The sequence below is a fragment of the Streptomyces sp. NPDC043896 genome (assembly GCF_056435605.1).
On sequence record NZ_JBWKEE010000023.1, the window covers coordinates 55662 to 113332 of the forward strand.

The 57671-nt window shown below is 71.6% G+C and carries 52 protein-coding genes (2 of these 52 cut by a window edge); 19 read left to right on the plus strand and 33 right to left on the minus strand.

Annotated features, from left to right (window positions below; translation table 11 throughout):
* The 3 genes from eat to AC069X_RS28710 all read left to right on the plus strand — a co-directional run.
* Positions 1-562 carry the end of an ethanolamine permease gene (gene eat / locus AC069X_RS28700; protein WP_478732918.1) on the plus strand. It extends 905 nt beyond the left edge of the window, so only the last 562 of its 1467 coding nucleotides appear in the window; the start codon falls outside the window, past its left edge; it ends in the stop codon at positions 560-562.
* Between the two features lie 46 nt (positions 563-608).
* A complete protein-coding gene (locus AC069X_RS28705; RefSeq protein WP_478732920.1) occupies positions 609-1322 on the plus strand; it encodes a gamma-glutamyl-gamma-aminobutyrate hydrolase family protein in 714 nt (237 codons plus the stop codon).
* A gap of 90 nt (positions 1323-1412) precedes the next feature.
* Positions 1413-2192: a hypothetical protein gene (locus AC069X_RS28710; RefSeq protein ID WP_478732922.1), complete on the plus strand. Its 780-nt coding sequence runs from the start codon at positions 1413-1415 to the stop codon at positions 2190-2192.
* 52 nt (positions 2193-2244) lie between these two features.
* Here the strand turns inward: AC069X_RS28710 and AC069X_RS28715 are convergent, their stop codons facing one another.
* Positions 2245-2595 carry a hypothetical protein gene (locus AC069X_RS28715; protein WP_478732924.1) on the minus strand — a complete coding sequence of 117 codons (351 nt, stop codon included), beginning with the start codon at positions 2593-2595 and terminating at the stop codon, positions 2245-2247.
* A gap of 109 nt (positions 2596-2704) precedes the next feature.
* A complete protein-coding gene (locus AC069X_RS28720) occupies positions 2705-3628 on the minus strand; it encodes a LysR family transcriptional regulator (protein WP_478732926.1) in 924 nt (307 codons plus the stop codon).
* A 70-nt stretch (positions 3629-3698) separates the two neighbouring features.
* On the opposite strand from AC069X_RS28720, the gene AC069X_RS28725 reads away from it, so the two are divergent.
* Positions 3699-4823 carry a TDT family transporter gene (locus AC069X_RS28725; protein WP_478732928.1) on the plus strand — a complete coding sequence of 375 codons (1125 nt, stop codon included), beginning with the start codon at positions 3699-3701 and terminating at the stop codon, positions 4821-4823.
* Here AC069X_RS28725 and AC069X_RS28730 read toward each other — a convergent pair.
* From AC069X_RS28730 to AC069X_RS28745, 4 genes are all read right to left on the minus strand, one after another.
* Entirely contained in the window at positions 4792-5523 is a 732-nt protein-coding gene (locus AC069X_RS28730; protein WP_478732930.1) for a helical backbone metal receptor, read from the minus strand. The two genes, AC069X_RS28725 and AC069X_RS28730, sit on opposite strands and share 32 nt — an antisense overlap.
* 4 nt (positions 5524-5527) lie before the next feature.
* Positions 5528-6076: a helix-turn-helix domain-containing protein gene (locus AC069X_RS28735; protein ID WP_478733060.1), complete on the minus strand. Its 549-nt coding sequence runs from the start codon at positions 6074-6076 to the stop codon at positions 5528-5530.
* Positions 6077-6325: 249 nt separating this feature from the next.
* Positions 6326-8308: a Dyp-type peroxidase gene (locus tag AC069X_RS28740; RefSeq protein WP_478732932.1), complete on the minus strand. Its 1983-nt coding sequence runs from the start codon at positions 8306-8308 to the stop codon at positions 6326-6328.
* Between the two features lie 171 nt (positions 8309-8479).
* On the minus strand, positions 8480-9892 hold the full coding sequence (locus AC069X_RS28745) for a galactose oxidase-like domain-containing protein (protein WP_478732934.1): 1413 nt from the start codon (positions 9890-9892) through the stop codon (positions 8480-8482).
* Between the two features lie 194 nt (positions 9893-10086).
* On the opposite strand from AC069X_RS28745, the gene AC069X_RS28750 reads away from it, so the two are divergent.
* The 6 genes from AC069X_RS28750 to AC069X_RS28775 all read left to right on the plus strand — a co-directional run bounded on the left by AC069X_RS28750 (position 10087) and on the right by AC069X_RS28775 (position 16710).
* On the plus strand, positions 10087-10992 hold the full coding sequence (locus tag AC069X_RS28750; protein ID WP_478733062.1) for a 5'-3' exonuclease: 906 nt from the start codon (positions 10087-10089) through the stop codon (positions 10990-10992).
* Positions 10993-11043: 51 nt separating this feature from the next.
* Positions 11044-11889 (plus strand): siderophore-interacting protein, encoded by an 846-nt coding sequence (locus AC069X_RS28755; RefSeq protein WP_478732936.1) that lies wholly within the window; start codon positions 11044-11046, stop codon positions 11887-11889.
* A gap of 292 nt (positions 11890-12181) precedes the next feature.
* On the plus strand, positions 12182-13747 hold the full coding sequence (locus tag AC069X_RS28760) for a serine hydrolase (RefSeq protein WP_478732937.1): 1566 nt from the start codon (positions 12182-12184) through the stop codon (positions 13745-13747).
* A gap of 95 nt (positions 13748-13842) precedes the next feature.
* Positions 13843-14175 carry a recombinase family protein gene (locus AC069X_RS28765; RefSeq protein ID WP_478732938.1) on the plus strand — a complete coding sequence of 111 codons (333 nt, stop codon included), beginning with the start codon at positions 13843-13845 and terminating at the stop codon, positions 14173-14175.
* The gene (locus AC069X_RS28770; protein ID WP_478732939.1) at positions 14165-15655 is read left to right on the plus strand and encodes a S1 RNA-binding domain-containing protein; all 1491 of its coding nucleotides are present in this window, start codon (positions 14165-14167) and stop codon (positions 15653-15655) included. The genes AC069X_RS28765 and AC069X_RS28770 overlap by 11 nt, the downstream gene beginning before the upstream one ends.
* Before the next feature lie 86 nt (positions 15656-15741).
* A complete protein-coding gene (locus AC069X_RS28775; protein WP_478732941.1) occupies positions 15742-16710 on the plus strand; it encodes a pseudouridine synthase in 969 nt (322 codons plus the stop codon).
* Here AC069X_RS28775 and AC069X_RS28780 read toward each other — a convergent pair.
* From AC069X_RS28780 to AC069X_RS28840, 13 genes are all read right to left on the minus strand, one after another.
* A complete protein-coding gene (locus AC069X_RS28780; RefSeq protein ID WP_478732943.1) occupies positions 16655-17368 on the minus strand; it encodes a TetR/AcrR family transcriptional regulator in 714 nt (237 codons plus the stop codon). The two genes, AC069X_RS28775 and AC069X_RS28780, sit on opposite strands and share 56 nt — an antisense overlap.
* Before the next feature lie 89 nt (positions 17369-17457).
* On the minus strand, positions 17458-20310 hold the full coding sequence (locus AC069X_RS28785; protein ID WP_478732945.1) for a DEAD/DEAH box helicase: 2853 nt from the start codon (positions 20308-20310) through the stop codon (positions 17458-17460).
* A gap of 46 nt (positions 20311-20356) precedes the next feature.
* Positions 20357-21244, minus strand: a complete 888-nt coding sequence (locus AC069X_RS28790; RefSeq protein ID WP_478732947.1) for a diacylglycerol kinase — start codon at positions 21242-21244, stop codon at positions 20357-20359.
* A 76-nt stretch (positions 21245-21320) separates the two neighbouring features.
* A complete protein-coding gene (tatC, locus tag AC069X_RS28795; RefSeq protein ID WP_478732949.1) occupies positions 21321-22286 on the minus strand; it encodes a twin-arginine translocase subunit TatC in 966 nt (321 codons plus the stop codon).
* Between the two features lie 53 nt (positions 22287-22339).
* Complete coding sequence (gene tatA, locus AC069X_RS28800; RefSeq protein ID WP_478732951.1) at positions 22340-22636, minus strand: Sec-independent protein translocase subunit TatA; 297 nt, start codon at positions 22634-22636, stop codon at positions 22340-22342.
* Between the two features lie 208 nt (positions 22637-22844).
* Positions 22845-23045: a hypothetical protein gene (locus tag AC069X_RS28805; protein ID WP_478732953.1), complete on the minus strand. Its 201-nt coding sequence runs from the start codon at positions 23043-23045 to the stop codon at positions 22845-22847.
* Positions 23046-23067: 22 nt separating this feature from the next.
* Positions 23068-23301 (minus strand): hypothetical protein, encoded by a 234-nt coding sequence (locus AC069X_RS28810; protein ID WP_478732955.1) that lies wholly within the window; start codon positions 23299-23301, stop codon positions 23068-23070.
* A gap of 15 nt (positions 23302-23316) precedes the next feature.
* Complete coding sequence (locus AC069X_RS28815) at positions 23317-24285, minus strand: helix-turn-helix transcriptional regulator (RefSeq protein ID WP_478732957.1); 969 nt, start codon at positions 24283-24285, stop codon at positions 23317-23319.
* Between the two features lie 218 nt (positions 24286-24503).
* Entirely contained in the window at positions 24504-25460 is a 957-nt protein-coding gene (locus AC069X_RS28820; RefSeq protein WP_478732959.1) for a helix-turn-helix transcriptional regulator, read from the minus strand.
* Positions 25461-25585: 125 nt separating this feature from the next.
* Positions 25586-25960, minus strand: a complete 375-nt coding sequence (locus AC069X_RS28825) for an FKBP-type peptidyl-prolyl cis-trans isomerase (protein ID WP_478732961.1) — start codon at positions 25958-25960, stop codon at positions 25586-25588.
* 46 nt (positions 25961-26006) lie between these two features.
* Positions 26007-27011 carry an FKBP-type peptidyl-prolyl cis-trans isomerase gene (locus tag AC069X_RS28830; protein ID WP_478732963.1) on the minus strand — a complete coding sequence of 335 codons (1005 nt, stop codon included), beginning with the start codon at positions 27009-27011 and terminating at the stop codon, positions 26007-26009.
* A 129-nt stretch (positions 27012-27140) separates the two neighbouring features.
* Positions 27141-28502: a Pup--protein ligase gene (pafA, locus tag AC069X_RS28835; RefSeq protein ID WP_478732964.1), complete on the minus strand. Its 1362-nt coding sequence runs from the start codon at positions 28500-28502 to the stop codon at positions 27141-27143.
* A gap of 58 nt (positions 28503-28560) precedes the next feature.
* Positions 28561-29823 (minus strand): MFS transporter, encoded by a 1263-nt coding sequence (locus tag AC069X_RS28840; RefSeq protein ID WP_478732966.1) that lies wholly within the window; start codon positions 29821-29823, stop codon positions 28561-28563.
* 135 nt (positions 29824-29958) lie between these two features.
* On the opposite strand from AC069X_RS28840, the gene AC069X_RS28845 reads away from it, so the two are divergent.
* Positions 29959-30957 carry a LacI family DNA-binding transcriptional regulator gene (locus tag AC069X_RS28845; protein WP_478732968.1) on the plus strand — a complete coding sequence of 333 codons (999 nt, stop codon included), beginning with the start codon at positions 29959-29961 and terminating at the stop codon, positions 30955-30957.
* 64 nt (positions 30958-31021) lie between these two features.
* Here the strand turns inward: AC069X_RS28845 and prcA are convergent, their stop codons facing one another.
* The 6 genes from prcA to arc form a co-directional block, all read right to left on the minus strand.
* Positions 31022-31786: a proteasome subunit alpha gene (prcA, locus tag AC069X_RS28850; protein ID WP_478732970.1), complete on the minus strand. Its 765-nt coding sequence runs from the start codon at positions 31784-31786 to the stop codon at positions 31022-31024.
* Between the two features lie 43 nt (positions 31787-31829).
* Positions 31830-32669 (minus strand): proteasome subunit beta, encoded by an 840-nt coding sequence (prcB, locus tag AC069X_RS28855; protein WP_478732972.1) that lies wholly within the window; start codon positions 32667-32669, stop codon positions 31830-31832.
* Positions 32621-33196 carry an endonuclease VII domain-containing protein gene (locus AC069X_RS28860; protein WP_478733064.1) on the minus strand — a complete coding sequence of 192 codons (576 nt, stop codon included), beginning with the start codon at positions 33194-33196 and terminating at the stop codon, positions 32621-32623. Before AC069X_RS28860 ends, prcB begins: the two co-directional genes overlap by 49 nt.
* A 72-nt stretch (positions 33197-33268) precedes the next feature.
* Positions 33269-33481, minus strand: a complete 213-nt coding sequence (locus AC069X_RS28865) for a ubiquitin-like protein Pup (RefSeq protein ID WP_042803062.1) — start codon at positions 33479-33481, stop codon at positions 33269-33271.
* Positions 33482-33655: 174 nt separating this feature from the next.
* Positions 33656-35167: a depupylase/deamidase Dop gene (gene dop, locus AC069X_RS28870; RefSeq protein WP_478732974.1), complete on the minus strand. Its 1512-nt coding sequence runs from the start codon at positions 35165-35167 to the stop codon at positions 33656-33658.
* Between the two features lie 284 nt (positions 35168-35451).
* On the minus strand, positions 35452-37218 hold the full coding sequence (gene arc / locus AC069X_RS28875) for a proteasome ATPase (protein ID WP_478732976.1): 1767 nt from the start codon (positions 37216-37218) through the stop codon (positions 35452-35454).
* A 264-nt stretch (positions 37219-37482) separates the two neighbouring features.
* Between arc and AC069X_RS28880 the strand changes: the two genes are divergently transcribed.
* Positions 37483-37803 (plus strand): ferredoxin, encoded by a 321-nt coding sequence (locus tag AC069X_RS28880; protein ID WP_478732978.1) that lies wholly within the window; start codon positions 37483-37485, stop codon positions 37801-37803.
* 4 nt (positions 37804-37807) lie between these two features.
* Here AC069X_RS28880 and AC069X_RS28885 read toward each other — a convergent pair whose 3' ends face one another.
* The 3 genes from AC069X_RS28885 to AC069X_RS28895 all read right to left on the minus strand — a co-directional run bounded on the left by AC069X_RS28885 (position 37808) and on the right by AC069X_RS28895 (position 40770).
* Positions 37808-38383: a hypothetical protein gene (locus tag AC069X_RS28885; protein WP_478732980.1), complete on the minus strand. Its 576-nt coding sequence runs from the start codon at positions 38381-38383 to the stop codon at positions 37808-37810.
* A 182-nt stretch (positions 38384-38565) separates the two neighbouring features.
* On the minus strand, positions 38566-39462 hold the full coding sequence (locus AC069X_RS28890; RefSeq protein WP_007263187.1) for a tRNA (adenine-N1)-methyltransferase: 897 nt from the start codon (positions 39460-39462) through the stop codon (positions 38566-38568).
* Positions 39463-39480: 18 nt separating this feature from the next.
* Complete coding sequence (locus tag AC069X_RS28895) at positions 39481-40770, minus strand: site-2 protease family protein (RefSeq protein WP_478732982.1); 1290 nt, start codon at positions 40768-40770, stop codon at positions 39481-39483.
* A 67-nt stretch (positions 40771-40837) separates the two neighbouring features.
* Between AC069X_RS28895 and AC069X_RS28900 the strand changes: the two genes are divergently transcribed.
* Both AC069X_RS28900 and AC069X_RS28905 read left to right on the plus strand, forming a co-directional pair.
* Positions 40838-41722 (plus strand): RecB family exonuclease, encoded by an 885-nt coding sequence (locus tag AC069X_RS28900; RefSeq protein WP_478732984.1) that lies wholly within the window; start codon positions 40838-40840, stop codon positions 41720-41722.
* 63 nt (positions 41723-41785) lie between these two features.
* The gene (locus AC069X_RS28905; RefSeq protein ID WP_478732986.1) at positions 41786-42457 is read left to right on the plus strand and encodes a response regulator; all 672 of its coding nucleotides are present in this window, start codon (positions 41786-41788) and stop codon (positions 42455-42457) included.
* 73 nt (positions 42458-42530) lie between these two features.
* Here AC069X_RS28905 and AC069X_RS28910 read toward each other — a convergent pair whose 3' ends face one another.
* The 4 genes from AC069X_RS28910 to metH form a co-directional block, all read right to left on the minus strand.
* Complete coding sequence (locus tag AC069X_RS28910; protein WP_478732988.1) at positions 42531-44114, minus strand: ABC transporter substrate-binding protein; 1584 nt, start codon at positions 44112-44114, stop codon at positions 42531-42533.
* A gap of 70 nt (positions 44115-44184) precedes the next feature.
* Complete coding sequence (locus AC069X_RS28915) at positions 44185-45789, minus strand: ABC transporter substrate-binding protein (RefSeq protein WP_478732990.1); 1605 nt, start codon at positions 45787-45789, stop codon at positions 44185-44187.
* Positions 45790-46270: 481 nt separating this feature from the next.
* Positions 46271-46972, minus strand: a complete 702-nt coding sequence (locus AC069X_RS28920; RefSeq protein ID WP_478732992.1) for an HAD family hydrolase — start codon at positions 46970-46972, stop codon at positions 46271-46273.
* Positions 46973-47084: 112 nt separating this feature from the next.
* Positions 47085-50597, minus strand: coding sequence for a methionine synthase (gene metH / locus AC069X_RS28925; protein WP_478732994.1), 3513 nt, complete (start codon positions 50595-50597; stop codon positions 47085-47087).
* 249 nt (positions 50598-50846) lie between these two features.
* On the opposite strand from metH, the gene AC069X_RS28930 reads away from it, so the two are divergent.
* The 5 genes from AC069X_RS28930 to AC069X_RS28950 all read left to right on the plus strand — a co-directional run bounded on the left by AC069X_RS28930 (position 50847) and on the right by AC069X_RS28950 (position 57094).
* Positions 50847-51614 carry an IclR family transcriptional regulator gene (locus AC069X_RS28930; RefSeq protein WP_478732996.1) on the plus strand — a complete coding sequence of 256 codons (768 nt, stop codon included), beginning with the start codon at positions 50847-50849 and terminating at the stop codon, positions 51612-51614.
* A gap of 325 nt (positions 51615-51939) precedes the next feature.
* Positions 51940-52722, plus strand: coding sequence for an MIP/aquaporin family protein (locus AC069X_RS28935; RefSeq protein WP_478732998.1), 783 nt, complete (start codon positions 51940-51942; stop codon positions 52720-52722).
* A gap of 79 nt (positions 52723-52801) precedes the next feature.
* Positions 52802-54328, plus strand: coding sequence for a glycerol kinase GlpK (gene glpK, locus AC069X_RS28940; protein WP_478733000.1), 1527 nt, complete (start codon positions 52802-52804; stop codon positions 54326-54328).
* Between the two features lie 39 nt (positions 54329-54367).
* Complete coding sequence (locus tag AC069X_RS28945) at positions 54368-55975, plus strand: glycerol-3-phosphate dehydrogenase/oxidase (protein WP_478733002.1); 1608 nt, start codon at positions 54368-54370, stop codon at positions 55973-55975.
* Between the two features lie 126 nt (positions 55976-56101).
* On the plus strand, positions 56102-57094 hold the full coding sequence (locus tag AC069X_RS28950; RefSeq protein ID WP_478733004.1) for a PAC2 family protein: 993 nt from the start codon (positions 56102-56104) through the stop codon (positions 57092-57094).
* Positions 57095-57362: 268 nt separating this feature from the next.
* Here AC069X_RS28950 and mshC read toward each other — a convergent pair whose 3' ends face one another.
* A protein-coding gene (gene mshC, locus AC069X_RS28955) for a cysteine--1-D-myo-inosityl 2-amino-2-deoxy-alpha-D-glucopyranoside ligase (RefSeq protein ID WP_478733006.1) crosses the window boundary here: on the minus strand, positions 57363-57671 show its 3' portion. 921 nt of this gene lie beyond the right edge of the window; 309 of the gene's 1230 nt are visible here — the last part of the coding sequence; its start codon lies off the right edge, out of view; its stop codon occupies positions 57363-57365.

A 57671-nucleotide genomic window follows, 5' to 3' on the forward strand; every position in this document is an offset into this window, starting at 1 on the left:
CGGACCGACCGCGCTGAGCCGCTTCGTCAACTACGCCGGACTGGCCGGGCTGGTCGCCTCCTTCTTCTCCCTCATCTACGCCGGCTCCCGCCAGCTCTTCGCCCTCTCCCGGGCCGGCTACCTGCCGCGCTTCCTGTCACTCACCTCCAAGCGCAAGGCCCCGTACCTCGGACTGGTGATTCCGGGCGCCATCGGATTCGCCCTCGCGGCGGCCACCGGCAACGGTGCTCGGATGCTGAACATCGCCGTGTTCGGCGCGACCATCTCGTACGCCCTGATGGCCCTCTCGCACATCGTGCTGCGCCGCCGCGAGCCCGCCCTGGACCGGCCCTACCGCACCCCCGGAGGGGTTCTGACCTCCTCCGTCGCCTTCGTGCTCGCCCTTTCGGCCCTCGTCGCCACCTTCCTGGTGGACAAGGACGCGGCACTCATCGCACTCGCCGTGTACGCCGTCGCCCTCGCCTACTTCGCCTTCTACAGTCGGCACCACCTCGTGGCCTCCGCACCCGAGGAAGAAGCCGCCGCGCTTGCGGAAGCCGAGGCGGAGTTGACCCGCGACTGAGACCCTTGTCCCGCCCCTTGATACGGCACCATCCTGGAGGTAATCCGTGCCCAGGCCGCTCATCGGCATCACCACCTACGTGGAGGAATCCACCCGCTACAACGTGTGGGACCTCCCCACGTCGCTCGTGCCCTCCGGGTACTACGAGCTCGTCCAGGCGGCGGGCGGCGCGGCCGTGCTGCTGCCACCGGACGAATCGGAACGGGCGGCGGAGGTGCTGGAGCGGCTGGACGGCCTGATCGTCTCCGGCGGCCCGGACGTGGACCCCCTCCACTACGGGGCCCACCGCGACCCCCGTACGGGTCCCCCCGCGCGGATCCGCGACGAATGGGAACTCGCCCTGATCGGGGCCGCCCTGGAGGCCGACCTCCCCGTGCTCGGGATCTGCCGGGGCATGCAGGCCCTGAACGTGGCCCTCGGCGGGACGCTGGTCCAGCACATCGACGGCCACGTCCACACCCCCGGCGTCACCTCCTGGCACCCCGTCACCCCCGTGGCGGGCACCCGCTACGCGGAGCTGGTGCCGGAGAAGGCGGAGGTCCCGACGTACCACCACCAGGCCGTGGACGTCGTGGGCCGGGGTCTGGTCGTCTCGGCGTACGCGGACGACGGCACGGTCGAGGCCATCGAGGACCCCGACCGCTCCCGCTACGTGCTGGGCGTCCAGTGGCACCCGGAGCGGGACAAGGACACCCGGGTGATGGCCTCGCTGATCGACGCGGCCAACGACCGCCGGGTGGTCGGGGTTCCGGTGGGCTGACCCCGCTCCGCCCCACGGGCCCGGCGCCCCTCCCCTGGCGCCGGGCCCCACGCAGGTGCGCTCCGGGCGGCCGGCGCGCACGCTGGAGACATGCGGACCGAGGCGCACGACACGGCCTCCGGCCCGGTCGCCGGGTTCCTGGAGAACCCGGTCGTCGGGATGGCGCCGTGGATCATCTTCTCCCTGCTGGTCGGCCCGGGCCGGTTCGAGATCGCGGTCGGGCTCGCCCTGGCGTCGGCCGTCGTCCTGGCCGTACTGGGCCGGCTCGTACACCGCGGCAGCTCCTGGAAGCTGCTGGAAGTCGCCGACGTGGTGTTCTTCGCGGCGCTGGCCGTCATCGGGGTCCTGGCGAGCGACGGGACGCTGCGCTGGCTGGAGACGTACGCGGGAGAGGTCGCGAGCCTCACCCTGACGGCGATCGCCTTCGGCTCGATGGCGCTGGGGATGCCCTTCACCCTCCAGTACGCCCGCGAGCAGACCGACCCCTCGGTGTGGAACACGCCCGCCTTCCTCCGCACCAACTACGCGATCACCGGGGTGTGGGGGCTCGCCTTCCTGGTCACGGCACTGGCGGGCGGCTTCGGGGACCTGGTGCTGCGCGCCCCCGACAACCTCTGGACGACCTGGATCATCCCGGTCCTGGCGATCGTCGCCGCGCTGCGGTTCACCGCCTGGTACCCGGACGTGGTCCGCGCCCGCGCCGCCGGGGGCCCCGAGCCCGGGCGGGCCTCGCTGCTGCTCCCGCTGGCGGGCCTGCTGGTGCCGATCGGCATCGCGGTACTGGTCTTCACGGACCACGCGTGGTGGGTGGGCGCGGCCCTGATCGTGGCCGGCGCCCTGCTGACGAAGTCGCTCCGGCCGCGGGACTGAGCCGGGGAGCCGGGGCACCTCGCGCCCCGGCATCCCTTCCTCCTGGCGCGGGTCAGCGGCTGAAGACGACCGACCGCAGCTTCAGCCGCGACGAGCCGTAGCCGGTGAGCGGCCGCAGGGTGAAGAAGTCGCCCTCGCATTCCGGTTCGGTGAAGACCGTCGCCGTCGCGGTGGTCCGGTTGCGCGGGGAGTGGGCCGGCTCGCCGGCGGCGGGGTCGGCCACCTCCGGGAGGGTGATGCACTCCTGGCCCTCCGGGTCCTGCAGCACCGCCCTCCGCGGCTGGCCGTCCAGGCCGACGTAGGTGTACTGGAACTGGCCGATGGCGGCCGAGGCCGACGTCGGGAGGGTCAGGACGAGGCTCAGCGCGCCGAAGGCGGCGACGGCGGCTCGGCGGATACGCATGGGGGTTCCCTTCACAACGGCAACAAGGTGCGGGAGCCACCTTCCTGGCGGGCCGGGTCCCGGTCACGACCCCACCACCGGCGAAACGATCCGCCCTCGCCCGGACGGCCTACGCCCGCCGCCGCGTCAGCGACAGCAGGTCCCGCGCCGGGCCCGCCGGCCGGGCGCCCGTGGGCCAGACCGCGCGCAGGGCCCGGGACAGGGCCGCGTCCGGGACCGGGACCTCGACCAGGCGGCGGGCCGCCAGTTCGTCGCCCAGGGCCAGCTCCGACAGGACGCACGGCCCCGCACCGCTGAGCGCGGCGGCCTTGACGGCGGTGGTCGACGCCAGCTCCAGCAGCGGCGCCGCCAGGCCGCCCGACGCGGCCAGCGCGGCGTCCAGGACCTGCCGGGTGCCCGAGCCGCGCTCGCGCAGGATGAGCGGCGTCGACGCCAGCTCCCCGGCGTCCACCCCCTTCGAGCGCCGCGCCCACGGGTGCTGCGGCGCCACCGCCACCACCAGGCGGTCCTGCGCGATGACGGCGGAGTCCAGCCCGTCGGGGACACTGAGCCCCTCCACGAAGCCGAGGTCCGCCTCGTGGGCCAGGACCCGCTGGGCGACGTCCGCCGAGTTCCCGGCGTGCAGGGACACCGCCGTGTCGGGGCGCTCCCCGCGCAGGGCGATCAGCCAGCCGGGCAGCAGGTACTCGGCGATGGTCATGCTGGCCGCCACCCGCAGCCGCGAGTCCCGCCGCCCGCGCAGCGCCTGCGCGCCCGCGTCGAAGGCCTCGGCGGCCTCCACCACCCGCCGGGCCCAGTCCGTGACGAGCGCCCCCTCGGCCGTGAGCGTCGAGCCGCGCGGGGAGCGGTCCACCAGGGCGACGCCGAGCCGGGTCTCCATCGCCCGGATGCGGCTGCTCGCCGCCGGCTGCGTGATGCCCAGGTGGCGTGCGGCGCCGCTCAGGCTGCCGACCCGGGCCACCGTGAGCAGCAGCTCCAGCGCGCCCAGGTCCGGCACGCGGTGTGCGAGCGGAACCGTCTCCTCGTTACCCATAACATCAGTTTATGGCCTTATAGACGTGCGGCCTCTGCCGTACGGCCCGGCACGACGGGACGCTGGACCCATGGCCACCACCACCGTGCGACCCCGCATCCTCACAGAACGCGCGCCCCGGACCCACAAGGCCCCCGCGCTGCGCCACCTCGGCCCCAACTGGTACGCCTCCGTCATGGGCACGGCCATCATCGCGAACGCGGGAGCCACCCTCCCGTACCAGCTCCCGGGCCAGCGCGTGGCCTGCCAGCTCGTCTGGGCGCTGTCCGCCGTGGCCCTCGCCGTACTGCTGACCGCCCGTGCCGGGCACTGGCTGCACCACCGCGACCAGGCCCGCGCCCACCTCCTCGACCCGGCCGTGGCCCCCTTCTACGGGTGCCTGGCGATGGCCCTGCTGGCCGTCGGCGGCGGCACCCTGATCGTCGGCAAGGACCTGATCGGGACCTCCGCCGCCGTGGCCGTGGACACCGTGCTCTTCACCGCCGGCACCGTGCTCGGCCTGGTCACGGCCGTCGTCGTGCCCTACCTGATGGTGGTCCGGCACAAGGTCGAGGCCTCGCAGGCCTCCCCCGTCTGGCTGCTGCCCGTGGTCTCCCCCATGGTCTCCGCCGCCGTCGGGCCCCTGCTGGTCCCCCATCTGCCCGCCGGGCAGCCCCGCGAGGCCCTGCTGCTGGCCTGCTACGCGATGTTCGGCGTGAGCCTCATGGCCACCCTGCTGCTGCTCCCCCTGGTCTTCGGCCGGCTGATCGTGAGCGGTCCCCTGCCCCTGGCCCTGACGCCCGCGCTCTTCCTGGTGCTCGGCCCCCTCGGGCAGTCCGCCACCGCCGTGAACCAGCTCGCCGACGTGGCGCCCGGCGCCATCGACGCCTCCTACGCCCACGCCCTCGGCGCCTTCGCCGTGGTCTACGGGGTGCCCGTGCTGGGCTTCGCCCTGCTGTGGCTGGCCCTGGCCGCTTCGATGCTCGTGCGGGCCGCACGGAACGGCATGGGCTTCGCGATGACCTGGTGGGCGCTGACCTTCCCCGTCGGCACCTGCGTCACCGGCGCCGCCGGGCTGGCCCGCCACACCGGGCTGGACGCCTTCGCCTGGCTGGCCACCGCCCTGTTCCTCGGCCTGGTCACCGCCTGGGCGCTCGCCGCCGGACACACCCTGCGCGGGCTGGTCAGCGGCCGGCTGCTGCCGAAGACCGCCTGATCGCCGCCCCCAGCACCGCCGGGGCCTCGGCCAGCGAGGGCCCGTACCAGGTCAGGTGGCGTCCGCTGACGAGGGCGGCCCGGAGGTCCGGAAAGGCCTCCGGGCCGTCGTCGGCCGTGAAGGCGTACGGCTCGTCCGGGAGCACCACCAGATCGCAGCCGCCCGCCGCCAGCTCGGCGAGCGGCACCTTCGGGTACCGCTCCGCATGCCCGGCGTGGACGTTGCGCACCCCGAGGCGGGCCAGGAGGTCGCCCGCGAAGGTGTCGCGGCCCAGCACCATCCAGGGCCGCCGCCAGATCGGCACGAAGGCGGCGAGGTCCCCGACGGGCTCCACCGCCGCCCAGGCCTCCTCCGCCCGGTTCAGCCACGCGGGCCGCTCCAGCCCCAGGGCCCCCACCAGCACCCGGTCCAGCTCGGTGAAGGCCTGTGGCAGGTCCCGTACCTCGGTGACCAGCACCTCCAGCCCGGCGGCGCGCAGCGCGTCCAGGTCCGGGGCCCGGTTCTCCTCCTCGTTGGCGATCACCAGGTCGGGACGGAGCCGGGCGACCGCCCGTACGTCCGGGTTCTTCGTCCCCCCGATCCGTACCGCGCCGCCCAGGTCCGCGGGATGCGTGCACCAGTCGGTGACGCCGACGAGACGTCCGGGCGCGGACACCGCCACGGCCTCGGTGAGGGACGGCACGAGCGAGACGACGCGCACCGGTTCAGTGCTCCGGCGAGGGCGGCTCGGAGGTGGCGTGGATGTGGTCGCCGACGGCCACGACGAGGAGCTTGGTGTCGTCGCCGGCGGCCCGCCAGCGGTGGCGCACCCCGCCGGACAGGAACAGCGCGTCACCGCACTCCAGCCGGTACGCCCGGCCCTCGGCCTCCACCTGGCAGGCCCCGGAGACCACGTACATCAGCTCGTCGTTGCGGTGCTGGTACTCGCGGCCGGCGTCCTGGTCGCCGGTGAACTCCAGCGCGTGCAGCTGGTGGTGGCCGCGCACGAGGGGGCGTACGCCCATCACGGGCGTGATCCCGGGCTCGTCCCCCGCCCGTACGAGGTCCACCGTGCGCGCGGTGTCGGAGGCGGCCAGCAGGTCCACGGCCGTGGTCTCCAGCGCGTCCGCGACCCGCTCCAGCGAACGCATGCTGGGGCGGGCGCGCTCGTTCTCTATCTGGCTCAGGAAGGGGACGGACAGGCCGCTGCGCGCCGAGACGGCGGCGAGGGTCAGGTGCAGCGCGCGGCGCCGTTTGCGCACGGCGACGCCCACCCGCAGCGGCTCCTTGGAGTCCTTTTCCTTGTCGTTGGCGTCGGTCGCGCCCGTGCGAGCGGGCGCGTACTCCCTGCCGTCCGTGGCGTCCGCGATGTTTCCGTCTTCCTTGCCGTTCATGTCGGGGCTGCCCTCCCCTGTCCTCGTCGCACATCGGTGTGCTGTAAGCACCTTACGCAGCAACCGCCCCCGGATTCGCGCGCAAGGGCCCACCGGGCCCCGACCCGGTGGATTCCCGTGGCCCTTCCGTCACCCTGCGTGGCCCCCGCCCTGCTGCCACAGCGCACGGTCACCGGCGAGGATCACCACGTCACCTGACGGGCGGACCAGCAGCCGGGCTCCGGGGTGGCCGTCGGTGCCGCTGCTCCACAGCTTCGCGCCGGCGGCGGTGCGTACGGTCAGCTCGCCGTCGGGGGAGAAGACGGCCTCGTTCGCGGCACCCTTCGTGCCCGCGCCCCACAGGCGGTTGCCCGCGGAACCGAGCAGGACGAGGTCCCCGTCGGCCTGGAGGCAGAGCCGTACGGTGCCCGCGTCGAGGACGTCGCCGGCGCGCAGGACGGTGCCGCCGTGGACCTCGACGGAGCGGTCGAGCCTGCCTTCGGCCAGGGCACGGAGGGTGGGCAGCGAGGGCGTGAAGGCGTAGAGCGCGCCCTCGGTGCGCACGAACCGGCCGAAGCGCAGGGTGGTGGCGCGGCTGCCGCCCGCCGACTCCGTCTCGAAGGTGACCGGGGAGTCCGGCCCGATCGCCGGGTCCGCTCCGACCCGGGGGTTGCGGCCGGGCGGGAAGTCGGCGTCGTTGACCCACCGCTTGGTGATGAACTCGTACTGCTGCACGAGGTCGGCCTGGTATCCGACGAAGACCAGCCCGCGCGGGGCCCGCTGCTCGTGGGCCGGCCGGTCGAAGTCGTACGCCGGGCCGTAGGGGATGCCGCGCCGGATGATCCGCCGCCCGTCCAGTTCGGCGGCGGCCAGCGGGGGCCTGCCGGGGACGGTGACGAGGCCGTCGCGCGGGTTGCCCTTGCGGATGTGCGCGAACAGCGGGGTGCGCCATCCGTCGAGGTCGTCCGCGTACGTCAGGGCGGCGTCCGGGTCCGTGCCGAGGGCGGCGGGCTCCTCGGCGAGCGGGCAGCCCGCGACGGGGGTGCCGCCGGGCCAGCGGCCGACGAGGCGGGCCGCGACCCAGGTCTCGGTCGCCTCCGGCGGCGCGGCCCCGGCCTTCTTCAGGTCGGCCAGCCGCTCCCGGGCCTGCGCCCACCAGCCGGGGACGTCCTGGGCGAGCCGGCGGACCACCTGGAAGGAGCCGCCGGTGGCCCAGGCGGGCAGCCCGGCGGGCCGCAGTCCGGCCTTCTCCTGTCCCACGAGGAACTCCCCGGGCGGGATCAGGCGCGTGCCGGGCTTGCCCTTCACGGTCGTCGCGTCGGCCGGGTCCGGCTCGTGGAAGCCGCGTACGCCGGGCTGGCTGATGCCGTCGGAGAAGCCGAAGTGCTCGTGCCCCTTCAGCGCCCCGGGGAGCTTGCCGCCGTTCTGCCGGAAGACGACCTCGCCGCCGGCGGGGCCGAGCTCCTTCTTGTGGCGGGCGACCGCCGCGGCGAGCCTGGCGGGGTCGTCCGCGGAGAGGCTGAGTACGGCGTGGACGGCGCGCTCGGGCTCCTCGGCGCCGAACAGCCAGGAGCCGGGTGCGCTGTCGCCGGTGTCGCCGAGCTCCTCCGCGCGCGCGGCGGGGCCCTGGGCGAAGGCCTCGGCGGTGCTGCCCGCGGGCAGGGCCGGGAAGGGGTCGCGGCCGGCGAGCAGGCGCAGTCCGGCGTGGGTCAGGGACAGGCCGGTCCACTGGGCGGACAGCCCGGCCGGGTCGGAGCCGCCCGCCTTGAGCCGGGCCGCGCTGAAGGCGGCGTTGAAGCGGGCCATCTGCTCGGTGGTGGAGATCTCCGGCACCAGCCGGCCCAGCCAGGTCCGGGCCCGCGCGGCGTCGTGGAAGTGCAGGAGCAGCAGGCAGGCGTGGTCCTTGCGGGAGCCCGCGAGGATGTCGCCCTGGGTGGTGCGGTCGGCGCGCAGCGGCAGGGCGGCGGACCGGGCGGGGAGCGTCCCGGGCCGGGCCGCCGACCCGGGGGGTGTCAGCGGCGCCGCTGCCGCCGGGCCGGCGGCGTACGGGCACGCGGCGAGCCCGGCGGCGGCCGCCGCCCCGGCCCTGATGACGGTCCTGCGGGCGGGGGTGCGGGGCTGCGCGTCGTCCATCGGGGCTCCTGGGTGGGGTGCGGAGGAGGGCGGGAGGGGCGGTGGTCGGACGGGGGCGGGGCGCGGCGGGGCGGCCGCCGGGCGGTCGCCGGCCGGGACGCGGCGGTCGGCGGTCGGCGGTCGGCGGTCGGCGGTCGGCGGTCGGCGGTCGGGGCGGTCGGGGCGGTCGGCTCAGGTCAGCCGGATCCAGCGCGCGACGCTGGGCACGCCCTTCGCGTCGAGGAGGAAGAGCATGTGGTGCCCGGGCGCCGTGGCCGCCGACGCCGGCGGGGCCTGCAGGGTGAGGAGCCCGCCCTCCCGCCGCACGACGCGCAGTTCGGCCAGCCGCCGCCCGGCCCCGCCGGCCTGCGGGGCGCCGGCCGGGGGCAGCAGCACGGCCCGCCGCACCCGGTCCGGGGTGCCGGTGCGCACCAGGAAGCGGTCCCCGGGGGCGAGGGGCGCGGCCGGCACCTCGTCGAGGGCGGGCCGGGGCCCCTGGTGGAGGTAGGCGGGCTCGTAGATCTCGACGCTGCCGTGCATGCCGTCGCGGAGGTCCGCGTCGTGGGCGGTCTGCTGGAGTTCGTCGCCGGTGATCGCGACGCGGCCGTCGGGCAGGAGCAGCGCACTGGAGTGGTGGCCGCGCGGCAGCCGCTGCACCGGGCCGAGCCGCCAGCCGCCCTTGGTGTCGCGCAGCTCCAGCTGGCGGTACCTCAGGTCGGGGGCGGGGCTGAGCAGGCCGCTCGCGTAGTCGTGGATGTCGTAGGCGCCGCTCGCGGTGAGCAGGGTCCCGTCGGGCAGCAGGACGGTGTTGTCGCCGGGGCGGCCGGCGGCGGGCGCGTACGAGGGGCCTGCGGCCGCGAGGGGGTGCCCGAGCACGGGGAAGCGCTCCACCGCCGGGGCCCTGGTCCCCCACAGCGGCCCGGTCCCGGCCGGGAAGCCGGCCCGGCGGGCGGTGGTCTCCTCCCGCTCACGGCTCCAGGTCTCGGTCCAGGGGTCGAAGACCAGCCCGGGCCCGCTCCCGGCGGCGGTGCCGAAGACACCGAGCCGGCCGCTGGGCAGGAGGGAGTGGCCGGTCCGGAGGAAGGGGGCGGCCGGCGGCGGGGCGACCTTCGTGAACGACCCGGCCCCGGTGCCCTTCGCCGGGTCCCAGAGGAAGGCGCGGCCCCCGGCGGTGTGCTCGAAGGAGAACAGGAGCACCTTGCCGGTGGGCAGCAGGGCGGTGTGCGCGCCGAAGTCGGGGGAGGCGAAGTACTCCGTGAACGCGCCGTGCACCGCCGGGCGGAAGCCCGCGTTCGCCCTGGCCTGAGACTCCGTCAGGGACTTGAGGCGGGCCGCCCTGGCGGTGTCGGGCAGGTCGGCTTCGGCACGCAGGGCGAGGCGGGTCCGGGCGTGCGCCTCGGCGTGCTCCGGGCCCAGGCCGCGCGACTCCGCCGGCGAGACCTCCCGGCGGACCCGCTCGCGCAGCTCGCCGGGGGACTGCCGGGCGGGCGCGGCGGGGCCGGCGGCCGGACCCGGCGGGCCGTCGTGGGCGGCGGCGGAGCCGGCGGGGAGCAGGGACAGCACGGTGCTCGCGACGAGGACGCGGGCGACTCCGCGACGGGGCATGCGGAACCCTCACAGGACGGGGAACGGGCACGGCCGGCCGGGCGCAGGGCCCTGCCGGTGATCCACACCCTCCGCGAGGGTGCGCGAACGCGCGCGCCGGGCGAACTGTTTGAGTGACGATCAGGTCACCCGGGGTCACCCCGGCGTGGCGTCGGCGGTGCGGCATCATCGTCTGCGTGACGACACGACGCCTGATGCTCCTGGACACCGCCTCCCTCTACTACCGCGCCTACTTCGGCGTGCCGGACTCCGTGAAGGCGCCCGACGGCACGCCCGTCAACGCCGTGCGCGGGCTGCTCGACTTCATCGGGCGGCTCGTGCAGGACCACCGCCCGGACGACCTGGTGGCCTGCATGGACGCCGACTGGCGGCCGCACTGGCGGGTGGAGCTGATCCCCTCCTACAAGGCGCACCGGGTCGCGGAGGAGACGGAGACCGGCCCGGACGTGGAGGAGACCCCGGACACCCTGCTCCCGCAGGTGCCGATCATCGAGGCGGCGCTGGACGCGTTCGGCATCGCCCGGGTGGGGGTCGCCGGGTACGAGGCGGACGACGTGATCGGCACCCTCACCGCCCGGGCCGCCGGCCCGGTGGACATCGTCACCGGTGACCGGGACCTCTACCAGCTCGTCGACGACGCCCGGCAGCGCCGCGTGCTGTACCCGCTCAAGGGCGTGGGGTCCCTCCAGGTGACCGACGAGGCCTGGCTGCGCGAGAAGTACGGGGTGGACGGCCCCGGGTACGCGGACCTCGCGCTGCTGCGCGGCGACCCGAGCGACGGCCTGCCGGGCGTGCCGGGCATCGGGGAGAAGACGGCGGCGAAGCTGCTGGACGCGTACGGGGACCTGGCCGGGATCGTCGCGGCGGTCGGCGACCCGAAGTCGAAGCTGACCCCCACCCAGCGCAAGCGGCTGGACGAGTCCCGTCCGTACCTGGAGGTGGCCCCGAAGGTCGTCCGGGTCGCTTCGGACGTGCCCCTGCCCGCCTTCGACCCGGCCCTTCCGCAGTCCCCGGCTCGACCCGAGATGGTCGACGCGCTCGCCCATCGGTGGGGTCTGGGGGGAGCGGTGTCACGTCTGAGCAGCGCGCTGCGCCCTTGAGATGCTAGGTTAGGTAATCCTAAGCTTCGTAAGGCGTAAGGGGAGACAACCGTGGCAGAAGGACGCGCCCGTACCGTCGGCACCGCAGTCGTCGTACGCACCGAACGGCTGACGCCGCACATGGTCCGCCTCGTGCTGGGCGGCGACGGGCTGGCCGGTTTCGGTGCGGGCGCGCACACGGACCATTATGTCAAACTCCTCTTCGAACCCGAGGGCGTGCGGTACGCCGAGCCCTGGGACATGGACGTGATCCGCGCGACCCACCGGCGCGATGCCTGGCCCCGCCAGCGCGCGTACACCGTCCGGGCCTGGGACCCCGCCCGCCTGGAGCTGACCCTGGACTTCGTCGTCCACGGTGACGAGGGCCTGGCCGGCCCCTGGGCGGCCCGCGTCCAGCCCGGCGAGCTCGTCCACTTCCTCGGCCCCGGCGGCAGCTACTCCCCCGCCCCCCTCGCCGACTGGCACCTCCTCGCCGGCGACGAGAGCGCCCTGCCGGCGATCGCGGCGTCGATGGAGCGGATGCCGCGGGGCGCGCGGGTGCACGCGTTCATCGAGGTCGGGGGCCCGGCGGACGAGCAGGACATCCGCACCCCGGACGGCGTCACCCCGGTGTGGCTGCACCGCGGCGACCGCCCGGTGGGCGCGGCCCTGCTGGAAGCGGTCACCACCCTCCGCTTCCCCTCCCCGGACGTCCACGCCTTCGTCCACGGCGAGGCGGGCTTCGTGAAGGAACTCCGCCGCCACCTGCGCCTGGACCGGGGCGTGGCGCGCGAGCGGCTGTCGATCTCCGGGTACTGGCGCCTGGGCGAGACGGACGAGGGCTGGCGCGCGATCAAGCGCGACTGGAACGCCACCGTCGAAGCCGAACAGGACCTCCCGACCCCGGCCGCCGCCTAGCCGCTGCCGCCCTTCTTGACCCGTACGGGCGCTGCGGGCCCGTCACCTCGAACGCCGGCGGGGCTGGATCTTCCAGCCCCGCCGGCGTTCGAGGCGTGGGGGTCTGGGGGCGGAGCCCCCGGGGAACGGTGGAAGGGCGGGCAGGGGAACTCGCCCCGCGCAGCGGCAGCCCACCCGCACCCGCCCCACCGGCCCCGGCCACCCACCCCGCACCGGCCCCGGCCCGGGCCCCGGACGGAGTCCGGACGGCTCCCGAGCGGCGCGCCGCAGGCGAAGGGCGCACAATGACCCCATGCGTAGGCTCCGCGCAGCCGGACTCCTCGGGGCCGCGGTACTGATGGTCTCCGCGGCCGCCCCGGCCGCCCCGGCCGCCCCGGCCGCCACCGCGCCGCAGCCACCCCCGCCCCCCACCCCGCGGTTCACCGACGCCGCCGTCGACGCCGCGCTCGCCCGGCTCGACGCCACCATCGCCGACGGCATGCGCCGCACCGGCGTTCCCGGCGTCTCCGTGGCCGTCGTCCACGACGACGAGGTGGTCTACCTCAAGGGCTTCGGTCTCCGCCGCACCGGCGACACCGCCAAGGTCGGCCCCGACACCGTCTTCCAGCTGGCCTCCGTCTCCAAGCCGGTCACCACGAGCGTCATCGCCGGTGCTCTGACCTCGCCCGACGCCTGGGACAAGCCCCTCGGCGACACCCTCCCCGGCTTCGCCCTCAAGGACCCCTGGGTCACCTCGCACGTCACCCCCGCCGACCTGCTCTCGCACCGCAGCGGCCTCCCCGACCACGCCGGGGACCTCCTGGAGGACCTCGGCTACGACCGGGCGTACATCCTCGGCCACCTGCGCGAGGAGCCGCTGACCCCCTTCCGCGCGAGCTACGCGTACACCAACTTCGGGTTCACCGCCGCCGCCGAGGCCGTCGCCCGCGACCACGGGGTGAGCTGGCAGAAGCTCAGCGAGGACACCCTCTTCAAGCCCGCCGGGATGACCCGCACCAGTACGGAGTTCGCCGCCTACGCCAAGGCCCCGGACCGGGCCTCCGGCCACGCGAAGAACCCCGACGGCACCTGGAGCCCCCGCTACGTCCGCGACGCCGACGCCCAGACCCCGGCCGGCGGCACCAGCTCCACCGCCCGCGACATGTCCCGCTGGCTGCGGCTGCAGCTGAACGACGGCACCCTCGACGGCAAGCGCGTCATCCCCGCCGACACCCTCGCCCGCACCCGCGTCCCCGAGATCGTCTCCCAGTCCCAGACCCCCCGCGGTACCCCGCAGTTCTACGGGCTCGGCTGGAACGTCAGCTACGACGACGCGGGCCGGCTGCGCCTGAGCCACTCCGGGGGCTTCGAGCTCGGCGCCAACACCAACGTCACGATGCTCCCTCTGGAGCGCCTCGGCATCGTCGTCCTGACCAACGGGTCCCCCGTCGGCCTGGCCGACTCCATCGCCCTCGACTTCTTCGACATCGCCGAACACGGCAAGCCGACCACCGACTGGCTGCCGCTCCTCGCCGCCACGTACAAGCAGCTCGACGACGCGGCCCGGTCCGACACCGACTACGCCCGCCCCCCGGCCGGCGCGAAGCCCGCCCGCGACGACAGCGCCTACACCGGCACGTACGAGAACCCGTACTACGGCCCCGCCACCGTCACCGCCGACCCCTCCGGCAAGGGCCTGGTCCTCTCCCTCGGACCCAAGCCGATGCGCTTCCCCCTGACCCCCTACGACGGCGACACCTTCAGCTTCGAGACGAGCGGCGAGAACGCCGTCGGCCGCACCGGGGTGTTCTTCTCCGACGGCACGCTCCGCGTCGAGTACCTCGACGCGAACCACCTCGGCACCTTCACCCAGAAGTAGCAGCCCGGGCACGGCGCCTCTCCGCCGACCAGCCCTCGGCGAACAAATGTCCGGCGATCTGCCCCCTGAGCAGGGGCTTACCGTACGCTCCAGGCATGAGCGAACCCGTCGGCTACGCAAGATGCAGTCGCCGGACCGGAACGAACCGCGACCGGCCCGGCCCGGCCCAGGCCCTCGCGGCAGTCGGAGCCGACGACATCCTCGTCGTCCCCGGGCTCGACCGCCCTGCGCGCCCGGTACCCGACGCCCGCGGCATCGGCGACTCCCTCACCGCCCGCCGGCAGAGCCACCTGGTCCAGCGGCACCAGTCCCGCGAGCACACCAGGGCCGGCCTCTCCGAGCTCTTCTCCGTCAGCAGCGCCACGGTCTCCCGCGTCCTTGAGCGCCACCAGGACGCAGCCACGCCGTCGACTCCCGGTGGGCAGTGACGTGCTGCCCTACGTCTATCAGGTCACCAAGTACGACCCCGCCGACCGCGACCAGCACGGCCGCTACACCGGCACCGAGGACACGACCAGCGACCACGGGCCGGTCGAAGCCGCCTACCTGCAGGCCGTCGCCGCCTTCGCCGAGGACAGCAGCATCGGCCGGCTGGCCATCCGCGAGCCGCAGCTCGGAGGCTTCGTCCACTTCGGCCTGGAGCCACCGGTCGACGGCTACGGCCTGGCCGGCCTCCTGCCTGCCGGCCCCGCCGGGTTCCACGACGGGGCACTGGTGCCGATCGGTGTCGGCCTGGAACTTGTCCGAGCGATGCTCCGCGACAACGGCGCCTGGTGCCGCCTGGAAGTCGAGGGAGAGTTCACGGTGCACGTCGGCTGGGACCAGTACCTCTACCTCGGCAGCAGCCGGCCCTGCGAAGCCGCACTGACCCGCACCCGAGCGCTCGGCCTGTTCCCGCAGCGCCTGGACGCATCGCCGTACGACTTCGCCCCCGACGACCCCGCCCACGTGCAGCGCCCGGCCGACGCCGACTTCTGGGCCCGCCTCGGCTGGACTGTCAGCGCCCACCGCGCCACGTTCCTGGAGGAGACCTTCGCCTTCGGCGCCTCCCGGTGGCACCGCCTGAGCCGCCACAACATCGAGACCGTGCGCTCCCAGCTCACCCCACGCGCACAGTTGGCCGTCTGGCCGGACCTGCTCACCGACGTCGACGCGGCCGTGGCCGCCCTGCCCGACGAAGGCCTGGTGGAGATCATCTGGGAGAAGGAGGACGGGCAGATCACCAGCATGGTCGCGGACGAGACCCAGTTCGAGGACGTGACCTCCCAGCTTGCCGGCGCGAGGGCTGCCGGCGTCGTATCCATGTACGCCGGTGAAGATCTCCCGCTGTTCACCGCTGTGCTGCCCGACAGCGACGGGGTACTCCGCGCACGCTGGCAGACCGAGCCGACACCCAGCGACCGGGACTGGGCCTTCCTGAAGACCCTGCGCCGCGGCCACATCGTCACCGGAACGGTGACGGCCATCGCCGACTTCGGCGTCACCTTCGTGGACATCGGCGGCTTCACCGCGATGATCAACATTCCGGAACTGTCCTGGCGTCCGGTCGACCACCCGTCCGACGTCGTCAGCGTCGGCCAGGAGATCACAGCTGAGGTTCTGGACGTCGACATGGTCCGGGAGCGAGTGCCTCTGTCGCTTCGAGCAGTGCGGGAAGACCCATGGCCGCAGGCAGCCAAGAGGATCGGCCAGGTGGTCACGGGGCCGGTCACCAGGATCGTGCCGTTCGGTGTCTTCGTCCGCGTCGAAGACCGGGAGGACGGCCTTGAGGGGCTCGTTCACACCGACGAGCTGGATCGATCGCCGCAGAACGTCATGGAGGTCGGCGACGCTCTCACCGTGAAGATCACGGACGTCGATCTCGTACGGCGCCGCATCGTCCTGTCACAGAGGCAGGCCGACCGGTGACCACTGCGGTACGCCGGATCGCTGCCGAGAGCTACCCGTCACCTCGTGGCAGCTTCGGGAGTACAGGGCCGCCTACCCTGGTCCCGATGACCCGCAGATCCCACATCCCGCCCGCGCCCCTCCCCCAGCAGGCCGGTATCGACCCGGTCCGGATGCGCCTGCCCCCCGACCACGACGGCAGGTGGCCGACGCTCGGCGCCTACCTGACCGAGCGGTACGCCGGTACGCGCGGCTCCGAGTCCATGGCCCGGCTGCTCGCCGGGGGCCGGGTACTGGGCGAGGGCGGGCGGGTGCTGCGGCACGAGGACCCGTACGAGCCCGGCGGCTGGCTCTGGTTCCACCGGGACATGCCGCCCGAGCCGCCCGTGCCCTTCCCGATCGGCGTGGTCCACCGCGACCGGCACCTCCTGGTGGTGGACAAGCCGCACTTCCTGGCGACCACCCCGCGCGGCAGCCACGTCACCGAGACCGCCCTGGCCCGGCTGCGCCGGGAGCTGGACCTGCCCGCGCTGAGCCCGGCGCACCGCCTGGACCGGATGACGGCGGGGCTGGTGATGTTCAGCATCCGGCCCGAGGACCGCGGCGCGTACCAGCTGCTGTTCCAGGAGCGGCGGGTCCGCAAGGAGTACGAGGCCCTCGCGCCCCACGACCCTTCGGTGGAGCTGCCCCGGCTGGTCCGCAGCCACATCGAGAAGACCCGCGGGGTGATGGCGGCGGTCGAGGTGCCGGGCGCCGAGCCGAACGCCGAGAGCCTGGTCGAGCTGACCGGCGTACGGGACGGGCTGGGCCGCTACCGGCTGACCCCGCACACCGGGCGCACCCATCAGCTGCGGGTGCACATGAACTCCCTGGGCCTGCCCATCCTGGGCGATCCCGTCTACCCGGTGGTGGCCGGGGCGGCGGATCCCGCGGACTACCGGCGCCCGCTCCAGCTGCTGGCGCGGACCCTGGCCTTCACCGACCCGGTCACCGGCACCCGGCACCGGCTGGAGACCGGGCTCACGCTCCAGGCGTGGGAGGACCGGGCGGGCTGGGAGGCGGGCCCGGCGGCGTGAGCCCCGCGATCCGCAGGGCGGCGTCGGCGGCGGCCGCCGCGAAGGCGGCGACCGGCCGCTCGGGAGCGGAGCGGCGGACCAGCATGACGCCCTCGATCAGGCCGAAGACCAGGTCGTTGCGCAGCGCCAGCCCGGCGCCGCCCCCGCCCCCGTCCCCGTCCGCGGCGAGTTCGGCTCCGGCGGGGGTGGCGGCCAGCAACGCCCGGTAGCCGTCGCGCAGTTCCTCCCGCATCTGCCGGAACGGCGCGAACCGCGGCCCGCGCAGCTCGGGGAGCAGGTAGAGGGCGCCCAGGTCGTACGGGCCCCCGCACAGCAGCAGCACGTCCGAGCGGCACAGCTCCCACAGCCTGAGGGCGGCGGGCCGGCCGGTGTCGGCGAGCAGCCGGCGGGAGAGCGCCAGCGAGGGCGCGACCGTGGACTCCAGGAGTTCGGCGAGGAGTTCCTCCTTGCCGCCGAAGTAGTGGTACATCGTGGCCTGGCGCATTCCGGCCCGTTCGGCCACGGCCCGGGTGGTGGTCGCCGCGTACCCCCGGACCGTGAACAGTTCGGCCGCCGCGCAGAGGAGTTCCTCGCGCGGCGGCCGTCCGCTGTCCGGTCTGCGCTGGTCGGCGCGCGGCCGGCCGACCCGTCTCGGACCTTCGCCCGTTCCCCCGCTCATGCGTCGATCGTCGCACAGGACACGAACGAACGATCATGGCAAGAGATGAGATCCGGCCATCAGGGGCTTCGGACGAAGCCCCAAAGCGCCTAGCCGACCGAGCTGTAGGCCACTACACCCCGCAGCAGGGCGTCGACGGCCTTGCGGGCGTTCCGCGCGACCGTGCTCCCGCCCGCCGAGGAGGGCGGGGCCGTGGACGCGGGCGCGGCCTGCGCGATCTGCCCGAGGACGTCGATGACCTGCTTGCACCAGCGCACGAAGTCGCCGGCCGGCATGTCCGCCTCGCGCAGCACCTCGTCCAGGCTCTTGTCGGAGGCCCACTGGTAGGCCGCCCACGCGAAGCCGAGGTCCGGCTCGCGCTGGCCCACGCCCTCCGCCTGGTTGATGCGGTGCTCCTCCTCCAGCGCGTCGAGCCGGCCCCAGATGCGGACCATCTCGCCGAGCGCCGCCTTCGCCGCGCCGCCGGGCACCTTGGGCGGGGCCGCGTCGTCGGACTGGCGCGCCTCGAAGACCAACGCCGAGACACAGGCGGCCAGTTCGGCGGGGTTCAGCCCCTCCCAGACGCCCTCGCGCAGACACTCGGAGGCCAGCAGGTCCAGCTCGCCGTAGAGCCGGGCCAGCCGCTTGCCGTGCACGGTGACCTCGTCCTCGCGCAGGTAGTCCAGCTCGGTCAGCAGCGCGTGGATCCGGTCGAAGGTGCGGGCGATGGTGTTCGTCCGGCCCTCGATGCGCCGCTCCAGCTGCTGGGTGTCCCGCTTGAGCCGGTGGTAGCGCTCCGCCCAGCGGGCGTGGTCCTCGCGCTCGTCGCAGCCGTGGCAGGGGTGCGCCCGCAGCTCTGCGCGCAGCCGGGCGATCTCGCGGTCGTCGGCCGCGGTGGCCCGGCCCGGCCGGTGCCGCTGCGGGGTGTGGTGGCCGGCCTTGTTCCGCAGCGCCGTCGCCAGGTCCCTGCGGGACTGCGGGGAGCGGGCGTTGAACGTCTTGGGGATCCGCATCCGGTCGATGGCCTCGACCGGGACGGGGAAGTCGATCGCGGCGAGCCGCTTGACCTGCCGCTCGGCGGTGAGCACCAGCGGGCGCGGGCCCTCGTGGTACTCGTACCCCCGGTGCCCGTTGGAGCGTCCGCCCGGCACGCCCGGGTCCAGGACCAGGGCGAGGCCGGCGAACTTGCCCGTCGGCACGTGGATGACGTCGCCCGGCTTGAGCCGCTCCAGCGAACTGGCGGCCTGCGCCCGGCGCTGCGCCGCGCCCTGCTTGGCGAGGTCGTTCTCGCGGTCCTTGAGGTCGCGGCGCAGCCGCGCGTACTCCTCGAAGTCGCCGAGGTGGCAGGTCATGCCCTCCCGGTAGCCCTCCAGGCCCTCCTCGTTGCGCTGGACCTGGCGGGAGATCCCGACGACCGAGCGGTCGGCCTGGAACTGCGCGAAGGAGGTCTCCAGCAGCTCGCGGGAGCGGTGCCGCCCGAACTGGGAGACCAGGTTGACGGCCATGTTGTACGAGGGCTTGAAGCTGGAGCGCAGCGGGTAGGTGCGGGTGCCGGCGAGCCCGGCGAGCTGCACCGGGTCCATGCCGCGCTGCCACAGGACCACCGCGTGGCCCTCGACGTCGATGCCGCGCCGCCCGGCCCGGCCGGTGAGCTGGGTGTACTCGCCGGGGGTGATGTCGGCGTGCTGCTCACCGTTCCACTTGACGAGCTTCTCCAGGATGACCGTGCGCGCGGGCATGTTGATGCCGAGCGCGAGGGTCTCGGTGGCGAAGACGGCCTTGACGAGGCCGCGTACGAACAGCTCCTCCACGACCTCCTTGAAGGTGGGCAGCATGCCCGCGTGGTGCGCGGCGATGCCCCGCTCCAGGCCTTCGAGCCACTCGTAGTAGCCGAGGACGTGGAGGTCCTCGGCTGGGATGGACGCGGTCCGCTCCTCGACGATCTCACGGACCTTCAGGCGCGCGCTGTCGTCGTTGAGCCGCAGGCCCGCGTACAGGCACTGCTGGACGGCGGCCTCGCAGCCGGCCCTGCTGAAGATGAAGTTGATGGCGGGCAGCAGGTTGTCGTTGTCGAGGCGGGAGATGACCTCGGGGCGGCCCGGGGTCCAGATCCGGCCGCGGGAGCGCCGCTCGCGCTCGCGGTCGGCCTCGCGGACCATCTTGCCGCGCCGCCGGTCCTTGGGGCTGTAGCCGCGGCTGTTCTCCTCGCGGGCCATGCGCAGCAGGTCGGGGTTGACCTCGCGGCGGGCGGAACCGCGGCCTCCGTGGTCGGACTCCTCCTCGAAGAGGTCGTAGATCCGCCGGCCGGCCATGACGTGCTGCCACAGCGGTACGGGCCGCTCCTCGGAGACGATGACCGCGGTGTCGCCGCGGACGGTGTCGAGCCAGTCGCCGAACTCCTCGGCGTTGGAGACGGTCGCCGAGAGCGAGACGAGGGTCACCGACTCGGGGAGGTGGATGATCACTTCCTCCCAGACGGCGCCGCGGAAGCGGTCGGAGAGGTAGTGCACCTCGTCCATCACCACGTAGCCGAGGCCGCCGAGCGCCTGGGAGCCCGCGTAGAGCATGTTGCGCAGGACCTCGGTGGTCATCACGACCACGGGCGCGTCGCCGTTGACACTGTTGTCGCCGGTCAGCAGGCCGACCTTGTCCGCGCCGTAGCGCTTGACGAGGTCGGCGTACTTCTGGTTCGACAGGGCCTTGATCGGCGTCGTGTAGAAGCACTTGCGGCCCTGCTGGAGGGCGAGGTGCACGGCGAACTCGCCCACGATGGTCTTGCCCGAGCCGGTCGGGGCGGCCACCAGGACGCCCTTGCCGGCCTCCAGTGCCTTACAGGCCTCGACCTGGTACGGGTCCAGGTCGAATGCGTACATCTCGCGGAAGGGGGCCAGGGCGGAGGCCTCTTCGGCGGCGCGGATCCGGGCAGCGGCGTACCGCTCGGCGGGTGAGAGTTCTTCGGTCATCTTGCTCTCGAGCCTACCCGCCGCCTCTGACAACAGTCGCGATCATTTATGTGAGGAGCCGCAGGGCCCCGGGAACGCACTCGGCCGTCACCGGGAGCGGGCCCAGCGGCTCCCCGTCGGCGTAGGCGGTCAGGTCCGGGGCCTCCAGGGTGACCTTGGCGGCCCGGTGGACGGTGACCTTGGGGTGGGTCAGGTGCGTCCCCTTGTAGACCTGCGGGAACACCTTGAGCAAGGTGGCGCGCCCGCAGTCGCCGACCACGGTCACGTCGAAGAGCCCGTCGTCGGGCCGGGCGCCGGCGCATATCCGCATCCCGCCGCCGTACGAGGTCCCGTTGCCGACGGCCACCAGCGTGGCCTCCGTCTCGATGACGGGCCCGTCGTCGAGGGTGATCCGGTACGGGAAGGGCTTGAAGGCGGCCAGCTCCAGGGCGATGGCCAGGTCGTACTTGAAGCGGCCCAGCGGCAGCCGGGTGCGGTTGCCGCGGTCGTTGACCCGCGAGTCGAAGCCGGAGCACAGCACGGTCCCGTACCAGCCGCCGGCCGCGCGGCCGAGGTCGATCTCCCGGATCCGGCTCTCCTTGAGGGCCTCGGCGGCCAGCCGGCCCGCCCCTGCGGGGTCGCGTACGGGCAGCCCGAGCGAGCGGGCGAAGTCGTTGCCGGTGCCGACCGCGACCACCCCGAGCGGGACCAGCGTCCCGGCCAGCGCCTGGAGGGCGAGGGAGACCATCCCGTCCCCGCCCACCGCGATCACCGCTCCGGTGCCCTCGCGGACGGCGGCGCGCAGCCGGGCGAGGGCGTCGGCGGCGTCGGCGCCGACGACGGTCCGTACGGAGAAGCCGGCCGCCCGGAGCGCGGCGGCGGCCGGCTGCGCTGCGTGCGCGCCCCGGCCGCGTCCCGCGGTGGGATTGACGAAGAGGGTGATCTCAGCGCTCACCCCCCGGAACTTACCGGAGGGTGCTCGCGGTGATCACCCCCTTGGGCACATCCCCGGGGCGGCCGGGGCGTGCCCGTCAGGTCGCGTCGTCGTAACCGTTGATCTGGCGGCGTCCGCCGTCGTCCTGGACGGGCAGGGCGGAGGCGCTGGGGGCCGCTTCCGCGGCGCCGATCGGGGCCGGGGTCAGGTCCAGGTCGGAGGCCTCGTCGTCGTCGAGTCCGGCGTCCGGGTCGTTGCGCCTGCGGCGCCGGTCGTTCAGCAGGCAGATCCCGAGGGCGAGGAAGTACAGGGCCACGATCGGGGAGGCCAGCGTCAGCATGGTGATCGGGTCGCCGGTGGGCGTCGCGAACGCCGCGAAGAGCGTGATGCCGAGGACCATGGCCCGCCACCAGCCCGCGAGGCGCCTGGCGGTGAGCACGCCGGTGAAGTTCAGCAGCACCAGCATCAGCGGCAGCTCGAAGGCGAGGCCGAAGACCACGACCATGCGCGTGACCAGGTCGAGGTAGTCGTCGACCGGGAGCAGGTTCTTGACGTGGTCGGGGGTGAAGCCGAGGAGGATCTCCGCCGTCTGCGGGAGGATCTTGTACGCGAGCACCGCGCCGGCGATGAACAGCGGCGCGCCCACGGCGACGAAGCTGAGCGCGTACTTCTTCTCGCTCTTGTGCAGGCCGGGTGCGGCGAACGCCCACAGCTGGTAGAGCCAGACCGGGGCGGAGAGCACGATGCCCGCGGACAGGCCGACCTTCAGCGCGATGGAGAAGGGCGCGGTCAGGCCGTTGGTGGTCATCTCGGCGCAGGGGGCGCCGTTGCGCTGGTGCGTGGCGCCGTTGGTGCAGCCCACGGACGACAGCATCGGCTCCAGCAGGAAGTCGATGATCGGCCGGTAGTACCAGGCCGCGACGACCGTGACCACGATGATCACCAGAACCGACTTGAGCAGCCGGTTCCTCAGCTCACGCAGGTGCTCGACGAGCGGCATCCGGCCTTCGGCGTCCTTCGCCTGCCGGTCTCGTTTCCCCTGCTTGCGGGCAGACTTGAGCAACCCACGTCCCTTGTCTCGTTGCAGTGACTGTCGTGACGGGCGACCGCCGCTCGTCAGCCCTGGGTGGTGCGGTTCGGCTCGTTGACGGGCCGGGCGCTGGTGACGTCACCGGGCGCGGCCTGGATGGTGCGCGGCGCGACGGGCTGCTGGGCGGCCTGGTCGGCGGCCGGAGCGGTCGTCGCGGTGGTGTCGGCCTCGCCGTCCTTCTTCATCGCCTTGGCCTCGCTCTTGAGGATGCGGGCCGACTTGCCGAGCGAGCGGGCCATCTCGGGGAGCTTCTTGGCGCCGAACAGCAGCACGATGACAGCGATGATCAGAAGGATCTCAAGGGGCTTCAGATTGCCGATCATGTGTGTCTTCCTTCTCACCGGAGCGGCTGGTTGTGGTGGCCTGGCGATTCCGGACAAAGATCCGGTACCGCTCTGACATGGATCGTAACCCCCGAGGGTTAACGCCCGGCAATCCCCGGGGGTCTCCACGATTGCCTGCGGCACCGACGGTACGGGTCCGGCTCCGAGGTTTCTATACGCGGAGGACCGCACGCTCGTGTCGGCACGGTTACGGGCGCGCCGCCCGCCCGGCCCGGGCGAGGTCGGCGGCGGCCCGTTCCAGGTCGCCCGAGGCCTCGGTGATCCGGCGGCTGGCCAGCGCGACCTGCCCGGACAGTCTGCGCACCTCCAGGAAGACCCGCAGGGCGAGGACGGAGAGGACGGCGAGCCCGAGGAATCCCAGGGCGATCGCGAGCATCGGCCACAGCATGCCAAGAGCCTATCGCCCGGCCTCAGACGCTGCGAAGGGTGCTCACCCCGCCGCCCGTCAGCAGCTCCACGATGCGCTCACCTGCCGGTTTGCGGACCGGCTTGGCGCATTCGGGGCAGGTGAAGGAGTAGAAGGTGGTGCGCCGGCTGCCGCCGATCGCCAGGCGCAGCGCTTCCGCCGCGAGCTCGAAGCGCGCCCGGCACTCGGGGCAGGCGGCCTTGAACGTGACCGGTGCAAGACCTGCTGATCGCGACATCGCTCCCCGCCCCCTCTAGACCTGTTCCCCGTACCCCGCGAGTGCTTCTCCAGCGGCCTTCCGCGCGCTGTCCGCCAGCTCCGGCGGCGACACGATCCGCCCGTCGCGCCCGAGGCGCAGCGCGAGCCGGCGCAGCGACGCCGGGTCGGGGCTGCGCAGCGTGATCCGCAGGCCGCCGTCGGGCAGCTCCTCGGCGCTGTCGTGGGGGTAGTACTCGGCGACCCAGCGTCCGCCGGGGCCCACCTCGACCACCACCTCCGGGTCCTCGGCGGCGGGCTGCACGAGGCCCTCGGACAGGTCGCGGGGCTCGATGGCGGGCGGCTCGGCCCGCTCGTCCAGCAGCCGGATCTCGGCGACCCGGTCGAGGCGGAAGGTGCGCCGGGCCTCCGAGAGGTGGCACCAGCCCTCCAGGTAGGTGTGCCCCACCGCGAACAGCCGGATCGGGTCGACGGTGCGCTCGGTCAGCTCGTCGCGGGCGGGCGAGTAGTAGCGCAGCCAGAGGCGGCGCCGCTCGGAGATGGCCCGGTCGACGTCGGCGAAGACCCCGCCCTCGGACTCGAAGGTCACGGAGAGCCGGGAACTGGCCCCCGCGGCCTCGCCGGCGGCGGCCTCCAGCTTGGCGGTGGCCCGCAGCAGCGCGTCCCGGTCGCTCTCGCGCAGCCCCGGCAGGGTCGCGACCGCGCGGGCGGCGACCAGCAGGGAGGTGGCCTCGTCGGCGGCGAGCCGCAGCGGCTCGGCGGTGGACTCCCCCGAGGCGTCGGCGTTGTGCCACCAGATGCGGTCGCCGTCGGTGTCGATGTCGAGCAGGTCCCCGCCGCGGAAGCTGGTCCCGCACATGGGCAGCACGTCGAGGTCCGAGATCAGCTCGTCCTCGGTGATCCCGAAGGCGCGGGCGACGTCGGCGACGTGTGCGCCGGGGCGCTCGCGCAGGTAGGTCACCAGGGACAGCATCCGGCGGGTCTGGTCGATGGCGTTGGCGGCCATGCTGCTACGTCTCCCCCTCAGGGCGTTGCTGCTGTGGTTGTTCGGGTCAGGCCGTGTCTGGTGCTGTGGCCGGAAGTGTGTGCCGGGTCGCGGTGTCCGGCTCGGTGCGCCGCGGGGCGGAGGGCCGCGGCCCGCACCGGACGTTCGTGCGTGGTCCGACGACGCGGCGGGGTGCCGTGCCGGGCACCGCTGCCCGGTGAGCCCTGCCGGTCACGGCGCTAGCCCTGGGCGACGGCGCGCAGCCGGTCCACCACGTCGGCCCGCAGGTCCGCCGGCCCGACCACGACGACGTCCGGGCCGAACTCCACGAGCCAGGCGTCCAGCCCGTGCCCGTAGGGGATCTCCAGCTCGTCCCAGCCGTCGCCGCCCTCGCGCACGGCCGTGGCCTTGGCCCGCAGCGGGTACCCGGCCCCGGCGCGCAGCCGGATCAGCGCCGAGCGCTGGGCGCCCTCGCCGGCCCAGGCCGCCACGGTCTCCCGTACGGTCACCACGTCCGGCACGTCGGCCGTGTACTTCCCGGCCCGCGAGCGGACCTTCCCGGTGATCCGGGAGAGCCGGAACACACGCTCCGCCCCGCGGTCGCGATCGTATCCGGCCAGGTACCAGTGGCCGCGCCAGCACTCCAGGGCCCACGGCTCCACCTGGCGGGGCTCGGGCCGGGCGGCGTTGGACTTGCGGTACTCGAAGACCACCGGCCGCCGGTCGCGGCAGGCCAGCATCAGGGGCTCGAAGGCCGCCTCGTGCACGGGGATCCGCGGCTCGATGGCGCTGTGCTGGCCCTCGTACGGGTCTCCGGTCTCCGGCATCCCGCCCGCGCGCAGCTTCTGCAGCGCGCCGCTGGCGGCGCCCGCGAGACGGGCCTGCTGCCAGACCTTGGCGGCCAGTCCGAGGGCGGCGGCCTCCTCGGCGTCGAGGGAGACGGGCGGCAGCCGGTTGCTGTCCCGGCGGGCCAGGTAGCCGGTCTCGCCCTCCAGGTTCTCGACGGTCTCGATCACCAGACCGAGTTCGCGCAGGTCGTCCTTGTCGCGCTCGAACATCCGGTTGAAGGACTCGTCGTTCCCTGCTTCGAGGTAGGCCTCGATGGAACCGCGCAGCTCACGCTTGCTGAGGGGACGGCGCGTCCCCAGCAGACACAGCGCCAGGTTCATCAGCCGCTCGGCCTTGGCGATCGCCATCGACGCCCTTCCCCCACTCCTCGACACACACTCGTGACCGTTGACCGTACCGCCCCCGCGGTCCCCGGCAAAAGCGAGGGCCCCCGCCTCACGGCGGGGGCCCTCGGTGATCACAGCGGGTGAGATCAGACGCCCATCAGGTCGCAGACGAAGATCAGGGTCTCGCCCGGCTTGATGGCGCCGCCGGCGCCGCGGTCGCCGTAGGCGAGGTGGGCGGGGATCGTCAGCTTGCGACGGCCGCCGACCTTCATGCCCTGGACGCCCTGGTCCCAGCCCGGGATGACCTGGCCGATGCCCAGGATGAACTGCAGCGGGGCACCGCGGTTCCAGGAGGCGTCGAACTCCTCACCGGAGGAGAAGGCCACGCCCACGTAGTGGACGGAGACCTTCTTGCCGGCCTCGGCCACCGGGCCGTCGCCCTCCCAGATGTCCTCGATGACCAGGTCGGCCGGGGCCGGACCCTCGGGGAAGTCGATCTCGGGCTTCTCGAGCTCGCGCACGGAACTGCTCCTCATACGTACGAAACGATGTACAACCGGAACAGTCTTACACTGCTCCGACGATGTCGACGACGAAGACCAGCGTGGAGTTGGCCGGGAGGTCCTCACCCTTGGCCTGGTCCTTGTACGCCTGCTCCGGCGGGATCACCAGCAGCACGCGGCTGCCGACCTTCTTGCCCACCAGGCCCTTGTCCCAGCCCTCGATGACCTGACCCTGGCCGATCTTCGTCGAGAACGGCTGGCCGGTCTTCCACGAGGTGTCGAAGAGCTTCGCCGAGTCCTTGCCCTGGTTCGGGGCCCACGCCGCACCGCTGTACTGCATGTACACGGTCTGGCCGTTCTTGACCTCCGGACCCTTGCCCTCGATCAGCACCCGGTCGACCAGCTCCTTCGGCGGGTCGTTCTTCGGGATCGTGATCGTCGCGGCCTTCTCCTCGTCGGCCTTGACCTGCGGCAGCTCCGACGGGATCGGGGCCTGGGTGCCCTCGGCCTTCTTCGGCAGCACCGAGTCCACGTCCAGGACGAAGACCAGGTTGTCCTTCGGGCCGACGCCCAGCTGCGGCGAGCCCTGCTCGCCGAAGGCGGCCGCCGGCGGGGCGACGACCAGCAGACGGCTGCCGACCTTCTTGCCCAGCACCGCGTCGCTGAACAGCGGCAGGATCTGCGGGGAGCCGGCCGGGACCACCAGCGGCTGGCCGTTCTCGTCGTAGGAGCCGCTCAGCTCCTTGCCGCTCTTCCAGACCTTGCCCGTGAACTTGGTGACCACGAGATCGTCCTTCTTGATCTCCGGCCCGGTGCCCTCCTTGACGGTGTTCACCACGAACTTGCCGCTGGGCTCACCCTTGGGAACGGTGATCTCGGCCTTCTTGCCGGCCTCACCGGCCACCGTCGGCATCGGGTCGGCCGACGCCACCGGCTTCGGCACCTCCGTCTTCGCGGCATCGGCCGACGGGGACGCCGAGGACTCCTTCTTCGAGTCGTCGCCCCCTCCGCAGGCCGCGGTGAGCATCAGAGCCGGCACGATGAGCGCGGCAGCAAGTCGGCGTCGCACAATGGTCCTCAGGGTCGCTGGAATGGTCCGTCGTAGCGGCCCACTCTACGGGCTGACCCCTCCGCGACAAGGCGATGGCGTGCGAAGACCCCGTACGCCACGGCGCACGGGGCCTCCGGCCGTACCGGGTCACATACCGGCGATGAGCTTCTCCACCCGGTCGTCCACCGACCGAAACGGGTCCTTGCACAGCACCGTGCGCTGCGCCTGGTCATTGAGCTTCAGGTGCACCCAGTCGACCGTGAAGTCCCGCCGCTGCTCCTGCGCCCGGCGGATGAAGTCGCCGCGCAGCCGCGCCCGGGTGGTCTGCGGGGGCACCGACTTGCCCTCGAAGATCTTCAGGTCGTTGCAGACCCGCGCCGCCTGCCCCTTGCGCTCCAGCAGGTAGTACAGGCCCCGGCGGCGGTGGATGTCGTGGTACGCGAGGTCTATCTGGGCGACCCGCGGGTTGGACATCGTCATGTTGTGCTTGGCCCGGTAGCGCTCGATCAGCTGGTACTTCATCACCCAGTCGATCTCGGTGCCGATCCGGTCGAGGTCCTGGGCCTCGATGGCCTCCAGGGTGCGGCCCCACAGCTCCAGGACCTGCTCCACCACGCCGGTGCGGATGCCCCGGCGCTCGGCGAAGTCCAGGGCCTTGTCGTAGTACTCCCGCTGGATCTCCAGCGCCGAGGCCTCCCGGCCGCTGGCCAGGCGCACCTTGCGCTGGCCCGTGATGTCGTGGCTGACCTCCCGGATCGCCCGGATCGGGTTCTCCAGGGTCAGGTCCCGCATCACCGTGCCCGCCTCGATCATGCGCAGCACGAGATCGGTGGCGCCCACCTTGAGCAGCATCGTCGTCTCGGACATGTTCGAGTCGCCGACGATGACGTGGAGCCGGCGGTAGCGCTCCGCGTCGGCGTGCGGCTCGTCGCGGGTGTTGATGATCGGCCGGGAGCGGGTCGTGGCGGAGCTGACGCCCTCCCAGATGTGCTCCGCCCGCTGGCTGACGCAGTAGACGGCGCCCCGGGGAGTCTGCAGCACCTTGCCCGCGCCGCAGATGAGCTGGCGCGTGACGAGGAAGGGAATCAGGATGTCCGCCAGGCGGGAGAATTCTCCGTGCCGGGCCACGAGATAGTTCTCGTGACAGCCGTACGAATTGCCCGCCGAGTCGGTGTTGTTCTTGAAGAGGTAGACGTCGCCCGCGATTCCCTCCTCGTGCAGGCGGCGTTCGGCGTCGACGAGCAGGCCTTCGAGAATGCGCTCGCCCGCCTTGTCGTGAGTGACCAGTTCGGTCAGGTTGTCGCATTCCGGTGTTGCGTATTCCGGATGCGAACCCACGTCGAGGTAGAGGCGGGCGCCGTTCCGCAGGAACACATTGCTGCTGCGGCCCCATGACACGACACGGCGGAAGAGGTAGCGCGCCACTTCGTCAGGAGACAGTCGGCGCTGTCCCCTGAACGTGCACGTGACGCCGTACTCGTTCTCCAGCCCGAAAATGCGGCGGTCCATGACTGAACATTACGCCTTCTGCCCTCTTCTGAAACCGGGTTCGAGACCGGCGTTCCGGTCAGTTTTTGATCAAGGGCTCCGGAACGGCCCCCGCCGCGCCCTCCGGCTCACCCTCGGCCGACCCCGCCACGGCCCGGCTGCGGCCCGCGCCGGCCAGCGCCCGCTGAGTCAGCATCAGCACCAGCAGCGCGGCCGCGCCGCCACCGCAGGCCACCGCGAAACCGGCCGTCACACCGCCCTGTTCCAGCGCCGGACCCGCCGCCGCCGTACCGATGGCCGCGCCCACGCCGAAGAACGTCACCAGCCACGAGAAGGCCTCCGTCACCGTGCCCGCCGGCGCGTGCCGGTCCACGACGATGAACGCGCACGCCAGCGAAGGCGCCAGGAACACACCCGCCAGCGCCGCCAGCGCCGTCATCGCCACCGGACCCACATCCAGCAGCAGCGGCAGGTAACACACGGCCAGCAGCGCCACCAGCAGCCGCAGCCGCCGCTCCGGCGCCCCCGCCCACTGCCGCGCGCCGTAGAACACGCCGCCGACGAGCGCGCCCAGACCCAGAGCCGCCATCAGCCAGCCGTACACCGCGTCACCGCCGTGCCCGTCGGCGTACGCCACCGCGGCCACCGCGATCGAACCGAGCGCCATGCCGATGAAGAAGAACGCGCCCAGCAGCGCCAGCAGCCCGCGCGAACGCAGCGCGCCCAGCCAGTGCGCCTCGCGCGGCGCCGAACGCCAGGTCTGCGACGGCTCCGAGACCACCACCGACAGCACGCCCAGCACGCCGACGCCGTTCAGCACCAGCAGCGCCACCGCCGGGGACCACAGCGACACGCACAGCGTCACCAGCAGCGGCCCGACCGTGTACATGATCTCCTGGGCCACCGCGTCCATCGCGTACGCCGCGTGCACCCGCTCCTCACGGCCGCCCAGCACCCCCGGCCACAGCGCCCGCAGCCCGCCCTCCAGCGGGGGGGTGAACAGGCCGGCGAGCACCATCGCCGCGTACGCGGCCGCCACCGAACCCGTACCGGCCACCGCCAGCCAGACCATGCCCGCCGCCGACACCAGCGCCGCCGGCAGCTGCACCCGCGGCTGCCCGTACAGGTCCACCGCCCGGCCCAGCAGCGGCTGGCCCACGGCGTTGGCCAGCCCGTAGACCGCCGCCAGCGCGCCGGCCAGGCTGTAGCTGCCCCCCTCGTCCCGGACGAAGAGGACGATCGCGATCGCCGCCGTGGCGTTCGGCATCCGGCCTATCAGCGTGCCCGCCAGCAGCCTCGCGGCGTACTTGGTCCTGAGCAGCTCCGCGTAACCCGCGGCCATGACCGCCCCCTTCTGCCCGGACCGAGCCGGGGTAATACGTATAACGAGACACGTCATACGTACCATGGCCGCAGACCCGGGGTCCACCCGGCGAACCACCCGAACCCGCCCCACCTCGCACTTCAGGAGCGCCCTGTGACGAGACCCACCAGCCGCGACGTCGCCACCGCCGCCGGAGTCTCCCAGGCCACGGTCTCCCTCGTCCTCGGCGACAAATGGCGCGGCCGCGTCTCCGAACGCACCGCCGGCCTCGTCCGCGAAGCCGCCACCGCCCTCGGCTACCGCCCCAACCTCGCCGCCCGCAACCTCCGCCTCGGCAGCACCCGCACCGCCCTCCTCGTCGTCCCCGCCCTCACCAACGAATTCTTCGCCCGCGTCTACACCGGCGCCGCCCGCGTCGCCGCCGAACACGGCTTCGGCGTCGTCCTCTACCCCTCCCCCGAGGGCACCGGCCCCGCCCGCGACCCCTTCGCCTCCGCCCGCGCCGCCCTCGACGGCGTCATCGCCTCCTCCATGGCCACCGACGCCCTCGACGCCATCGGCGGCAACGGCCTCCCCCTCGTCATGCTCGACAGCGACCCCACCGCCGGCCAGGCCGCCGCCCACGTCAACCTCGCCATCACCGACGGCATGCGCCAGGTCACCGAACACCTCCTCGGCCTCGGCCACCGCCGCTTCCTCCACCTCGCCGCCGACGTCGACTCCTGGACCTTCGACATCCGCGCCGAAGCCCTCGCAACCCTCCTGCGCCCGCACGCCGCGCTGCGCACCACCCGCGCCGCCCTCACCGTCGACGCCGCCCGCACGGCCGCGGTGGCCGCCCTGGCGGACCCCGCGGCCCGGCCCACGGCCGTCGTCTGCGACGACGACATCCTCGCCGCGGGCGTCTGCAAGGCCGCCCGGCGCCTGGGCCTGCGCGTCCCCGAGGACCTCTCCGTCACCGGCGTGGACGACCTCGCCCTCGCCACCGCCGTGGAGCCGGAGCTCACCACGGTCCGGCTGCCCGCCGAACGCGTCGGGGAACAGGGCATGACCGCCCTCCTCGCCGTCCTCGACGGCACCCCCTGGACGGCCCCCGACATCCCGGTCGAACTCACCGTCCGCGACTCCACGGGCCCCGCCCCCACGCTCTGAAACGCAGAGGGGCCCCGGCCCGGCCCCTGACGGGGACCGGACCGGGGCCCAAGCACCACACGGCCTACTCGGCGTCGTCCTCCGACACCTCGTCGTTCGACACGGCGTCCGCCTGGACGGCCGCCGGAACGTCCGCCTCCAGCAGCCGCGCCAGCTGCCGGCCCCGGATCCGCTTGAACTTGCGCTGCTGCGACCGCGTACGGTCCAGCACCGCGACCTCCAGCCGCTCCGCCGGAATGGTCTTGTCCGCGCCGTTCGCCTGGCTCGACAGCGCCTGCACCGCCAGCTTCAGCGCGTCCGGCAGGCTCATCCCGTCCTGGTGGCGCTGGTCGAGGTAGGTGCTGATCTGCTCGGCGTTGCCGCCGACCGCGACCGAGCCGTGCTCGTCCACGATCGAGCCGTCGTGCGGCAGCCGGTAGATCTGGTCCCCGGCCGCCGTCGCGCCGACCTCGGCCACCACCAGCTCCACCTCGTACGGCTTCTCACCGGCCGAGGAGAAGATGGTGCCGAGCGTCTGCGCGTACACGTTCGCCAGCCCGCGGGCCGTCACGTCGTCACGGTCGTAGGTGTAGCCGCGCAGATCGGCGTAGCGCACGCCGCCGATCCGCAGGTTCTCGTACTCGTTGTACTTGCCGGCGGCCGCGAAGCCGATCCGGTCGTAGATCTCGCTGAACTTGTGCAGCGCGCGGGAGGGGTTCTCACCGACGAACACGATGCCGTCGGCGTACTGCAGCACGACGAGGCTGCGGCCGCGGGCGATGCCCTTCCGGGCGTATTCCGCCCGGTCGGCCATGGCCTGCTGGGGTGACACATAGAACGGAGTCGACACCGGTTATCCGTCCCTTTCTTCTGGGCGACGAGACGAGGACAGGTCAGAGCAGGGCGGCGCGCGGTCCGTCGGGCTCCTGGAGCCGGCGGTCCGTCACCTTGCGGGCGAGCGCCTGCGACTCGTCCTCGTCCAGCCTGCGGAAGCCCTCGTCGGTGATGACGGTGACGATGGGGAAGATCTTGCGGTACAGGTCCGGGCCGCCGGTCGCCGAGTCGTCGTCGGCGGCGTCGTACAGCGCCTGCACGACCAGCGTGGTGGCCTGCTCCTCCGTCAGGTCGGGACGGTAGAGCTTCTTCATCGAGCCCCGGGCGAAGATCGAACCGGAGCCGGTGGCGGCGTAGCCGTGCTCCTCGGAGCGGCCGCCCGTCACGTCGTAGGAGAAGATCCGGCCCTTCTCCTTGCCCTCGTCGTACCCCGCGAAGAGCGGGACCACGGCCAGACCCTGCATGGCCATGCCCAGATTGCTCCGGATCATGGTCGAGAGCCGGTTCGCCTTGCCCTCGAGCGACAGCGTCGCCCCTTCGACCTTCTCGAAGTGCTCCAGCTCCAGCTGGAACAGCTTGACCATCTCCACGGCCAGGCCGGCCGTACCGGCGATGCCGACCGCGGAGTACTCGTCGGCCGGGAACACCTTCTCGATGTCCCGCTGCGCGATCATGTTCCCCATGGTCGCCCGCCGGTCACCGGCGAGCACGACCCCGCCGGGGAAGGTCGCCGCGACGATGGTCGTCCCGTGCGGCGCCTCGACGATCCCCTCGGGGAGCTGCCGGTTCCCCGGCAGCATCTCGGGCGCGTGCGCGCCCAGGAAGTCCATGAAGGACGACGACCCCGGCGTCAGGAAGGCTGCCGGTAGACGCCCTGTGCTACGAGTGTTGGGTTCCACAGGTTTCCTTCCACGTAAGCGGCTGCACGCCGTATGACGTCCGGCCGATCCTTGAACTGCCCCAGGGCTGCGTTGCAGCTGAAGCACAGTACGCCTCGGACCTTACCCGTCTGATGATCGTGATCCACGTGCTCGGCGGGGGCCTCCCGGCATAGAAGACACGTCCCGCCCTGCGCCGCGATCATGTCATCACGCTCAGCTTCGGTGATCCCGTAGTGACGCTTGAAGTACGAGGCCCGGTTACGCTGCGCCCGGCATTCCCGGCAATAGCTGGCCCAACCGTCCGAGCTGGTCTTGTTGCGTTCCCAGTCCGAGTGGGGCTTGATCTCCCCGCACTGGGGACATCTTTTATGACCGGACGGCACGGGTATCTTGACCCGGACCGTCCGCCCCTTCGCTTCTTGGCGCGCCTTGTAGTGCTCGGCTTGGCACTCACGGCAGTACGCCTGAAGGCCGTCCCGCATGGAGCGATTGCTCGCAAAGCCCTCGCGCGGTTGAACGCGCTTACACCGCGAGCAGCGTTTCATACCCTCAGGGACCACTTCGGCCACCACACCCCCCAAACCTTCATTTCGAAGGTCAAATGGCCTAAGCAACCCCTACTGGCCACCCTTTTGCACGAACGACCTCACGAAATCCTCGGCGTTCTCCTCCAAGACATCATCGATTTCGTCGAGGACGGAGTCGACGTCGTCGGAGAGCTTCTCCTGCCGCTCCTTGAGGTCGGACTGCGCTTCCGCGGCCTGCTCCTCGACCTCTTCGGTCGAGCGAGTGGCCTTCTGCTGTCCGCCGCCGGTGTCCTTGGTCGCCATGTCTACCTCACCCCGCTCGGTTCGCACGCTCACACGGAGAGACCCCGGGATTCGGGACCTCTCAAGATCAGACCCTACGCCGGACCCTACAAGGAGGGCCCGGCATTCGTCCCCGTACTTTCACAACGTCCGGGTTCCTTCATGATTCCCCGGGCGGAGGCCCTTCAGGCCCCTTCACTGCCCCGAAAGCACCCGGACCAGGTCCTCCGCCGTGCGGCAGCGGTCCAGGAGCTCCTTGACGTGGTTCCGGGTCCCCCGCAGGGGTTCCATGGTCGGGACCCTCTGGAGGGAGTCCCGGCCCGGGAGGTCGAAGATCACCGAGTCCCAGGAGGCCGCCGCCACGTCGTCCGCGTACTGCTCCAGGCACCGGCCCCGGAAGTAGGCCCGGGTGTCCTCCGGGGGCTTGCTCTCGGCCCGCTCGACGGCCGGCTCCTCCAGCAGCCGCTTCATCTTCCCGCGGGCGACCAGACGGTTGTACAGGCCCTTCTCGGGCCGTACGTCCGAGTACTGCAGGTCCACCAGGTGCAGGCGCGCCGCGTCCCAGCCCAGGCCGTCGCGGCGCCGGTAGCCCTCCAGGATCTCCCGCTTGGCGATCCAGTCGAGCTCCCCCGCCAGGCTCATCGGGTCGGTCTCCAGCCGGCCCAGCACGTCCTCCCAGCGGCTCAGGACGTCCTTGGTCTGCTCGTCGGCGTCCGTCCCGAAGCGCTCGTCCACGTACTTCCTGGCCAGCTCGAAGTACTCCATCTGGAGCTGTACGGCGGTCAGGGTGCGTCCGCTGCGCAGCGTGATGAGGTACTGGAGGTCCGGGTCGTGGGAGACGTGGTGGAGGGTGCGTACGGGCTGGTCCACGGCGAGGTCGACGTTGATGAACCCGTCCTCGATCATGGACAGGACCAGTGCGGTCGTGCCGAGCTTGAGGTACGTGGAGATCTCGGAGAGGTTCGCGTCGCCGATGATCACGTGGAGGCGGCGGTACTTCTCGGCGTCCGAGTGGGGCTCGTCGCGGGTGTTGATGATGGGGCGCTTGAGGGTGGTCTCCAGCCCGACCTCGACCTCGAAGTAGTCCGCGCGCTGGCTGATCTGGAAGCCGTGCTCGCGGCCGTCCTGGCCGATGCCGACGCGGCCGGCGCCGGTCACGACCTGGCGGGAGACGAAGAAGGGGGTCAGGTGGCGCACGATGTCCGAGAAGGGGGTCTCCCGCTTCATCAGGTAGTTCTCGTGCGTGCCGTAGGAGGCGCCCTTGTTGTCGGTGTTGTTCTTGTAGAGGTGGATCGGCTGGGCGCCGGGCAGCTGGGCGGCCCGCTCGGCGGCTTCCGCCATGATCCGCTCGCCGGCCTTGTCCCAGAGCACGGCGTCGAGGGGGTTGGTGACCTCGGGCGAGCTGTACTCGGGGTGCGCGTGGTCGACGTAGAGCCGTGCGCCGTTCGTCAGGATGACGTTGGCGAGGCCGATGTCCTCGTCGGTGAGCTGGCTGCTGTCGGCGGCCTCGCGGGCGAGGTCGAAGCCGCGGGCGTCCCGCAGCGGATTCTCCTCCTCGAAGTCCCAGCGGGCGCGTCGCGCCCGGTGCATCGCCGCCGCGTACGCGTTGACGATCTGGGACGAGGTGAGCATGGCATTGGCGTTCGGGTGCCCCGGAACGGAGATCCCGTACTCCGTTTCGATCCCCATTACTCGCCGTACGGTCATGCGGCCCTCCTTGCCCGGCGGCGCTCCCGTTCGGGAGCGGCGCTCAAGTACCGCTGGTGCTCCGGTGCGTCGTGTGCGGTGCCCGTCCCCGCACTGCGCGACCGGCGGTACGGAAGAGCCTAGAACCACTCCGCGCTGGTGGGGAGATCATTTCAGTCATTGGCTTCGCCTTGTCCCCGGCTGAAAAAGTCGGCCGGTAAGGCTTGGGGCGATCGGCGGAAATACGGGCGGTAAAGCAGCCGGCCGCGGGTGCCAGGTGAGGCACCCGCGGCCGCCTCGCTTCGTCAGAGGTACTGACCCGTGTTCGCCACCGTGTCGATGGAGCGTCCGGTGTCCGCGCCTTGCTTTCCGGTGACGAGCGTGCGGATGAATACGATCCGCTCGCCCTTCTTTCCGGAGATGCGGGCCCAGTCGTCCGGGTTGGTGGTGTTGGGCAGGTCCTCGTTCTCCTTGAACTCGTCCACGCACGCCTGGAGGAGGTGGGAGACCCTGAGGCCCTTCTGGTTGTGCTCGAGGAAGGCCTTGATGGCCATCTTCTTGGCCCGGTCCACGATGTTCTGGATCATGGCGCCGGAGTTGAAGTCCTTGAAGTAGAGGACTTCCTTGTCGCCGTTGGCGTACGTGACCTCGAGGAAGCGGTTCTCCTCGGTTTCGGCGTACATCTGCTCGACGACGGTCTGGATCATGCTGTGGACGGCCACCTCGGGCGAGCCCGAGTGTTCGCTGAGGTCGTCCGTGTGGAGCGGGAGCGAGGCCTTGAGGTACTTGGCGAAGATGTCCTTCGCCGCTTCGGCGTCCGGGCGCTCGATCTTGATCTTCACGTCGAGGCGTCCGGGCCGCAGGATGGCCGGGTCGATCATGTCCTCGCGGTTGGAGGCGCCGATGACGATGACGTTCTCCAGGCCTTCCACGCCGTCGATCTCGGCGAGCAGCTGGGGGACGATGGTGTTCTCCACGTCCGAGCTGACTCCGGATCCGCGGGTGCGGAAGAGGGATTCCATCTCGTCGAAGAAGACGATGACGGGGGTGCCCTCGCTCGCCTTCTCCCGGGCACGCTGGAAGACGAGGCGGATGTGCCGCTCGGTCTCGCCGACGTACTTGTTGAGGAGCTCGGGGCCCTTGATGTTCAGGAAGTACGACTTGCCGGCCGCCTGCCCGGTCACTTCCGCGACCTTCTTGGCAAGGGAGTTGGCGACGGCCTTGGCGATGAGCGTCTTGCCGCAGCCGGGCGGGCCGTAGAGCAGGATGCCCTTCGGGGGCCGCAGTTCGTGCTCCTTGAACAGGTCGGGGTAGAGGTAGGGGAGCTCGACGGCGTCGCGGATCAGCTCGATCTGGTCGCCCAGGCCGCCGATCTTCTCGTAGTCGATGTCCGGGACCTCTTCGAGGACCAGGTCCTCGACCTCGCTCTTGGGGACGACCTCGTAGACGTAGCCGGAGCGGGGTTCGAGCAGGAGGGCGTCGCCGGGGCGGATGGTGATGTCCAGGAGCGGCTCGGCGAGCCTCACCACCCTCTCCTCGTCGGTGTGCCCGACCACCAGGGCGCGCTCGCCGTCCTCCAGGATCTCCTTGAGGGTGACGATGTCCCCGGCCCGCTCGAACTCCATGGCCTCGACCACGTTGAGCGCTTCGTTGAGCATGACCTCCTGGCCGCGCCGGAGCTCTTCCGGGTCGACGCTGGGGCTCACGTTCACGCGGAGCTTCCGCCCGCCGGTGAAGATGTCGACGGTGCCGTCCTCGTTCGCCTGAAGGAAGACACCGAAGCCGGCCGGCGGCTGCGCGAGCCGGTCGACTTCTTCCTTGAGGGCCACGATCTGGTCGCGGGCCTCACGGAGGGTATTCGCCAGTCGTTCGTTCTGCGCGGAGACGCCTGCCAGATTCGTCTGGAGCTCGACGATCCGCTCTTCGAGAATCCTCGTGTGTCGCGGAGAGTCGGCGAGCTTGCGTCGCAGGACGGCGATTTCCTGCTCGAGATAGGCAACCTGGCCAGCGGGGTCCTCAGACCCTCGCCCGGGCCGGATGCCGCGGTTGATGTCGTCGTCGTGGGCTGCCACGGTCCTCACCTCCTCCAAGGGGAGCTGGACGCTTCCTGACCCTACCTGGGCTGGTGGTGATTGAAACCCCTAGATCACAAAGACGGTAGAGGTGTGTCCGATCTTCACCCTTGCGTACTCCCTCACCCCAGGGAAATACCCACCCTTCAACATCGGAAAGCAGCCGGTTGTAAGGTCGAAGCGTTCAACACCCGTCAGGGCCCGCGCGACTTGCCGCGACTTGGGGCCGGGGCGGATCACTCAGAGCAGGAAACGGCAGGAGATATGACCGTGCAGCAGGAGGCCCCGACGGGTGGTTCCGAGGGGGCCGGGGAGCCGCTGGAGGTCTGGATCGACCAGGACCTGTGCACCGGGGACGGCATCTGCGTGCAGTACGCCCCGGAGGTGTTCGAGCTGGACATCGACGGTCTGGCGTACGTGAAGAGCGCCGACGACGAGCTGCTCCAGGAGGCGGGGGCGACCACTCCGGTTCCTCTGCCGCTCCTTCAGGACGTGGTCGACTCGGCGAAGGAATGTCCGGGCGACTGCATCCACGTAAGGCGCGTTTCGGACAGGGTCGAGGTGTACGGCCCGGACGCGGAGTGACGGTTCAAACACGTCCGGCGGCCGAGTCCGTCAGCTCCTGGCGGAATTTCCCGCCGGTCCAGCGCCACTTGGCGAGCTGCTTCAGGTCGGGGCTGTAGCGCGGTACGGATGGCGAGGAGTAGCCGAGGAGACCCGCCGTGACGACTCCGTCGCGGACGGTGAGGTCTGTCGCGGTCCGGCGCTGCGCGGCGTCGAGGAGGGTGGCGACGACCCGGGGGGCGGAGCCCTCTTCCGGGCCCCGGGCGAGTACGTAGAGGGCGTGGGGCGGGGTGCCGGAGCCCGCGTCGCAGCGGACGGCCGCCACGGTTTCGGGGCGGCCGTCGCCGTCGAGGTCGCCCTGGGCGGTCGCGGTGACGGTGTGCGGGGCGCCCTTGCAGTCCAGGGGGTACGCGGCGGCGTGCGCGTCGGGGGCCGCGGGCGGCGGACCGCCGCCGGGGCCGGCAGCGGGGGTGGCTCCGGTGGCCCGGCCGGGCTGGAGCAGTCCGGCGCCGGTTATGACGGCGGCGAGGGCGGTGGCCGTGGCGAGCCAGTGGACGGGCCTGGTGCGACGGTGCGCCAGGTCGGTGGGGCTGTGCAGCACGCCGGGTGTCTCCTGTGCGAAGGGTGACGGGGAGCCAGCATCGTGCCACACGTCACACAGGAGTGGAACGGCCGGGTCCGCACGCGCACGACACTGTGCCCCGACAACGAAAAGGCGCTGTGGCGCAGTTCCCGGATCAGCCGGGGAACTGCGCCACAGCGCTTTCGTGTTGGCGGGGTGCGCTACGCGGAGCGGTCGCTGCCGGGGCCCTCGTAGTCCTCGCCGTAGGCGCCCTTGGAGGGGCGGCGGCGGCGCATGGGGGGCTCGACGCCGTCGGCGAGGCGGCGGGCGGTGACCAGGAAGCCGGTGTGGCCGATCATCCGGTGGTCGGGGCGGACGGCGAGGCCTTCGACGTGCCAGTTGCGGATCATCGATTCCCACGGCTGCGGCTCGGCGTAGCAGCCGAACTCGCGGATGGACTCGACGGTGCGCGAGAGCTGGGTGGTGGTGGCCACGTAGCAGCAGAGGATGCCGCCGGGGACGAGGGCCTTGGAGACGGCCTCCAGGCACTCCCAGGGGGCGAGCATGTCGAGGATGACGCGGTCGACGTCGGTGTCGGACAGGTTGTCCTGGAGGTCGCCGACGGTCAGCTGCCACGCGGGGTGGGGGCCGCCGAAGTAGCGCTCGACGTTGGCCGTGGCGATCTCGGCGAAGTCCGCGCGGCGCTCGTAGCTGTGGAGCATGCCCTGGTCGCCGATGGCGCGCAGCAGGAAGCTGCTGAGGGAGCCGGAGCCCACTCCGGCTTCCACGACGCGGGCGCCGGGGAAGATGTCGGCGAAGGCCAGGATCTGGCCCGCGTCCTTGGGGTAGACCACGGCGGCACCGCGGGGCATGGACAGGACATAGTCGGGGAGCAGGGGGCGCAGCGCGAGGTACGCGACGTTCCCCGTGGTACGGACAACACTGCCCTCGGGAGCACCGATCAGCTCGTCGTGCGGGAAGGAACCCTTGTGGGTGTGGAAATTCTTCCCGGCTTCGAGCGTGAACGTGTAGTGGCGGCCCTTGGGGTCGGTGAGCTGAACCTGGTCCCCGACCTCGAAGGGCCCGCGTCGGCGGGCGGCACCGGTCGGTTCGGACATGTGACCAGTGTATTGGCTTCAGGACTGGGGCCGCGCCATGGCCTTCACGAAGGCCTTTTCGACGTCGAGGGCGGACAGGACGCCGTAGATCTCGCCGGTGGGTTCGATGACGAGGTACTCGGTGGCGGGGGTGGCGCGGAGGTGGTCGAGGAGTTCCTCGCCGGTGAGCTCGGCGGAAACCTTCATGCCGTCGGTGAGGTCCTGGGCGAGGGTGCTGACGGCGACCCAGGGGCGGCGGTGTTCGGGGACCGAGGCGATGGCGGTCTCGCGGACGATGGCGGTGGGGTCGCCCTGGCCGTCGACGACGACGAGGGCGCGGGCGCCGGCTTCGTTGGCGCGGCGGAGGGCTTCGGAGAGGGGGGTGGCGGTGGGGACGGGGATGGCGCGGCGGGTGAGGGTGCGGGCGCGGAGTTCGGGGAGGTGTTCGCGCAGGCGTGCCATGCGCAGGCTGTTGCCGGCGCCGGTCCAGATGATCGCGGCGAGGATCGCGGCGAGGAGGGCGTCCATGACGGTGTCCATGCCGCCGATCTCGCGGGTGGGGTTGCCGAGGACGCCGGTCTGGGTGAGGAGGGGCAGTCCGATGAGGACGGCGACGGCGAGGGCGCGGCCGACCCAGGCGGCGGCGACGGTGCCGGTCATGGGTTTGCCGGTGATGCCCCAGATGACGGCGCGGAGCATGCGGCCGCCGTCGAGGGGGAGGCCGGGGAGGAGGTTGAAGGCGGCGACGAGGAGGTTGGAGATCATCAGGCCGGCGAGCAGGACGCCGGGGACGGTGGCGGGGTGGACGGCGTTCATGCCGAGGTAGAAGGCTCCGGCGAGGGCGAGGGAGAGGAGGGGGCCGACGAAGGCGAGGACGAATTCGCGGCCGGGGGTCTCGGATTCCTTCTCGATCTCGGAGACTCCGCCGAAGAACTGGAGCTGGATGCGGCGCACGGGGAGTTTGAAGCGGAGCGCGGCGATGGTGTGCGCCAGTTCGTGGACGAGGACGGAGGCGTAGAAGGCGACGGCGAAGAAGAGGGAGACGAGGTAGCGGGCCGGGCCGAGGTCGGGCAGGACCCGGTCGAGCTGGTCTCCGAAGACCCAGGTGATGAGTGCGGCGACGAGGAACCAGCTGGGCGAGACGTAGACGGGTACGCCGAAGGGGCGGCCCATGAGGATGCCGCCGCCCGGTTCGGAGCGCTTGCCCTTGCGCTCGCCGGTTTCGTCGGTGTCTGCCACGGTTTTCCTTCGTTCGTGCGGTGCTTCCAGTGTGGTCCACGTCGCGTCCGGGGCGCGGTGCGCTGTTGCGCGGTGTGATGCTCCGATCATGCAGTGCGAGGGGCCAGTAGTCGATGGTATGCGCGTGCTGTCCGTTCCGGGTCGTAGGGTTTTACGCATGACGACGACCCCCGGTGCCGGTTCCGCAGATGCTTCTTCGGGTGTTTCCCGGCCGACCTCGCTGTCCCCTTCGCGGGCCGGTGACTTCATGCAGTGTCCGTTGCTGTACCGGTTCCGGGTGATCGACCGGCTTCCGGAGAAGCCGAGTGCGGCGGCGACGCGGGGGACGCTGGTGCACGCGGTGCTGGAGCGGCTCTTCGATCATCCGGCGCACGAGCGGACGGTGCCGCGGGCGAAGGCGCTGCTGCCGGGGCAGTGGGACCGGCTGCTGGAGGCGAAGCCGGAGCTGGCGGAGCTCTTCCCGGAGGGGGATGGCGGGGAGGGGCTGGCGCGTTGGCTGTCGGAGGCGGAGGCGCTGGTGGAGCGCTGGTTCACGCTGGAGGACCCGACGCGGCTGGAGCCGGTGGAGCGGGAGTTCTTCGTGGAGACGGAGCTGGAGTCGGGGCTGCGGCTGCGCGGGATCATCGACCGGGTGGACGTGGCGCCGACGGGTGAGGTGCGGATCGTCGACTACAAGACGGGCAAGGCGCCGCGGCCGGAGTACGCGGAGGGCGCGTTGTTCCAGATGAAGTTCTACGCGCTGGTGGTGTGGCGGTTGCGGCAGGTGGTGCCGCGGCGGCTCCAGCTGGTGTACCTGGGCAGCGGGGACGTGCTGACGTACGACCCGGTGCCGGCGGACCTGGAGCGGGTGGAGCGCAAGCTGCACGCGCTGTGGGAGGCGATCCGTGAGGCGACGGAGACGGGTGACTGGCGGCCGCGGCCGACGAAGCTGTGCGGCTGGTGTGATCATCAGGCGGTGTGTCCGGAGTTCGGGGGCACTCCCCCGGTGTACCCGCTGGTGGTCTCCCCCAGGAGCGGGGCGGATCGCCCGGCGGATTCCTGATCGTCCGGTCAGGGCAGAATGGGCGGCGTCTCCCGTTGCCGCCCGATGAATACGAGGTACCCCGTGGCGATCCGCGTCCTGCTGGTCGACGACCAGCCACTGCTGCGCACCGGCTTCCGGATGATCCTGGAGGCGGAGCAGGACCTGGTGGTGGTGGGTGAGGCTGGGGACGGTCTGCAGGCGCTGGAGCAGGTGCGGGCGCTGCAGCCGGACGTGGTGCTGATGGACATCCGGATGCCGCGGATGGACGGGGTGGAGGCGACGCGGCAGATCACCGGGCCGGACCGGAACGGTCCGGCGAAGGTGCTGGTGCTGACCACCTTCGACCTGGACGAGTACGTGGTGGAGGCGCTGCGGGCGGGGGCGAGCGGGTTCCTGCTGAAGGACGCCCCGGCGAACGAGCTGGTGCAGGCGATCCGGGTGGTGGCGGCGGGTGAGGCGATGCTCGCGCCCAGCATCACGCGGCGGCTGCTGGACAAGTACGCGGGGCACCTGCCGTCGGGTGAGGAGAGCGTTCCGGACGTGCTGGGGACGCTGACCGAGCGTGAGGTGGAGGTGCTGAAGCTGGTGGCCCGGGGGCTGTCGAACGCCGAGATCGCGGCGGACCTGTTCGTGAGCGAGACGACGGTGAAGACGCATGTGGGGCACGTGCTGACGAAGCTGGGGCTGCGCGACCGGGTGCAGGCGGCGGTGTACGCGTACGAGAGCGGTCTGGTGCGTCCGGGCGCGCAGTAGCCGCCGGGTTCGGGTACGGGTCCGCCCCGGCACCCCTCGCGGGGTGCCGGGGCGGACGTGTGTCCGGGGCGGGTCAGCCCTTGCTGATCTCCCAGAAGCGGAAGACCGTGGAGGCGTCCAGGGACCACTGGAGGCCGGTCACGTTCTGGCGGGCGACGGCGTACTGCTTGCCCTGCCAGAGCGGGAGGACCGGCAGCTCGTCGGCGACGATGTCCTGGAGGCGGGTGTAGTCCGTGTTGGCCGCGGTGCGGTCGGACTTGGTGGAGGTCGCGGGGATGATGGTCCCGCTGATCTCCTTGTTGTCGTAGTTGTTGTGCAGGACGTTGTCCTGGCCGAAGAACGGCTGGGTGAAGTTGTCGGCGTCCGGGTAGTCGGGGACCCAGCCCTTGACGTAGACGCCGTACTTGCCGGCCTGGATGTCCTTCTCGTACTGCTCGAACTCGACGGACTTGACGTCGGCCTCGAAGAGGCCGCTCTCGTTGAGCTGCTTGGCGATGACCTGGAACTGGTGGTCGGTGGACGGGCCGTAGCGGGCCGGCGTGGACCAGAGGGTGAGCTTGATCTTGCCGGAGATGTTGGCGGCCTTGAGGACCGCCTTGGCCTTCTCGACCTGGGGGCTGCCGCCGTAGCGGTCGAAGTAGGGGGTGGTGTGTCCGGCGATGCCGGCCGGGACGATCGAGTAGAGCGGGGCGGCGGTGCCCGCGTACACGTCCTTGACGAGCGCTTCGCGGTCGACGAGGTAGGCGATCGCCTTGCGGACGGGGAGCTTGCCGACGACGGGGTCGCTGACGTTGAAGACCAGGTGCTGGACTTCGGCGCCGGTGCCCTGGACGACGTCGACCTTGTTGTCGCCGGTCTTGGTGGCGGCGAGGCCGGCGATGTCCTTGGCGGCGAGGCCGCGGAAGGCGAAGTCGACGTCGCCGCTCTCCAGGACGGTCTTCAGGCCGGCCTGGTCGCCGTTGAAGAACTTCAGCGTGACGCCGGTGTTCTTGGCCTTGGCCTTGCCGGTGTAGGAGTCGTTGACCGAGAAGTTGGCGCTCTTCTCGCTGAACGCGTCGAGCTTGTAGACGCCGGAGCCGATCGCCTTGTTGTCGGTGCGGAGCTTGTCGGCCGGGTATTCCTTGTGGTCGACGATGGCGCCCGCACCCGAGGCGATCTTGCTCGGGAAGGTGGCGTCGGACGACTTCAGCTTGAAGACGATGGTCTTCTCGTCGGGCGCCTCGATGCCGGCGATCGACGAGAGCATCACGGCGGGGCCGTTCTCGTCGTTGATCTTCAGCGTGCGCTCGAAGGAGAACTTGACGTCCTTGGAGGTCAGGCTGTTGCCGTTGCTGAACTTCAGGCCGCTGCGCAGGGTGCACTTGTACACCTTGCTGTCGCCGCCCTCGAAGTTGCAGGCCTGGGCGGCGTCGGGCTCGGGGGTGGTGCCGCCCTTGGGGAACGTCAGCAGGGACTGGAAGACGTTGTTGAAGAGCAGCCAGGAGCCCGGGTCGTAGCCCGACGCGGGGTCGACGGACTTCACCTTGTCGGATATGCCCATGACCACGCCCTTGCCGTTGCCGGCGGCGGAGCCGTCCTGCGAACCGCAACCGCTGAGCAGCGCTGCGGCAGTGGCCGCGCCGAGCGGGGCTGCCAACCACTGGTTACGTCTCTTCACGCGAATTCCTTCACAGTCTTGTCTGGTCCTTGCGCCGGCCTGCGACGTCCGCCGCCGGTTACTGCCGGTCTCAGCCGCTGACACCCCGGCCGAGTTCCCACAGCTGGAGGTCGGAGATGGCGTTGACCGACCATTCCACTCCGGTGATCCCGTCGCGTGCGGCGACGTACTGCTTGCCCTGCCACAGCGGCAGGACGGGTACGTCCTCGGCGACGATGTCCTGCATGTCCGTGATCGCGGGCCCGGCGACGTTGCGGTCGGCCGCGCGGCGGGATTCGGGGATGAGCCTGGTGCGCACCGTGCTGTTGGCGTACGGCGTGCCCAGGAAGTTGTCCTGCTCCAGGAACGGGGCGAGGAAGTTGTCGGGGTCCGGGTAGTCGGGGAACCAGCCGAGCCCGTAGGCGGCGTAGTCGCCCTTCTTCTGGGCGGGGCGGAAGGTGCCCCACTCGTTGCCCTGGACGGTGATGTCGAACAGCTGGGTGGAGTTCAGCTGGGTCTTGAGGGCCTCGAACTCGGCGGCGGTGCCGTCGCCGTAGTGGTCCGTGGTGTAGTTCAGGGTCAGCTTGACGGGGGTCTTGACCCCGGCGGCCTTGAGGATCTCGGCGGCCTTGGCGGTGTTGGCCTCGCCGTACTTGTTGAAGAACGAGTTGACGTGGCCGGGCACGGCGGTGGGGACCAGCGAGTACAGGGGCTGCGCGGACTTCCCGTAGACCTTGGAGATCACGTTGTTGCGGTCGACGGCGGCGGCGAGGGCCTGGCGGACGGCCTTGTTGCCGACGGCGGGGGCGTCGGTGTTGAAGCCGATGTAGCGGATCTCCAGGCCGGGCATCGGGGTGAGCTTGACGCCCTTGGGCGGGGTCTTCGCGAACTCGGTGATCTGGGCGGGCGACAGGGTGCGGGAGACGACGTGGATCTTCCCGTCGGTGAGCGCCTTGCCCATGGTGGCGGAGTCGTCGAAGGTGCGCAGTTCGACCTTGTCGTTCTGGACCTTGATGTCGCCCTTGTAGTTCGGGTTCTTCGTGAAGACGGCGCGGACGAGGTGGTTGTCCTTGACCTCGGCCTTCATCGTGTACGGGCCGGAGCCGTCGACGGCGAAGCCGGGGCGGAGCTTCCTGGCCTCGTAGTTCTTCTCGCTGACGATGCCGGCGGCGGGGGTCGCGAGCTTGTACGGGAAGGTCGCGTCGGCGGTCTTCAGGTGGAAGACGACGGTGTCGGTGCCCTTGGTCTCGACGGTGTCGAGGGTGGAGAGGAGGGCGGAGGGGCCGTTCTCGTCCTTGATGGCGCGGACCCGGTCGATGGAGAACTTCACGTCCTTGGCGGTGACCGGGTCGCCGCCGGCGAACTTCAGGCCGGGCCGCAGGGTGCAGCGGTAGCTCTCGTTGCCGGAGTCGGTGAAGCGGCAGTCGGAGGCCGCTTCGGGGACGGGCTGGCCGCCGCCGCGCGGGGTGCGCATCAGCGTCTGGACGGTCTGGCGCAGTACGTTCCAGGCGCCGGCGTCGTAGGCGTAGGCGGGGTCGAAGGGGGCGGGGGCGTAGTCGGCGGCCTCGAACCGGTCGGTGGTACCGACGACGATCGCTCCGGACGCTGCTCCTCCGCCACTCGCGCTGCCGCAGGCGGACAGCGCGGGGGTGAGCAGGCCGATCGCGGCCGTCAGCACCATGGTCTTGCGGTTCATGCTGGAAGTACTCCCTCACCCGGCACTTGTTCAAAGCGGCGTAGAGGGCACTGCGCGGCGGTCGCCCGTTCAGGGCGGAACGATCGGGCCGGTGTTTGACGATCGGTCCACGCGCGTACCGGCACAGGGGTGTGCGTCCGGTACGGCAAGGGTGCGTGCGGAGTGCCCGCGTCGACATTAGTGGGCTGGGGCGGGATGGCTGGAACTGGCAGGAGTTGGGGTGTAATCGCACCGTGATGGGTGCGGACTTACCGCTTATGCCGGAGTCCTCGCAGATGCGGTCAGGAGATGATCAATCCGGACACAAAGGAAGCCCCCGGAGCCGGTGACCGGGCTCGGCGGGGGCTTCCCGGGTGACCAAGGTCACCTGGAATTCCGCTGACGGAGAGGATGGAATTTCGGCCTCCGGGGTTAAGGGCGGAAGATCCTCTCGTCGGATCTCAGGCTCGCCCCCGTTCTGTTCGGTACGGAGCGTGCGCGCTCAGTTCATCGTAGTGATGAGCGAGCGCAGGAAGGTGAGGTCGACGTCCTCCAGCGAGCGCACGATGGTGCGGCCGGGCGCGGGCTCGATGACGCCGACGGAGGGCACGGCCACGACCCGGCAGCCCGCGGCCTCGGCCGCGGCGACCCCGGTGGCGGTGTCCTCGATGACGGCGCAGCGCGAGGGGTGCGCGCCGAGGGTGCCGGCGGCGATCAGGTACGGGTCGGGGTGGGGCTTGGTACGGGGCACCTCGTCGCCGGCGACCGTCAGGGTGAAGCGGTCGCGGCCGAGGGTGAGGAGCACCTGGTCGATGACGCGGCGGTGGGAGGCGGAGACCAGGGCGGTGGGCACGTTGTGCCGGGCCAGCTCGCTCAGGAGGCGTTCGGCGCCGGGCATCAGCGGGACCTGGTCGGCGATGCGGGCCTCGAAGCGCTCGTTGAGCAGGACGCTCAGCTCGGCGAGCCCGATGTCGGCTCCGGTGGCTTCGATCAGGAAGGAGGCGCTGCGGCTCATGGGTCCGCCGACGACCACGTCCCGCCAGGACTCGTCCAGGCGGTGGCCCAGCTCGTGGAAGATCTGTGCCTCGATCTCCCACCAGAAGCCCTCGGTGTCGACGAGGGTGCCGTCCATGTCCAGCAGCACCGCCTGCAGAGCATGCCCGTCGGCCGTGCGGGCGACGGGTGCGGGAACGGTGCTGGTCATGCGTACGCCTCTCGTGGGGACGACAAGGCCGGCCACCTCGACCCGCAGGGATCTCCCCCTCGGGAACAGGTGACCGGCCTGTTTGGGACCGACCAGTGTACGCCGGTCCGTGTCAGCGTGCGTTGAAATACTTCGCTTCGGGGTGGTGAATCACCAGAGCGTCGGTGGACTGCTCGGGGTGCAGCTGGAACTCCTCCGAGAGGTGGACGCCGATCCGCTCCGGCTGGAGGAGGTCGGCGATCTTCGCCCGGTCCTCCAGGTCGGGGCAGGCGCCGTAGCCGAGGGAGAAGCGGGCCCCCCGGTACTTGAGGTCGAACATGTCCTCGACCTTCTCGGGGTCCTCGCCGCCGAAGCCGAGCTCGGCGCGGACGCGGGCGTGCCAGTACTCGGCGAGGGCCTCGGCGAGCTGGACGGACAGGCCGTGCAGCTCCAGGTACTCGCGGTAGGAGTCGGACTCGAACAGCTTGGCGGTCGCCTCGCCGATCTTCGAGCCGACGGTGACCACCTGCAGGCCGATGACGTCGGTCTCGCCGGACTCCTCCGGGCGGAAGAAGTCCGCGAGGCACAGGCGGCGGCCGCGGCGCTGGCGCGGGAAGGTGAAGCGGGTCCGCTCGTTGCCCTGGTCGTCGAGGATGATCAGGTCGTCGCCCTTGGAGACGCAGGGGAAGTAGCCGTAGACCACGGCCGCTTCCAGGAGGTTCTCGGTGTGCAGCTTCTCCAGCAGCCCGCGCAGGCGCGGATGGCCCTCGCTCTCGACCAGTTCCTCGTACGTGGCTCCGCCGGCGCGGGCCTGCTTGAGGCCCCACTGGCCCTTGAACAGGGCGCCCTCGTCCAGCCAGGAGGAGTAGTCCTTGAGCGGGATGCCCTTGATGACGCGGGTCCCCCAGAAGGGCGGGGTGGGGACGGGGTTGTCGACGGCCACGTCGGAGCGGCCGCCCGGCTCCTCCGGCTCCTCCACCTGGAGGGCGGGGGTGTCCCGCTTGGGGACGCGGCGCTGCTTGAGCTCGGGCAGGGTGGCGCCGGGGACGCCGCGCTTGACGGCGATCAGGGCGTCCATCAGGCGCAGGCCCTCGAACGCGTCGCGGGCGTAGCGGACTTCGCCCTCGTAGATCTCGTGGAGGTCCTGCTCGACGTAGGCGCGGGTCAGGGCGGCACCACCGAGGATCACCGGGTAGTCGGCCGCCAGCTTGCGCTGGTTGAGCTCCTCCAGGTTCTCCTTCATGATCACCGTGGACTTCACCAGCAGGCCGGACATGCCGATCACGTCGGCCTTGTGCTCCTGCGCCGCTTCCAGGATCGCGGAGACCGGCTGCTTGATGCCGATGTTGACGACGTTGTAGCCGTTGTTGGTCAGGATGATGTCGACGAGGTTCTTGCCGATGTCGTGGACGTCACCGCGGACGGTGGCCAGGACGATGGTGCCCTTGCCCTCCGCGTCGGTCTTCTCCATGTGCGGTTCGAGGTAGGCGACGGCCGTCTTCATCACCTCGGCCGACTGGAGCACGAACGGCAGCTGCATCTGCCCCGACCCGAACAGCTCACCGACGACCTTCATGCCCTCCAGGAGGGTGTCGTTGACGATGTCGAGGGCCGGACGCGTGGTCAGCGCCTCGTCGAGGTCCGCCTCCAGGCCGTTCTTCTCCCCGTCGATGATCCGCCGCCGCAGCCGCTCCTCCAGCGGCAGGGCGAGCAGCTCCTCGGCACGGCCGGCCTTGAGGGACTTGGTGTTGACGCCCTCGAAGAGGGCCATCAGCTTCTGCAGGGGGTCGTACTCACCCTCACGCCGGTCGTAGATCAGATCCAGTGCCGTGCTGACCTGCTCCTCGTCGAACCGCGCGATCGGCAGGATCTTCGAGGCGTGCACGATCGCCGAATCGAGTCCGGCCTTCACACACTCGTCCAGGAACACCGAGTTCAGCAGGACCCGGGCAGCCGGGTTGAGACCGAAGGAGATGTTCGACAGACCCAAAGTGGTCTGCACCTCCGGGTGACGCCGCTTGAGCTCGCGGATCGACTCGATCGTCGCGATCCCGTCCCTGCGGGACTCCTCCTGACCCGTGCAGATCGTGAACGTCAGGGTGTCGATCAGGATGTCCGACTCCCGGATCCCCCAGTTGCCGGTCAGGTCCCCGATCAGCCGCTCCGCGATCGCGACCTTGTGCTCGACGGTGCGGGCCTGGCCCTCCTCGTCGATGGTCAGCGCGATCAGCGCCGCACCATGTTCTTGGGCCAGCCGGGTGACCTGCGCGAAACGCGACTCCGGCCCGTCACCGTCCTCGTAGTTCACCGAGTTGATGACCGCACGCCCGCCCAGCTTCTCCAGACCCGCCTGAATCACCGCGACCTCGGTCGAGTCCAGCACGATCGGCAGCGTGGACGCGGTCGCGAAACGGCCGGCGAGTTCCTGCATGTCGGCGACGCCGTCACGGCCGACATAGTCCACGCACAGGTCCAGCATGTGCGCGCCCTCACGGATCTGGTCCCGCGCCATCTCCACACAGTCGTCCCAGCGGCCGTCCAGCATCGCCTCACGGAACTTCTTCGACCCGTTCGCGTTCGTCCGCTCACCGATCGCCATGTACGAGGTGTCCTGCCGGAACGGCACCGTCTGGTACAGCGACGCCGCACCCGGCTCCGGCTGCGGGGTGCGCTCGGTGATCGCCGTGCCCCGGACGCGCTCCACGACCTGCCGCAGATGCTCGGGGGTGGTGCCGCAGCAGCCGCCGACGAGGGAGAGGCCGTACTCGTGGACGAAGGTCTCCTGCGCGTCCGCCAGCTCGGCGGCGGACAGCGGGTAGTGCGCGCCCTGCTTGGTCAGGACGGGCAGGCCGGCGTTCGGCATGCACGAGAGCGGGATCCGGGCGTTGCGGGCGAGGTAACGCAGGTGCTCGCTCATCTCCGCCGGACCCGTCGCGCAGTTCAGACCGATCATGTCGATCCCCAGCGGCTCCAGCGCCGTCAGCGCCGCCCCGATCTCCGAACCCAGCAGCATCGTGCCGGTGGTCTCGACGGTGACGGAGCAGATCAGCGGGACGGTGACGCCGAGGGCCTCCATGGCGCGGCGGGCGCCGATGATGGAGGACTTGGTCTGCAGGAGGTCCTGGGTGGTCTCGACGAGCAGTGCGTCGGCGCCGCCGGAGATCAGGCCCTCGGCGTTGATCTGGTAGGCGTCGCGGATCTGGGCGTAGGTGATGTGGCCCAGGGTGGGCAGCTTGGTGCCGGGGCCGATGGAGCCGAGGACCCAGCGCTGCTGTCCGGTGGAGGCGGTGAACTCGTCGGCGACCTGGCGGGCGATGCGGGCGCCGGCCTCGGACAGCTCGAAGTTGCGTTCGGGGATGTCGTACTCGGCGAGGGCCGCGTAGTTGGCGCCGAAGGTGTTGGTCTCCACGCAGTCCACGCCCACCGAGAAGTACGCCTCGTGGACCGAGCGGACGATGTCCGGGCGGGTGACGTTCAGGACCTCGTTGCAGCCTTCGAGCTGCTGGAAGTCGTCCAGGGAGGGGTCCTGGGCCTGGAGCATGGTTCCCATGGCTCCGTCGGCGACGACCACGCGGGTCGCGAGCGCCTCTCGGAGGGCATCGGCCCGTGTCTGGGTGTCTGCGGGCGGGTTCGGCAACGAGGCCATGGTTGAGCTCCCTGGGCTGCGACGGCTGTCGGCTTTGCACCCTCTGTGTCAAGGGTGCACGCGGTCAGGGTAACCGCGCGGCGGCGGACCCGGTGAGGGCGTCCCACCTGGCGGACTGCATCCTGTGGCCGGGAACCGCGTGGGAGGGTGCCCCGGCACGCCGCACCGCTGAACACCCAACCATGCACGAGGTCGGCATCGACCGATAGTGTTCAGCATTGTCGAACTACGTCAGCAGGAGGCTGCGCGATGGCACGGAACATCCAGTCGCTCGAACGAGCCGCTGCGATGCTGCGGCTCCTGGCCGGCGGGGAGCGCCGGCTGGGTCTCTCGGACGTGGCGTCCGCCCTGGGCCTGGCCAAGGGCACGGCGCACGGGATCCTGCGCACGCTCCAGGCCGAGGGCTTCGTGGAGCAGGACCCGGCCTCCGGGCGCTATCAGCTGGGCGCGGAGCTGCTGCGGCTGGGCAACAGCTACCTGGACGTGCACGAGCTGCGCGCCCGCGCGCTGGTGTGGACGGACGACCTGGCCCGGGCGAGCGGCGAGAGCGTGTACGTCGGGGTGCTCCACCAGAGCGGGGTGCTGATCATGCACCACGTGTTCCGGCCGGACGACAGCCGTCAAGTGCTGGAGGTGGGGGCGATGCAGCCGCTGCACTCCACGGCGCTGGGCAAGGTGCTGTCGGCCTACGACCCGGTGGCGCACACGGAGGCCCTGGACGCGGAGCGGGAGGCCTTCACGCCGCGCACGGTGACCGACGCGGCGGGGTTCGAGGAGGTCCTGGACCTGACCCGGGCGCGCGGCTGGGCGGCCGACGTGGAGGAGACCTGGGAGGGCATCGCCTCGGTGGCGGCGCCCATCCACGACCGGCGGCGGATGCCGGTCGGCGCGGTGGCCGTCGCGGGCGCCGTGGAGCGGGTCTGCGGGGAGTCCGGGGAGCCGCGGGCGGCCCTGGTGGCCTCCGTACGGGACTGCGCGCGGTCGGTTTCGCGCGATCTCGGCGCGGGCCGGTTCTGAGCTTGACCTGACCCCTTCGGTCCACCCGATGGCCCACCTCGTGTGCCGTTCGGGTGGACTTTGGCGTTTTCAGACCATCCATTGGCCTGATTTGGTCGATCGTACCGAGTGGTAACGATCCGGTTCTTTGACCTGGTCGGGCCTTGACGCGTTCTTCACCCAGGCGGAAAACTGCCGTTCATCGGTCGGCATTGTCGAACACCTACCGGCAATACGCGTTAGGGTATGGCGAGGCCATGGACCGGTGAAGCACTCACCGAGTGTGTGGACCACCGGAGGGACCCGGTGTCCGCCCACCCCTGGACGTAAGACAAAGGAGTCGCGGGTGTCCAGCTCCGACATCTTCATCGGCGAGACCATCGGTACCGCCCTGCTCACACTGCTCGGCGGCGGCGTGTGCGCCGCTCTCACGCTCAAGAGCTCCAAGGCCCGCGGCGCGGGCTGGCTCGCGATCACCTTCGGCTGGGGCTTCGCGGTCCTCATCGCCGCCTACGTCTCCGCGCCGCTGTCCGGCGCGCACCTCAACCCGGCGGTCACCGTCGGCATCGCCGTCAAGACCGGCGAGTGGGGTGACGTCCCCGTCTACTTCGCGGGCCAGCTGCTCGGCGCCATGCTCGGCGCGGTCCTGATGTGGATCACCTACTACGGCCAGTTCGCCGCGCACCTGGCGGACCCGGAGAACATCAAGGACGCCAAGCTCGGCCCCGAGGACCCGCACCCGCACGACCAGGCCGGCCCGGTGCTCGGCATCTTCTCCACGGGCCCCGAGATCCGCAACGTGGTCCAGAACCTCACCACGGAGATCATCGGCACCTTCGTCCTCGTCATCGCGATCCTGACGCAGGGCCTCCAGGACGACGGCAAGGGCCTCGGCGTCATCGGCGTCCTGATCACCTCCTTCGTCGTCGTCGGCATCGGCCTCTCCCTCGGCGGCCCGACCGGCTACGCCATCAACCCGGTCCGCGACCTCGGTCCGCGCATCGTCCACGCCCTGCTCCCGCTGCCCAACAAGGGCGGCTCGGACTGGGGGTACTCCTGGATCCCGGTCGTCGGCCCGCTCGTCGGTGCCGCGCTCGCCGGCGGTCTGTACAACATCGCGTTCGCCTGATCAGCTTCGGCCGCGTTCGTAAGATCCGCACCGCCCTCCTGATTCCGCCTACTCAACAGACCTGCCAGGAGCAGCCATCATGACCAGCAGCACCGGCCCCTTCATCGCCGCGATCGACCAGGGCACCACCTCCTCCCGCTGCATCGTCTTCGACCGCGACGGCCGCATCGTCGCCGTCGACCAGAAGGAGCACGAGCAGATCTTCCCGAAGCCGGGCTGGGTCGAGCACGACGCCACCGAGATCTGGACCAACGTCCAGGAAGTCGTCGCCGGCGCCATCGCCAAGGCCGAGATCACCGCCGCCGACGTCAAGGCGGTCGGCATCACCAACCAGCGCGAGACCACCGTCCTGTGGGACAAGAACACCGGCGAGCCGGTGCACAACGCGCTGGTCTGGCAGGACACCCGCACCGACGCCCTGTGCAAGGAGCTCGGCCGCAACGTCGGCCAGGACCGCTTCCGCCGCGAGACCGGCCTGCCGCTGGCGAGCTACTTCGCCGGCCCGAAGGTCCGCTGGCTGCTCGACAACGTCGAGGGCCTGCGCGAGCGCGCCGCGGCCGGGGACATCCTCTTCGGCACCATGGACTCCTGGGTCATCTGGAACCTCACCGGTGGCGCCCAGGGCGGTGCGCACGTCACGGACGTCACCAACGCCTCGCGCACCATGCTGATGAACCTGCACACCCTGGCCTGGGACGAGAAGATCGCGGACTCGATGGGCGTCCCGCTCAACGTGCTGCCCGAGATCAAGTCCTCCGCCGAGGTCTACGGCCACGTCAAGGAAGGCGTCCTCGCCGGCGTCCCGGTCGCCTCGGCGCTCGGTGACCAGCAGGCCGCGCTCTTCGGCCAGACCTGCTTCGCCGAGGGCGAGGCGAAGTCCACCTACGGCACCGGCACGTTCATGCTGATGAACACCGGCGACAAGATCATCAACTCCTACAGCGGCCTGCTGACCACGGTCGGCTACCAGATCGGCGACCAGAAGCCGGTCTACGCCCTGGAGGGCTCCATCGCCGTCACCGGCTCGCTCGTCCAGTGGATGCGCGACCAGATGGGCATGATCAAGACCGCGGCCGAGATCGAGACCCTCGCGCTCTCGGTCGAGGACAACGGCGGCGCCTACTTCGTGCCGGCCTTCTCCGGCCTGTTCGCCCCGTACTGGCGCTCCGACGCCCGCGGTGTGATCGCCGGCCTGACCCGGTACGTCACCAAGGCGCACATCGCCCGTGCCGTCCTGGAGGCCACCGCCTGGCAGACCCGCGAGATCACCGACGCCATGACCAAGGACTCCGGCGTCGAGCTGGCCGCCCTCAAGGTCGACGGTGGTATGACCTCCAACAACCTGCTGATGCAGACGCTCTCGGACTTCCTGGACGCCCCCGTGGTGCGCCCGATGGTCGCCGAGACCACCTGCCTCGGCGCCGCCTACGCCGCCGGCCTGGCCGTCGGCTTCTGGCCCGACACCGACGCCCTGCGCGCCAACTGGCGCCGCGCGGCGGAGTGGACCCCGCGGATGCCCGCCGACCAGCGGGACCGCGAGTACAAGAACTGGCTCAAGGCCGTCGAGCGGTCCATGGGCTGGATCGACGACGAAGACGCCAGCTGACGCACCGGCTGAGTCAATCGACGAGGAGCTGAAAGAGATATGAGCACCCTGCAGAGCGTTCCCGCACTGGGCACGCACCCGACTTCCGGTGCCAACGCGAGCCGCGCGGAGACCCGCGAGCAGCTCTCGAAGGCCACGTACGACCTGCTGGTCATCGGCGGTGGGATCCTGGGCACCTCGGTGGCCTGGCACGCCGCGCAGTCGGGTCTGCGGGTTGCCATGGTGGACGCCGGCGACTTCGCCGGCGCCACCTCCTCGGCCTCCTCGAAGCTCGTCCACGGCGGTCTGCGCTACCTGCAGACCGGCGCGGTCAAGCTGGTGGCGGAGAACCACCACGAGCGGCGGGTGCTGGCCAAGGACGTGGCCCCGCACCTGGTCAACCCGCTCACGTTCTACCTGCCGGTCTACAAGGGCGGTCCGGTGGGTGCGGCCAAGCTGGGCGCGGGCGTCTTCGCCTACTCCGCCCTCTCGGCCTTCGGCGACGGCATGGGCAAGGTCATATCCCCGGCCCGTGCCGTCGCCGACAACCCCGGCCTCAAGACGGACAACCTCAAGGCCGTCGCCGTCTACTACGACCACCAGATGAACGACTCCCGCGTCGCCGTCATGACGGTCCGCGCGGCCGTCGAGTCCGGCGCGGTCGTCCTCAACCACGCCGAGGTCACCGGCCTGCGCATGACGAAGGGCCGGGTCAGCGGAGCAGAGCTCAAGGACCGCCTGGACGGCACCGAGTTCGGGGTCGACGCGCGCGTCGTGCTCAACGCCACCGGCCCGTGGGTGGACCACCTGCGGCGCATGGAAGACAAGCACGCGATGCCGTCGATCCGCCTGTCCAAGGGCGCGCACATCGTCATGAAGCGCAAGTCGCCGTGGAAGGCCGCCATGGCCACCCCGATCGACAAGTACCGCATCACCTTCGCCCTCCCCTGGGAGGACCAGCTGCTGCTCGGCACCACCGACGAGGTGTACGAGGGCGACCCGGCGGACGTGCGCGCCACCGAGGCCGACATCCAGCAGATCCTGGACGAGGCCGCGTTCTCCATCAAGGACGCCGACCTCGACCGCTCGCTCATGACGTACGCCTTCGCCGGCCTGCGCGTGCTGCCCGGCGGCCCCGGCGGCGTCGAGAAGGCCAAGCGCGAGACCGTGGTCTCCGAGGGCGCGGGCGGCATGCTGTCCGTGGCCGGCGGCAAGTGGACCACGTACCGCCACATCGGCCGTGTGGTCATGGACAAGCTCGCCAAGCTCCCGGGCAGCCCGCTGACCGAGGACATGGAGCCGGTGAAGTCCCTCGTACGCCGTGTCCCGCTGCCCGGTGTCGCCAACCCGAACGCGGTCGCGCACCGGCTGCTGGTGGACCGCGAGCCCGGCGCGCGCATGGACCCGCTCACCGCCCGCCACCTGGCCTCGCACTACGGCTCGCTCGCCTTCGACATCGCGCGCCTGGCGAACGAGGACCCGGCGCTGGCCGAGCGCATCCACCCGGACGGTCCGGAGATCTGGGCGCAGGTCGCCTACGCCCGTGACCACGAGTGGGCCGAGACGGTCGACGACGTGCTGCGCCGCCGTACGACGGTGACGGTCCGCGGCCTGGACGACGAGGCCGTGCGCGGCCGCGTCGAGGAGATGCTGAGCCGCAAGGCATAGCTCGTACGCAGGTGGGGAAGAGGGGCGGTTCCGAGGGGAACCGCCCCTCTGTCGTGGGCTGTGGCCGATGTCCCACTAAGGCTTAGGCTGGCCCACGTACGCAAGGAACTTCGGAAGGAGACCTGGGTGATCGAGCTTGAGGGCGTGCCCGAGCTGATCGACCCGGTCATGGTGGCCGCGTTCGAGGGCTGGAACGACGCGGGTGACGCCGCCTCCGGTGCGGTGGCGCACCTGGACCGGGAGTGGAAGGGCGAGGTCTTCGCGGCGCTGGACGCCGAGGACTACTACGACTTCCAGGTCAACCGGCCGACGGTGTGGATGGACAACGGGGTCAGGAAGATCACCTGGCCGACGACGCGGCTGTCCGTGGTCCGGATCGGCGGTGCGAAGCCGCGCGACCTGGTGCTGGTGCGGGGCATCGAACCGTCCATGCGGTGGCGGTCGTTCTGCAACGAGCTGCTCGGGTTCGCCCACGAACTGGGCGTGGAGATGGTCGTCATCCTGGGCGCCCTGCTCGGCGACACCCCGCACACGCGGCCGGTGCCGGTCAGCGGGGTGACCTCGGACGCGGACCTCGCGCGGACGATGGACCTGGAGGAGACGAAGTACGAGGGCCCGACGGGCATCGTCGGCGTGCTCCAGGAGGCCTGCACGCACGCCGGGGTCCCGGCGGTGTCGCTGTGGGCGGCGGTGCCGCACTACGTCTCGCAGCCGCCGAACCCGAAGGCGACGCTGGCGCTGCTGAACCGGCTGGAGGACCTGATCGACATCAGGATCCCGCTCGGTGAACTCCCGGAGGACGCCCGGGCGTGGCAGCTGGGCGTGGACCAACTGGCCGCGGAGGACAGCGAGGTGGCGGAGTACGTCCAGACGCTGGAGGAGGCGCGGGACACCGCGGACCTGCCGGAGGCGTCGGGGGACGCGATCGCCCGGGAGTTCGAGCGGTACCTGAGGCGGCGGGACCCTTCCGCTGCCGCGGAGCAGCCGGGTGACGGGTCGTACCTGCGGGACACGTCCAGCGGCCTGACGCGGCCGCCGCGCCGCAAGCCGGACCCCTCCGGGGAGGAACCCCCGGCCGCGCCGGAGCCGGACGAGCCGGGCGACACCCCGGAGGCGTAGCCCTGCGGGGCGGGCGGTCCGCCGCTGCGCGGTGCGGTCCCCTGCCCGCCCTTCCACCGTTCCCTGGGGCTCCGCCCCAGACCCCGCGCCTCAATCGCCGGCGAGGCTGAATCAGCCTCGCCGGCGATTGAGGCGAGAACGGTTGAAGGGCGGGGCGGGGAGCAGCGCCGCAGGCACCCCCGCGCCCGCGGCTCGTACCCGGTACCCGGCCCCGGGTACCGCGATGCCCCCGGATCCGACGGGACCCGGGGGCATCGGGGCGGCGGTGCTACAGGGCCACGCCGAGGAGGGCGTCGACCGTGCGGGAGACCAGGCCCGGGGCCGACTCGTCGTCGCCGTCGGAGGCGTTCTGCGCGTCCACCCAGGCGTCCACGGCCGCCAGCGCCGCCGGGGCATTCAGGTCGTCGGCGAGCGCCGCCCGCACCTCCTCCACCAGGGCCTCGGCCGGCAGGCCGTCCGGCCGCGAGACGGCCGCGCGCCAGCGGCCCAGGCGGGCCTGGGCCTGCGTGAGGACCTCGTCCGTCCACTCCCAGTCCGCCCGGTAGTGGTGCGCGAGCAGCGCCAGCCGGATCGCCGC

Bases quoted from the DNA above. Each gene is read 5' to 3' on its own strand.
- AC069X_RS28710 (WP_478732922.1), top strand. From the start codon at position 1,413: ATGCGGACCGAGGCGCACGACACGGCCTCCGGCCCGGTCGCCGGGTTC.
- AC069X_RS28715 (WP_478732924.1), bottom strand. From the start codon at position 2,595: ATGCGTATCCGCCGAGCCGCCGTCGCCGCCTTCGGCGCGCTGAGCCTC.
- AC069X_RS28720 (WP_478732926.1), bottom strand. From the start codon at position 3,628: ATGGGTAACGAGGAGACGGTTCCGCTCGCACACCGCGTGCCGGACCTG.
- AC069X_RS28725 (WP_478732928.1), top strand. From the start codon at position 3,699: ATGGCCACCACCACCGTGCGACCCCGCATCCTCACAGAACGCGCGCCC.
- AC069X_RS28740 (WP_478732932.1), bottom strand. From the start codon at position 8,308: ATGGACGACGCGCAGCCCCGCACCCCCGCCCGCAGGACCGTCATCAGG.
- AC069X_RS28745 (WP_478732934.1), bottom strand. From the start codon at position 9,892: ATGCCCCGTCGCGGAGTCGCCCGCGTCCTCGTCGCGAGCACCGTGCTG.
- AC069X_RS28750 (WP_478733062.1), top strand. From the start codon at position 10,087: ATGCTCCTGGACACCGCCTCCCTCTACTACCGCGCCTACTTCGGCGTG.
- AC069X_RS28760 (WP_478732937.1), top strand. From the start codon at position 12,182: ATGCGTAGGCTCCGCGCAGCCGGACTCCTCGGGGCCGCGGTACTGATG.
- AC069X_RS28765 (WP_478732938.1), top strand. From the start codon at position 13,843: ATGAGCGAACCCGTCGGCTACGCAAGATGCAGTCGCCGGACCGGAACG.
- AC069X_RS28775 (WP_478732941.1), top strand. From the start codon at position 15,742: ATGACCCGCAGATCCCACATCCCGCCCGCGCCCCTCCCCCAGCAGGCC.
- AC069X_RS28780 (WP_478732943.1), bottom strand. From the start codon at position 17,368: ATGAGCGGGGGAACGGGCGAAGGTCCGAGACGGGTCGGCCGGCCGCGC.
- AC069X_RS28785 (WP_478732945.1), bottom strand. From the start codon at position 20,310: ATGACCGAAGAACTCTCACCCGCCGAGCGGTACGCCGCTGCCCGGATC.
- tatA (WP_478732951.1), bottom strand. From the start codon at position 22,636: ATGATCGGCAATCTGAAGCCCCTTGAGATCCTTCTGATCATCGCTGTC.
- AC069X_RS28805 (WP_478732953.1), bottom strand. From the start codon at position 23,045: ATGCTGTGGCCGATGCTCGCGATCGCCCTGGGATTCCTCGGGCTCGCC.
- AC069X_RS28810 (WP_478732955.1), bottom strand. From the start codon at position 23,301: ATGTCGCGATCAGCAGGTCTTGCACCGGTCACGTTCAAGGCCGCCTGC.
- AC069X_RS28815 (WP_478732957.1), bottom strand. From the start codon at position 24,285: ATGGCCGCCAACGCCATCGACCAGACCCGCCGGATGCTGTCCCTGGTG.
- AC069X_RS28820 (WP_478732959.1), bottom strand. From the start codon at position 25,460: ATGGCGATCGCCAAGGCCGAGCGGCTGATGAACCTGGCGCTGTGTCTG.
- pafA (WP_478732964.1), bottom strand. From the start codon at position 28,502: ATGGACCGCCGCATTTTCGGGCTGGAGAACGAGTACGGCGTCACGTGC.
- AC069X_RS28840 (WP_478732966.1), bottom strand. From the start codon at position 29,823: ATGGCCGCGGGTTACGCGGAGCTGCTCAGGACCAAGTACGCCGCGAGG.
- AC069X_RS28860 (WP_478733064.1), bottom strand. From the start codon at position 33,196: ATGAAACGCTGCTCGCGGTGTAAGCGCGTTCAACCGCGCGAGGGCTTT.
- AC069X_RS28865 (WP_042803062.1), bottom strand. From the start codon at position 33,481: ATGGCGACCAAGGACACCGGCGGCGGACAGCAGAAGGCCACTCGCTCG.
- dop (WP_478732974.1), bottom strand. From the start codon at position 35,167: ATGACCGTACGGCGAGTAATGGGGATCGAAACGGAGTACGGGATCTCC.
- AC069X_RS28880 (WP_478732978.1), top strand. From the start codon at position 37,483: ATGACCGTGCAGCAGGAGGCCCCGACGGGTGGTTCCGAGGGGGCCGGG.
- AC069X_RS28890 (WP_007263187.1), bottom strand. From the start codon at position 39,462: ATGTCCGAACCGACCGGTGCCGCCCGCCGACGCGGGCCCTTCGAGGTC.
- AC069X_RS28895 (WP_478732982.1), bottom strand. From the start codon at position 40,770: ATGATCGGAGCATCACACCGCGCAACAGCGCACCGCGCCCCGGACGCG.
- AC069X_RS28900 (WP_478732984.1), top strand. From the start codon at position 40,838: ATGACGACGACCCCCGGTGCCGGTTCCGCAGATGCTTCTTCGGGTGTT.
- AC069X_RS28915 (WP_478732990.1), bottom strand. From the start codon at position 45,789: ATGAACCGCAAGACCATGGTGCTGACGGCCGCGATCGGCCTGCTCACC.
- AC069X_RS28920 (WP_478732992.1), bottom strand. From the start codon at position 46,972: ATGACCAGCACCGTTCCCGCACCCGTCGCCCGCACGGCCGACGGGCAT.
- metH (WP_478732994.1), bottom strand. From the start codon at position 50,597: ATGGCCTCGTTGCCGAACCCGCCCGCAGACACCCAGACACGGGCCGAT.
- AC069X_RS28930 (WP_478732996.1), top strand. From the start codon at position 50,847: ATGGCACGGAACATCCAGTCGCTCGAACGAGCCGCTGCGATGCTGCGG.
- glpK (WP_478733000.1), top strand. From the start codon at position 52,802: ATGACCAGCAGCACCGGCCCCTTCATCGCCGCGATCGACCAGGGCACC.
- AC069X_RS28945 (WP_478733002.1), top strand. From the start codon at position 54,368: ATGAGCACCCTGCAGAGCGTTCCCGCACTGGGCACGCACCCGACTTCC.